Here is a 54,318-nt window from a genome sequence, read left to right as displayed (position 1 = left end):
AGTCCTGGGGCGAGGCCTGCCTGGAGGCGTTCGAGCCCGCCACCCGGCGCCTCGCGCTGACCGGTACGCCCTTCCGGTCGGACACGAACCCGATCCCCTTCGTCACGTACGAGGAGGGGAACGACGGCATCCGGCGGTCCTCCGCCGACTACACCTACGGCTACGGCAACGCCCTCGGCGACGGCGTCGTCCGGCCGGTCATCTTCCTCTCCTACAGCGGCAACATGCGCTGGCGCACCAAGGCGGGCGACGAGATCGCCGCCCGCCTCGGCGAGCCGATGACCAAGGACGCCGTCTCGCAGGCCTGGCGCACCGCGCTCGACGCCAAGGGCGACTGGATGCCCAACGTCCTGCGCGCCGCCGACCAGCGCCTGACCGAGGTCCGGAAGTCGATTCCCGACGCCGGCGGCCTCGTCATCGCCTCCGACCAGGACTCGGCCCGCTCGTACGCCAAGCTGATCCGCGAGATCACCGGCACCCGGCCCACCGTCGTCCTCTCGGACGACACCGGCGCCTCGAACCGCATCGACGAGTTCAGCGAGAGCACCGACCGCTGGATGGTCGCCGTCCGCATGGTGTCGGAGGGCGTCGACGTCCCGCGCCTCTCCGTCGGCGTGTACGCGACGACGATCTCGACCCCGCTGTTCTTCGCGCAGGCCGTCGGCCGTTTCGTGCGTTCCCGCAGGCGCGGCGAGACGGCCTCCGTGTTCCTTCCCACCATCCCCAGCCTCCTCGGCTTCGCCAGCGAGATGGAGGTCGAGCGCGACCACGTCCTCGACAAGCCCAAGAAGCAGGGCGAGGAGGACCCCTACGCCGAATCCGAGAAGGAGATGGCGGAGGCGGAGAAGCAGCAGGACGAGGACACCGGCGAGCAGGACATGCTGCCGTTCGAGGCCCTGGAGTCCGACGCCGTCTTCGACCGGGTGCTGTACAACAGCGCCGAGTTCGGCATGCAGGCCCACCCCGGCAGCGCAGAGGAGCAGGACTACCTCGGCATCCCCGGTCTCCTCGAACCCGACCAGGTCCAGCTCCTGCTGCAGAAGCGCCAGGCCCGGCAGATCGCGCACAGCCGCAAGAAGCCGGACGACGAGGCGGACCTGCTCGAACTCCCCGCCGAGCGGCGCCCCGTCGTTTCCCACAAGGAGCTGCTCGAACTGCGCAAGCAGCTCAACACCATGGTCGGCGCGTACGTCCACCAGACCGGCAAGCCCCACGGCGTGATCCACACGGAGCTGCGCCGGGTGTGCGGCGGCCCGCCGAGCGCGGAGGCCACCGCCGGCCAGATCCGGGAACGGATCAAGAAGGTGCAGGAGTGGGCCACCCGGATGCGATGACGCCGTCCCGGTGAGCCGCCGAGGCCCGTACGACCACGGTCGTACGGGCCTCGGCTGTCCCGCCGCGGCCGGGCCGGCGGCGGGACCGCGCCGGAGACCGGCCCCCACGGTCGGACTCCGGGCGGCTTCCACGCTACGGGCACGACAAAGCCGATCTTGTCCGCCAAAGTCCCGTGTCCGACCGACGAAGGTCCCGAACCGTCTCCTTCCGGTCGCCGACGCCCGGATTCTGGACGAGGTCTTCCGCTGAGCGGAGCGGGTCGCTACTGTCCCGGCTCAAAAGCATTCGCCCCGTGGCAGCGCCGCCGCGGAGCGCAGCCGGTGTACCCCTTCCTGCCGGCGGCCTCTGACGTGCGTCGCCGACGGGACCGGCGACGCAGACCCCGTGAGAGTCCCGCCCACCACTCACTCCGAAGGAGAGGGCGTCGTGACCGCGGAGACCTCCCAGACGCTCGACCGGGGACTCAGAGTCCTCAAACTGCTCGCCGACACCGACCACGGCCTGACCGTCACCGAGTTGTCCAACAAACTCGGCGTCAACCGGACCGTGGTCTACCGACTGCTCGCCACCCTGGAACAGCACGCGCTCGTCCGCCGCGACCTCGGCGGCCGCGCCCGCGTCGGTCTCGGCGTGCTGCGGCTCGGCCGCCAGGTCCACCCCCTGGTGCGCGAGGCCGCGCTGCCCGCGCTGCGGTCGCTCGCCGAGGACATAGGGGCGACGGCCCATCTCACGCTGGTCGACGGGGCGGAGGCGCTCGCGGTCGCGGTCGTGGAACCGACCTGGACCGACTACCACGTCGCCTACCGGGCCGGCTTCCGGCACCCGCTGGACCGGGGCGCGGCCGGCCGCGCCATCCTCTCCGCCCGCCAGGGCGGTCTGACCGAACCGGGCTACACCCTCACCCACGGCGAACTGGAGGCCGGCGCGAGCGGCGCCGCCGCCCCGCTCGTCGGCGTGACCGGTGTCGAAGGCAGCGTCGGCGTCGTGATGCTCGCCGACGCGGTGCCGGAACGGGTGGGACCGCGAGTGGTCGACGCGGCCCGTGAGGTCGCCGACGCGCTGCGCTAGAGCACGCCGCCGGTTCGGAGGGTGAGGCCCCCGCCTCTAGGCGGGGGCGTCGCTGCCCCCGGGCAGGGTCGCCCCCAGGAGCAGCGAGGCCAGGGGCGTGCGGGTGTGCTGGACCGAACGGCCCGTGCGTTCCGTCGTGATCAGGCCCGCCGCCCGGAGGGCCGACGCGTGGGCCGAGGCCGTGGCGTTGCCGACGTTCGTGCGCCGGGCCAGCTCCGTGGTCGTACGCGGCTCCGCCAGGGCCTGCAGCAGCGCCGTTCTGGTGCGTCCCAGTACCCCCGCGAGGGCGTCCTCCGGTGCGTCGGCGCCGTCCGCGGCGAGCGGCAGGCCCCGGCCCGCCGGGTAGGCGAGGACCACCGGCCGCTCCGGCATGTCCTGGACGAGGGGCCCGCCACGCCAGTGGAACGTCGGCAGGAGGACGAGGCCCCTTCCGCCGAGCCGGATCTCCCGCCCGCGCGGGCCCCTCGCCGGCCACTCCCACACGCCGTCCCGCAGCCCCGAGCCCGGCACCAGAGCGGTCAGGGCCGCGTCCAGGCCGTGCTCGGCGACGGCGAGCGCGTACCGCGCGAACTCCGCCCTGTGCAGGTCCTGGACCAGCGGCCACACCGGCGCGAGGACCGTCTCGTACGCCGCCCGCTGCGCCCGCTCAAGGGCCCGCCAGGCCCCGCCGTCCCCGTTGTGCAGGGCCCGCATCCGGGCCGGAACCCGCCGCCGTCCCGCGTACACCCGCCCGAGCTCGGACCGTACGAGAGCCGGCCCGGCCGACCGGATCAGCGCGAAGCCCTCCTCCCGCGTCTCGCCGAGCACGTCCAGGAAGGCCGGGGCCTCGCCGCCCGGCGCGAGCTCCGCGAGCGGCTCCGTCGCGGCCGGCAGGGCCCGCAGGAGTCTGCCCCGCCAGCGTCCGAAGAGCAGTTCCTCGTGCGGGGCGCCCAACATCAGCAGCGCCGCGTGGAGTTCGGGCACCGGCGACGGCCGGGCCGAGAACCGCACCCGCGGATAGTCGTCCGCGGTGAAGTGGACCCTCGTCATCGGCCGATTCCCTCCCCTTATCCCTCCCCGACGCCAGCCTTTCGGCTGGAGCCGCAAGCTTCGCCCGCGCCCCCCGCCCGCCTCCAGGATGCCGTGCATGACATCCCGTACACCCGGCCGCCGAGCCGTCACCAGGGGCGCCCTCGCGGGCGCCGCCGCCCTGTTCCTCGGCACCGCCGCCGGCACCCCGGCCACCGCCCGCCCCGGAGGGCCGGTCCTCCGGCTGCCCGCGCCCACCGGCCCGTACCCGGTCGGTGCCACCGTCCGTCACCTCGTCGACCACACCCGCAACGACCCCTGGCTGCCCGGGATCGGCGTACGCGAGCTGATGGTCACCGTCCTCACGCCCACCGTCCCCGGGGGCGGCCGGGGCTTCCCCCGGATGCCGCAGCTCGCCCCGGGGGCCGCCGCGCTGTTCGCGCAGCTCGGTCCGCTGATCCGCCCGCACCTGCCGCGCGCGGGGGTCGACTGGGCGGCGACCCTCACGCACGCCCGCGTCGGCGCTCCGCCCCTGCCCCTGGCCGGCCGCCGTCCCGTGCTGCTGTACAGCCCCGGCGGCGGCGACTCCCGCGCCATGGGCAGCTCACTGGCGATCGACCTCGCCTCGTACGGCTGGACCGTCGTCACCGTCGACCACCCCGGCGACGCGAGCGAGGTCGAGTTCCCCACCGCCCGGCCCGGCCGCGACCGGGTGCGGGAGACCGCGCTGCGCCCCGACCTCGACGCGACGGCGTTCCGCACCATGGTCGACACCCGGGTCGCCGACCTCCGCTTCCTCCTCGACGCCCTCGGCCTCCACCGGGTCGGCCTGTACGGGCACTCCGCCGGCGGCACCGCCGTCGCCCAGGCCCTCCACGAGGACCGGCGGATCGCCGCGGCGGCCGTCCTGGAGGGGTACCTGGACGGCATGGACGGCACCCTCCTGCCCGTGGCCCGCGACGGCGTGGACCGGCCCGTGCTGCTCGCCGGCACCGACGGCTTCCGCGACGACCGCCTCGACCGGTCCTGGTCGGCGCTGCTCGCGCACGGCGGCCCCGTCGTGCGGCGGCAGCTCGACGACGGCGGCCACTGGGTGTTCACGGACTACGCGGCGCTGGTCCCGCAGCTGCAGGAGGCCGGTCTGATGACCGCCGAAGGCCGCGCCGACATGGTCGGTACGGCCGGTCCCCGGGTGTCCGTTCCGGCCGTACGCAGGCTCCTGCGGTCCTTCTTCGCCCGCCACCTGCCCGTACCGGCGGCCGTGCCCCCCGCCCGGTGGCGGGCGGCGTCCCAGTAGATTGGGGGCGTGCTCTCCAGTCTCTCCCGCCCCCGCGCCCTCGCTGTCTGCGCCCTGCCCGTCGCCGCGCTCTTCGCCGTCGTCGGCCTCGCGCCGCTGCCGTACGCGATCGCCCAGCCCGGCTCCACCGCCGACGTGCTCGGCGAGAACAAGGGGCGGGAGGTCATCACGATCGCCGGCGCGCCCGTCCGCGACACCGAGGGCCAGCTGCGGATGACGACGATCGTCGCGACCGGGCCGTCCACGGACGTGGACCTCGGGGACGTGACGGACGCCTGGTTCCGTACCGACCGGGCCGTCCTGCCGCACGACTCCGTCTACCCGTCGGGGAAGTCGGACGCCGAGATCGAGAAGCACAACCTCGGCCAGATGAAGGAGTCGCAGGACACGGCCACCCTCGCGGCCCTCGGCTACCTGAAGATGGACCCCGAGAAGGTGAAGGTGACCCTGCACCTCGCCGACGTCGGCGGGCCCAGCGCCGGGCTGCTCTTCTCCCTCGGCATCGTCGACAAGCTGAACGGCGACGGCGACGGCGGTGAACTCACCGGCGGCAGGATCGTCGCCGGTACGGGCACGATCGAGGCGGACGGCGAGGTCGGCGCCGTCGGCGGGGTCTCCCTCAAGACCCAGGCCGCCGCCCGCGACGGGGCCACCGTCTTCCTCGTACCGAAGGACGAGTGCTCGGACGCCGAGGCCGAGCTGCCGAAGGGCCTGCGTCTCGTCCCCGTCACCGCGCTCAGCGACGCCGTCTCGTCCCTGCGGGCCCTCGCCCAGGGCCAGGACGCCAAGGTTCCGACCTGCTGACCTTCGGACCGTGCGCGGGGGCGGCCGATGGGGTGGCCCCCGGGGTGGCCTGCGGGGCGGCCTGCGGGGTGTCCATCCCCCGCCAGGCGGGGAACACCAGCGGTGAGGCGCTGGCCAGGAAGTAGACCCCGCCGATCGTGAGGAGCGCCGCGGTGAGCCCCGTGCGTTCCACCAGGAATCCGGCGGCGAGCCCGCCGAGCGGGGCGGTGAGCAGCACGGAGGCCGTGCTGGCGCCGCCGACGCGACTGCGGAGTTCCTCCGGGACGGTCTCGTAGAAGACCGTGGTGAGGATCGGGTTGAGCACCCCCGCCCCGAGCCCGCCGAGAGCCATCGCCACGAGCAGCGGTGCGGTGGTGTCGGTGACGGCCGCGGTCAGAAACACGGGGGCTCCTGTGAACAGGAATCCGGTCGCGAAGACCGGACGGCGCGGGAAGCGGTGGCCGACTGCCCCGTAGACCAGCGCCCCGACGAGGGCGCAGCCGCCGAAGACGGCGATGAGCAGCCCGAGCGAGGCCGAGCCGCCCAGCTCCTCCCGGGCATGGAGCGGCAGGAGGACCGAGCTCCAGCTCAGCGCCAGGCCATTGGTCATCATCACGGCGAAGTTGATGCCGAGGAGCAGTCTGGTGCGCAGTAGGAACGCGTAGCCCTCACGGAGATCGGCCCGGTAGGCGGCGGCGGAGAGCGGCGGGGCTCCGCGCAGGGGTTCGGCGGAGGGTATGCCGCGCAGGCCGGCGATCACGAGCAGTGCGGAGACGGCGAACGTGGCGGCGTCGACGTACAGGACGGTGTCGGCGCCGATGAGCGCCACGAGAAGGCCCGCGAGGGCGGCACCGGTCATCCGGGCGCCGCGCGAGACGGCGTCGTAGAGACTGGCGGCGCGGGAGAGCGGGGTGTCGGCGCGCCGCGCCAGGTCGGGGATGAGGACGCTGCGGGCGGTCTCGCCGGGTGCGTGGAAGAGGCCGGTGACGGCCATCAAGGCGCACAGCATCCAGAACTGCAGGAGGCCGGCCCGGTTGAGCAGCGGGATCGCGGCGAGGGCGACGGCGCAGACGAGGTCCGAAGCGACGGAGACCCGCCGCCGCCCGAGCCGGTCGATGACCGGGCCGCCGGCGATGGCCGAGACGAGGACGGGCAGGGCCGCGCAGAAGGCGACGATCCCCGCCTTGCCGGGGCTTCCCGTGGTGTCCAGCGCGAACCACGGGACGCCGATGAGGGTGAGCGAATTTCCGGTGATCGATACGGCGTTGGCGGCCAGGACGGTCGCGAGCGGGACGCGGTCCCGCCTCGCTGCATCCCCCTTCGCCGTATCCCCCTTCGCCGTGTCCGCGTGGTGTCCCCCCGGTGCGGTCATGCCGCCAGGGTGACCGGGCGGTGCGCGGGCGTGGCCATGCGCAGGCCCAACTCGACGAGTCGCCAGCCGAGCTGGACCCGGAGGGTGGAGCCGGAGGGGTGAGGGACGGTGGCGGCGGCCTCGCGGTGGAGTTCGGCGGCGTGCAGCTGGTGGAGCTGGAGGTGGATGTCGGCGTTCATGACTGCGTGGTTCCTTCCGTCAGTTCTCGTGCTGCGGAAACGCGTGCAGATGGATCCGTACGCGCTCGGCGTCCGGCGCGTCGGCCTCCTCGATGTCCCGGTACGACTCGATGAGGGTGTGCATCTTCTCGTCGAGCTCGCGGAGCTTCTCGGGGGGCAGCCGCAGGGTGAAGTCGCTCATGTCGGAGGCGCTGAGCCAGGTCTGGTTCCAGTCGTGCATGGTGCCGAGGTAGGTGCTCAGCTCCTGCGTGTGGATGGTCGCGATCTCGTGGACGTAGATGTCGAGGGCGCCGCGGACCTCCGGGTCCGGGTTCTCGTAGAGCGAGGCGTCGACCCTCGTGCCCTGCTGGCCTGCCTTCCACCACCGCTCGCGTCCCTTGCCCCGTGTCGGGTCGTCCTCGACGAAGCCGTGGGCCGCGAGCTGGCGCAGGTGGTAGCTGGTCGCACCGCTGGACTCGCCCAGCTGTTCGGCCAGTTGGGAGGCGGTGGCCGGGCCGTTCCGGCGGAGGGCGCGCAGCAGCCGGATGCGGAGCGGGTGGGCGAGCCCGCGCAGGGAGCGCGGGTCCAGCTGGCGGCTCAGGTGTTCCTCGGGCTCGGACATGTTCAAAGCGTAGAGTTGCAAAGGATTGGTTGCAAGGGTTTTTTGCAACCAATCCTTTGCAACCTCTTCTTTGCGTCCGGTCGGCAGGTCTACAGCGACTCCCCGCTCGCCGCCTGTTCCACCAGCGGGATGATCCGCAGCGGCACCGGGTTCTCCATCACGATCGCCGTCGACGCCCGCACGATCCCCTCGAAGGCCACCACCTTGTCGATCACCCGCTGGAGGTCCGCGTTCGAGCGGGCCACGAGCCGGCACAGCATGTCGCCGTGACCCGTCGTCGTGTGCAGCTCCAGCACCTCGGGGACCGTCGCCAGGTGCTCCCGCACGTCCGCGCCCTGCCCCTGCTTGATCTCCAGCGTCGCGAACGCCGTCACCGGATAGCCCAGCGCCGCCGGATCCACCTGCGGACCGAAGCCCCGGATCACCCCGCTCGCCTGCAGCCGGTCCAGCCGTGCCTGCACCGTCCCGCGCGCCACCCCGAGCCGGCGCGAGGCCTCAAGCACCCCGATGCGCGGCTCCCGTGCAAGCAGCACGATCAGCCGGCCGTCCAAATGATCGATCGCCACGAGGGCCTCCCGGTGGTCACCATGTACAAGTCGCCCGCCGATGCTGCCGGATTGCTGTACACATTGACCAGCCGCTCAGCAAACTATTGCGCACCTTGCCGGACGGCGCGACGCTGCTCCCATGACTGAGACCATCGATCACACCCCTTCCACCGCGCGTAAGGCCGATCCCTTCCCGGTCAAGGGAATGGACGCGGTCGTCTTCGCCGTCGGCAACGCCAAGCAGGCCGCGCACTACTACTCCACGGCCTTCGGCATGAAGCTCGTCGCCTACTCCGGACCGGAGAACGGCAGCCGCGAGACCGCCAGCTACGTCCTGACGAACGGCGCCGCCCGCTTCGTGTTCACCTCCGTCATCAAGGTCGCCACCGACCACGGCCGCTTCCTCGCCGACCACGTCGCCGAGCACGGCGACGGCGTCGTCGACCTCGCGATCGAGGTGCCGGACGCGCGCGCCGCGTACGCGTACGCCGTCGAGCACGGCGCCACGGGTCTCACCGAGCCGTACGAGGTCAAGGACGACCACGGGGTTGTCGTCCTTGCCGCCATCGCGACGTACGGCAAGACCCGCCACACCCTCGTCGAGCGCTCCGGCTACGACGGCCCGTACCTCCCGGGCTTCGTCGCCGCGAACCCGATCGTCGAGCCGCCGGCCAAGCGCACCTTCCAGGCCATCGACCACTGCGTCGGCAACGTCGAGCTCGGCAAGATGAACGACTGGGTCGGCTTCTACAACAACGTCATGGGCTTCACGAACATGAAGGAGTTCGTGGGCGACGACATCGCGACCGAGTACTCCGCCCTGATGTCGAAGGTCGTCGCGGACGGCACCCTCAAGGTGAAGTTCCCGATCAACGAGCCGGCGATCGCGAAGAAGAAGTCGCAGATCGACGAGTACCTGGAGTTCTACGGCGGCGCCGGCGTCCAGCACATCGCCCTTGCCACCAACGACATCGTCGCCACCGTGCGCGCGATGCGGGCCGCGGGCGTCGCGTTCCTCGACACCCCCGACTCGTACTACGACACCCTCGGCGAGTGGGCCGGCGAGACCCGGGTGCCCGTCGAGACCCTGCGCGAGCTGAAGATCCTCGTCGACCGCGACGAGGACGGCTACCTGCTGCAGATCTTCACCAAGCCGGTCCAGGACCGCCCGACCGTCTTCTTCGAGATGATCGAGCGCCACGGCTCGATGGGCTTCGGCAAGGGCAACTTCAAGGCCCTGTTCGAGGCGATCGAGCGCGAGCAGGAGAAGCGCGGCAACCTGTAGCCGACTGCGGGCGGCCCACCAGCCGGTACCGCCCGCAGCCGATGGTCCCCCGTTGTGGGCAGTCGTCCCGCTGGGCGGGACGGGTGGGCACAACGGGACGGCGCCCCCTGCCGGGCCCAGGCTTCCGAGCCTGGACCCGGACCACATGTGCGGCGCCGCACCTCAGGGCTGTCGCGTCGCCTTCGGCGGGTCGGTCGGGGTCTCCGGGGTCTTCGGGGGCTCCGGCTTCTCCGTAGGCGACGGCTTCGCCTCGGCCTCCGGGGGCCGCCGTAGTTCCTTCGGCAGTTCCTCCGGCGGTTCGCCCACCGCCGTCAACGACTCCGTCGCCTTCGCGGCGAGCAGCGGCGAGAAGTGCGGGTTGATCCGCAGCGCCTCCGCCAGGTGACGCCGGGCCGGCCCCGTCTGTTCCAGGGCGCGTTCGATCTCGCCCAGGTGGTACGTGAACAGCGCGCTCCGCACCCCCTCGTCCGTGGCCCGCTTCGCGTACTCCAGCGCCTCCTTCGGCTGCCCCGCCCGGTACAGCGCCCAGCCCAGCGCGTCCGCGACCCCCACCGACCGGTGCCCCCGCGCCCACTCCGCCCGCATCCGGGCCACCGCCGCCGCCGGATCGCCGTGGTCCGCGTCGAGGAGGGCCAGGGGCACCTGCCCGCGCGCCCACGTCCCCGTCCGCAGCCGTTCGTACAGGGCCCGCGCGTCGCCGTCCAGGCCCAGCGACTCGGACAGCTCGCCGGCCTCCAGGACGTACTCCGGCAGCGGCAGCCTGGCGAGCGCCGCCCGCCAGTCGCGCAGCGCCTCCCCGGTCCGGCCGAGCGCCGCGAGCGCCCGCGCCCGGCCGGCGAGGGAGGGGCCGTGGTCCCGTACGAGCCGCAGCGCCGACCCGTACCGCGCGAGCGCCTCCTCCGGTTCGCCCCGCTCCCACGCCAGGTCCCCGAGCCGCGCGAGCGACGCCGCCTTCTCCGCGTCCGTCTCGGCGAGCGCCGCCGCGTCGAGGGCCGCCGCGTCGGCGTCCTCGCGCCAGCCCCGGTCGCGGTAGGTCTGCGCCGCCCGGGTACGCACCACCGCGCCCGTGTGGAGCTTCTCCAGGGTCTCCATGGCCTTCTGGGCCGCCCCGTACTCCCCGAGGCCGTTGTACGCGTCCATCAGGACCGGGTACGCGAGCCAGCGGCGCGGGTCCGCCTTCCGTACCCGCTCGCCCCACTCCTTCGCCGTCTTCCAGTCGCCGCGCGCCCCGGCGAGCGCCCCGAGCCCCAGTTGCGCCGTCACATTGCCGCGGTCGGCGGGCCGTTCGGCCAGGGAGCGGCGCAGGGCCCGCTCGGCCCGCGGATAGTCCCGTACGTCTCCGAGCCGGGTGCCCCGCTCCGTGTACGCCGCCCCGAGGTCCGCCCAGGACGCGTCGTCGTCCGGGTGGGCGCGCAGCCACTTCTCCCGGTCGGTGATCAGCGCGGCCAGGTCGGGCAGCGCCGCCTGCGCGCCCGCGTGGGCCGCGGTCGTCGCCCGCTCCGCCGGGCTCGGCGGGGGCGGCGGCTCCTGGCCGACGAACTCGGGGACGTACAGCAGGGCCGTCGCCGCGAGCACCGCGCCCACTCCGGCCGCCAGGACCGTCCTCGACACGTTCTGCGTCTTCATGGCGCTCACTGTGCGCCCGCCCGCACCTGTACGAAGAGCACACGAAGCACCCGCTCCGGCGGGTTCACACCGATGGCCCCGGGTGCCACGCTGGACGCATGGACGATCTTCTGACGCGGCTGCGCGCCGGGCTCCCCGCCGAGGCGCTGCTCACCGACCCGGACGTGACCGCCTCCTACGCCAACGACATGGCGAGCTTCTGCGCGGCCGGCACCCCCGCGGTCGTCGTGCTGCCGCGCACCGTCGAGCAGGTCCAGCACGTCATGCGCACGGCGACGGAACTCCGCGTGCCCGTCGTCCCCCAGGGGGCCCGTACCGGCCTGTCCGGCGGCGCCAACGCCTCCGAGGGCTGCATCGTGCTCTCGCTGGTCAAGATGGACCGCATCCTGGAGATCGACCCGGTCGACCGGATCGCCGTCGTCGAGCCGGGTGTCGTCAACGCGGTGCTCTCACGGGCCGTCGCCGATCAGGGTCTGTACTACCCGCCGGATCCCTCCAGCTGGGAGACGTGCACCATCGGCGGGAACATCGGCACTGCCTCCGGCGGCCTGTGCTGTGTGAAGTACGGGGTGACCGCCGAGTACGTCCTCGGTCTGGACGTCGTCCTCGCCGACGGCCGGCTCCTGACCACCGGCCGCCGCACCGCCAAGGGCGTCGCCGGCTATGACCTGACCAGGCTCTTCGTCGGCTCCGAGGGCAGTCTCGGCATCGTCGTCAAGGCCGTGCTCTCCCTCCGGCCGCAGCCTCCGGCGCAGCTCGCGCTCGCCGCCGAGTTCCCCTCCGCCGCGGCGGCCTGCGCGGCCGTCTGCGCGATCATGGAGGCCGGGCACACCCCGTCGCTGCTCGAACTCATGGACCGCACCACCGTCCGGGCGGTCAACAAGCTGGCGCGCATGGGTCTGCCCGACACCACCGAGGCGCTGCTCCTGTGCGCGTTCGACACCCCGGACCCGGCCGCCGATCTGGCCGCTGTCGGGGAGCTGTGCGCGGCGGCGGGCGCGACCGAGGTCGTGCCGGCCGCGGACGCCGCCGAGTCCGAACTCCTCCTCCAGGCGCGCCGGCTCTCCCTCACCGCCCTGGAGACGATCAAGTCCGCGACGATGATCGACGACGTGTGCGTGCCGCGGACCCGGCTCGCCGAGATGCTCGACGGCACGGCCGCCGTCGCGGAGAAGTACGGGCTCACGATCGGCGTCTGCGCGCACGCGGGTGACGGCAACACCCATCCCGTCGTCTGCTTCGACCACACCGACGACGACGAGTCGCGGCGGGCGCGGGAGTCCTTCGACGAGATCATGGCGCTCGGGCTCGCGCTCGGCGGCACGATCACCGGCGAGCACGGTGTGGGCGTCCTCAAGAAGGAGTGGCTGGCACGGGAGCTGGGTCCGGTGGGCCTCGAACTCCAGCGGGGGATCAAGGCGACCTTCGACCCGCTGGGGCTGCTCAACCCCGGAAAGCTGTTCTGAATCCAGGTCCACGCGCGCGTACGGGAATCACAGCTCGCCGTCCTGCGACTCGTCCGACGGCCACGGGTCGCGCAGCCACAGTTCGTCGGCGATCACGGTGGTCGCCAGGAGTTCGGCGAGGCCGTCGTCGATGCCGAGCCGCTCGGACTCGGTGCCCGGCGGCACCACCCGCAGGGTGCGCTCGAGCCAGGCGGACACCTGCGCTGACGGGGCTTCGAGCAGCGCGTCGCCGTCGGGGGAGGAGAGCGCCATCAGGATGACGCTGCGGCCGTCGACCTTGGTGGGCCAGATGCGCACGTCGCCGTGGCCGCAGGCCCGGAACACGCCCTCGACGAGGAGTTCACGCGCGAACGTCCAGTTGACGGGGTGATCCGTGCCGATGTGGAAGGTGATGTGGACGGCGTACGGGTCGTCGGTGCGGTAGGCGAGCCGGGCGGGGACGGGGACGGCGCGCTCGGGCGAGAGCACCAGGTTCAGCTCCAGCTCGCGCTCGACCGTGGTGTTGTCGGTGTTCTGCATGGTCGTACTCCCTCTCGCGGTGGGGCCCCGGACGGGCCTTCACCTGGAGAGAGCGGGGTGGACGCAGCTCATTACGCGACTTCGGGAGATTTTTTCCGGGAAGTTTTTCCGGCGGCCTTCCGGGCAGGATCCATCGGCCCGAACATCACCATGAGTGATCGATTCCGGTACGTGTCGCCCGAAGGCGGGGCTTTCTCGCGGGCTCCTTGTTCCCCCGGGGACGTTCTTCGTTACTGTCCTCCTTGGGCGCGGCACGCCCGGCACGCGGGCCGCGCGGATCAAAGGCGTTGTGACTGAACGGAGTCGGGGCAGTGGCTACTCCTCCTGGAGGCGGCGGAGAGGTACCGCAGGCGGGGTACTACCCGGACCCGTCCATTCCCGGGTACATCCGGTTCTGGAACGGGGGCGCCTGGGTTCCCGGTACGAGCCGGCCCGCGCCCAAGGAGGGCGAGGTTCCGCCCGGCCCCCCGGTTTCGGCGATCCCGGCGGGCCCCATCCTGGCCTCGGGCCCGGCACCCGTGCCGGTTCCGGTACGGCAGGCCGAGCGTGAGCCGGAGCGCGAACCCGAACCCGAGCCCGAGCCCGAGCGCGAGCCGGTGCAGGTCCAGGCGCCCGTGCACGTACCGGCCCAGGCGTCCGCCCCCGCCCCCGTACCCGCGGTGGAGGAGACCGGACCCGTCTTCTTCGACGAGGAGCCTGCCCCCCAGGAACCCGCGTCCGCGTGGCAGGCGGACACCTCCCGCCAGACCGGCTTCGGCGGCGACCGCGACCAGAAGGTCTCCTGGGGCGCACCCCGGACCGCCGACCCGCGCACCCCCGCCGACTGGCCGGTCGCCGGTGCGAGCGAGCCCGCCGAGGCGCGGGCGCACGCCGCCCCGCAGACGGTCGAGCCCCGGACGGCCGACCCGCGGAACGCCGACCCCCGGAACGCCGATCCCCGGACGGCCGGGGGAGCCGCGCGACTCGGCGGGATGCCGGTCATGCCGATCCCGACGCCCACGCCGGCTCCGGCTCCCGCGCCGACCCCCGTACAGCAGGCGCCCGCTCCCGCGCCCGTACAGCGGACCCCGGCTCCGGCGCCCGTGCCGCAGGCTCAGGCCCCGGCTCCCGCGCCCACCCCCGTACAGCAACCGCCCGCCACCCCCTCCTGGGCCCAGCAGCCGCAGCAGTCGCAACAGCCCCAGCCGCAGCAGGCTCAGCCCCAGGCGTCGGAGCAGCAGCAGCCCGTCGTCCCCTGGAAGCCGCCCGTCGACGACCTGTTCGTCCAGGCGGCCCGCGAGCAGGCCTCCGCCCGCCCCGCCGGGCACGGCAGGCGGCTGCTCGCCCGGCTGATCGACACCGTGGTCCTGGGCGCCCTGGTCGGCGGCGCCTCCTTCCCCTTCGTGACCACGGCCCTCGACCACATCGACGGCAAGATCGAGGCGGCCAGGCAGTCCGGCGTCACCGTCCAGGTCTGGCTGCTCGACGGGACGACCTCCGTCCAGTTCGGCATCGCGCTGGCCGCGCTGTTCGTCATCGGCATCCTGTACGAGGTGGTGCCGACCTCCCGGTGGGGCCGCACCCTGGGCAAGAAGCTGTGCGGGATCGAGGTGCGGGACATCGAGGCGCACCAGCCGCCGAGGTTCGGGGCGTCGCTGCGCCGCTGGATCGTCTACAGCGTCCTGGGGCTCCTGGCCATCGGCGTGTTCAACGTCCTGTGGTGTCTGTTCGACCGCCCCTGGCGCCAGTGCTGGCACGACAAGGCCGCGCGCACCTTCGTGGCGCGCTGAGCCGGCCGGGGGGCCGGGTCCCCCGAACGGGCGGTGATGGAGTGCGGGGGCGCCGGGGCCGCGATGCACTGCCCCCATGAGCACCGATCAGCCGCCGCCCGGCCAGCCGCCCGAGGAGGACCCGTTCCTCAAGAGGCCGCAGGAGCCCCCGCCGCCCTCCGCCGGCCAGCCGCCCCCGCCCCCGGGCGGTGGCCAGCCGCCCCCCGGAGGACCCCCGCCGGGAAGTCCGTACGGTCCCTCCGGCGGGGATCCGTACGGCTCCTCTGGCGGCTCCCCGTACGACGGCGGCATGCCGCCCCCGCCTCCGTACGGCGGTTACGGCGGGGGGTACGGCGGGACGGATCCGCTCTCCGGGATGCCGCCGCTCGCCGAGTCGGGCCGGCGCATCCTCGCGCGGCTCATCGACTGGTTGATCATCGCGATCCCGCTGGCGGTCATCGGCATCCCGTTCGACATCTACGCCCGGGCGACCGACAACGACAGCGACTTCGGTGACACCGTCAACAGCCTGAACGGCGGGAGCCAGCTGGTCTTCCAGCTCATCACGATCGTCGCGTACGTCGCGTACGACACGGTGATGACCGCCAGGAACGGCCAGACCATCGGCAAGAAGCTGATGAAGCTGCGGGTCGCGATGCTCAACGACGGCGCCACGCCCCCGATGAGCCAGTCGCTGCTGCGCGCGGTCGTCCTGTGGCTGCCGGCGCTGATCTGCTGCGCCTGCCTGTGGCCGCTGTTGATCCTGATCCTGATCCTGGTCGACAAGCCGTACAAGCAGGGTCTGCACGACAAGGCGGCGAAGACGGTGGTGGTCTCCGTCCCGCAGTAGGCCGTCAGGCTCGAAGGATCACGAACCGGTCCGGGTATCGGCCCCCGCGCCCACAGGCGCGGTCGGTACCCGGACCTCGTCGTTCCCGCGGGGTTCCGGAACCGCGTCCAGGATCTTGACGGACGCCGGACGCACCGGCATCGTCACCGCCACGAGCACTCCGAGCAGCAGTCCGGCGAGGCTGATCACCGTGATGCCGAGGGTGGTCGTCGTACGGGAGAGCAGCAGGAGGGCGACGGTCGCGAGGACGACGGTGGCCGAACCGTAGGCGAGCTGCGCGGCGTTCGGTCGCTGCATGACGGATACCGTCCCTCCGGGCATGGGGTCGACTCTACGACGCTCGATGCCCGAGAAGGGCGGGGGGTAAGCGTGACCTTACCCACGGTGCCGTTGCACGGGGGGCGCGCGGGGGCACGAAAGTCCCAACTGTCCCTGAGTGTGCGCCGCCCATCTGTCCGATAATCGGAACACGCCTCCCGCATAGTGCAGTTGGTCGGTGCAAGTCAAGATCTGTCTTTTCTTGTCTCTCTCCGGTCGAATGTCGTCACTTGTGACGCGCGACCCCGCCGGACGGACACCCCACCATCTGGTCCGAGGGCGGCGGGCGCCGGGGAGGACAACTTCAAGTGACCAACAGACGACGGGCGATCAGAGCGTCCGCAGTCGTCGTGGCGCTCGCGGCTACCGCCGCCACCGCCTCGACCTTCACCACCGCATGGGCCGACAACCACGGCAGCGCGCCGTCGGCGGCCGACGTCCGCCACGACCCGGCGCCCGGCGCCGGCGACGGGCACGGCCACGGCGTCGACAAGACGGCCGTCGACCACGACCTCGAAGGCCCCTTCAGCGAGCAGCAGGCGCAGCAGCGCAAGGCCGCCCTGGAGCAGGTGCTGAACGGCGATGCCAAGGTCGAGCGCCGCGGTGGCTCGCAGGTCGTCAAGCTCGACGACAAGAAGTACGTCGAGCTCGGCCGCGAGAAGACCGACAAGATCTTCACGATCCTGGTCGAGTTCGGCGACAAGGTGGACAACACCACCCTGGTCAACCGGGCCGACGACGACACGGACGAGCTGAAGCCGAAGTTCGGCGGCACGCCCGGCCCGCTGCACAACCAGATAGCCCAGCCGGACCGTGCGAAGGACAACTCCACGGCCTGGCAGGCGGACTACAACCAGAAGCACTTCCAGGACCTGTACTTCGGCACCGGCAAGGACGCCAAGGGACAGCCCAAGCAGTCGCTGAAGACCTACTACGAGAAGACCTCGTCCGGCCGGTACTCGGTCGACGGCGGCGTCTCCGACTGGGTCAAGGTCGAGTACAACGAGGCCCGTTACGGCTCGAACTACTGCGGCAACAGCAACTGCGCCAACGTCTGGGACGCGGTCCGCGACGGCGTCACCGCCTTCGTCGCCGACCAGAAGGCCAAGGGCCGCACCGACGCCCAGATCAAGGCCGACATGGCCCAGTACGACCTCTGGGACCGGTACGACTTCGACGCCGACGGCAACTTCAACGAGCCCGACGGCTACATCGACCACTTCCAGATCGTCCACGCGGGCGAGGACGAGTCGGCGGGCGGCGGCGCCCAGGGCGGCGACGCCCTGTGGGCCCACCGCTGGTACGCGTACGGCACCAACGCCGGCAAGACCGGCCCGGCCAACAACAAGGCCGGCGGCACGCAGATCGGCGACTCCGGCATCTGGGTCGGCGACTACACGATGCAGCCCGAGAACGGCGGCCTCGGCGTCTTCGCGCACGAGTACGGCCACGACCTCGGCCTCCCTGACCTGTACGACACCTCGGGCCTCAAGGGCGCCGAGAACTCGACCGGCTTCTGGTCGCTCATGTCGTCCGGCTCCTGGCTCGGCCGCGGCAAGGACGCCATCGGCGACCTGCCCGGCGACATGAACGCCTGGGACAAGCTGCAGCTCGGCTGGCTCAACTACACCAAGGTCGCCGACGAGGCGCGCGCGTGGAAGTCCACGCACAAGCTGGGTGTCGCGGCGTACAACACCGAGAACCCGCAGGCGCTCCTCGTCGAGCTGCCGAAGAAGGCCGTCACCACCGACGTCGTGGCCCCCGCCGAGGGTGCCACCCAGTGGTGGAGCAACATGGGTGACGACCTCAAGAACACCCTGACCCGCTCCGTCGACCTGACGGGCAAGACGTCCGCCTCCCTGGAGCTCCAGGGCTGGTACGACATCGAGCTCGACTACGACTACCTCTACACCGAGGTGTCGACCGACGGCGGCGCCAACTGGACGGCTCTCGACGGCACCGCCGACGGCAAGGCGCTCCCGCGCGACGCCAGCGGCGCCCCGGCGCTGACCGACGTCTCCGGCACCCACAAGAAGCTCGTCTACGGCCTCGACGCCTACGCGGGCAAGAAGTTCGACCTCCGCTTCCGCTACCAGACGGACGGCGGCGCGGGCGGCAAGGGCTTCACCGCCGACGCCATCACGCTGACCGCCGACGGTGCCGCCCTCTTCTCGGACAACGCCGAGAACGGTGACAACGGCTGGGTCGCGAAGGGCTTCTCGCGGGTCGGCAAGGGCTTCACCAAGGAGTACGAGCAGTACTACATCGCGGAGAACCGCCAGTACGTCTCGTACGACGCCACCCTCAAGGTCGGCCCGTACAACTTCGGTTTCACGGGTGAGAAGTCCAGCTGGGTCGAGCACTACCCGTACCAGAACGGTCTGCTCATCTGGAAGTGGGACCTCTCCCAGAAGGACAACAACACCGCCGTCCACCCGGGCCAGGGCCTGATCCTGCCGGTCGACGCGCACGCCACCCCGCTGAAGTTCACGGACGGCACCCTGATGCGCAACCGCGTCCAGGCGTACGACTCCACCTTCGGCACCTACCGGACCGACGGCCTCCTGCTCCACAAGGCCGACGTCCCGGCGTGGGTGAACTCGCAGCCGGGCAACCCGGTCTTCGACGACCGCAAGGGCACCTACTGGTACCCGGAGACCCAGCGCGCCGGTGTCCAGGTAACTGACACCAACACCAAGATCGAGGTCGTCAAGGAGCCGCTGAACGGCCAGACGATCACGGTCCGCGTGGGTCCCTCCACTAAGTAATCGGTAAAACCGCAGGTCAAAGCGTGATCGGCCGTCGCCCTCTAGCGGGCGGCGGCCGATCGTGTTTAGGTGCGTCTGACGCTTTTCTTATTGACATTCGATCCACGGGGGAGTGGTTCCGCATGCCCAACGGAGGGTTCTGCAAGTTGCCCGGAGGTAGCGTGGTCGTCGCCATAGGGCTGCCCAGCCCGGCCCGCGACGGCGCCACGGTCCGCTTCCTGGTCCACGCCGCGAACCGTGCCCGCGCCCTGACCAGGCTGCGGAACCTCGGACTGCGGGCCGTCTACCTCCGCGGCAACAGCGAGCCGCCCACCCCGGACGAGATCACGGCCGTCCTGCACCACCCGGACGGCCTGCTGTGGAGATCCACCCCGGGCGCCGCCCAGGAGCTCTGGCACCCCGTACGGTCCCTCCCCAGGGAACCGGCCGCGTAAGACCCGGGCCCGTCCCTACGGGACCGCAGGCCGGCCCGTCAGCTCCACGCCCGCCGCCCGCAGCTCCTCCAGGGCCCGGTCCGTCGTCTCCTTCGCGACGCCCGCCGTCAGGTCGAGCAGGACATGGGTGCGGAAGCCCTCACGGGCCGCGTCCAGGGCCGTCGCCCGGACGCAGTGGTCCGTGGCGATGCCCACCACGTCGACCTCGGTGACGTCCCGCGCCCGCAGCCACTCCACGAGCGTCCGCCCGTTCTCGTCGCGCCCCTCGAAGCCGCTGTACGCCGCTTCGTAGGCGCCCTTGTCGAAGACGGCGTCGATCGCCCCGCTGGCGACGGCGGGGGCGAAGTTCGGGTGGAAGCCCACCCCCTCCGTACCGGCCACGCAGTGCACCGGCCAGGAGGTGACGTAGTCCGGCGCCTCGCCGGCCGGGGCGAAGTGCGCGCCCGGGTCGACGTGGTGGTCGCGGGTGGCGACCACGTGCCGGTAGGACGTGCCCGCCGTCTGGCCGACCAGGTCGGTGATGGCGGCGGCGACGTCCGCGCCGCCGGTCACCGCGAGGCTGCCGCCCTCGCAGAAGTCGTTCTGAACGTCCACAACGATCAATGCGCGGTGCATGGCGGGTGTCCTTAGCGGGTCGGGGAGGGGTGGGTTCGAGCCTAAAGACTTCCCCCTGCCTCCGGGAGGGGGCGTCGGCAGGAGCCTTGGGGCCTGTCGTCCGGGTTCAGGCCCTACATGTACTCCGTAGGCAGCACCGGCTCGCCCCGCGAGAGCTGGATGGCCGACATCGGCAGCCCGCCACGGGCCGCGATGTGCCGGGCCCTGGCGGCTTCGAGCGGCTCCCTGGCGACCACGTCGCCGCCCTTGACCAGCTCCACCAGGAGCTGGTGGTCGGCCAGCTCCGGCGGCACCGGCCCGGTCCCCACGACCTCCGCCTCCGCGATCCCGTGCGCGTCGGGCCGGCGCGCCGCCCACTTGCGCCCGCCGACCGAGGCCTTGCCGCCCAGGGACTTCTTGGCCACCGGCACGAGGGGCGCCTTGAGGTCGGCGGAGGCCGCCCGCGCCACCAGCTTGTAGACCATGGAACAGGTCGGGTGGCCGCTGCCGGTGACCAGCTGCGTGCCGACCCCGTACGCGTCGACCGGGGCCGCCGCGAGCGAGGCGATGGCGTACTCGTCGAGGTCCGAGGTGACCACGATCCTGGTGTCCCGCGCGCCCAGCTCGTCGAGCTGCGCCCGCACCCGGTGGGCGACGAGCAGCAGGTCGCCGGAGTCGATGCGGACGGCGCCGAGCTCGGGCCCCGCCACCTCCACGGCGGTACGGACGGCCTCGGTCACGTCGTACGTGTCGACGAGCAGGGTCGTACCGCGGCCGAGGGTCTCGACCTGTGCGCGGAAGGCGTCCCGCTCGCTGTCGTGGAGGAGGGTGAAGGCGTGGGCGGAGGTGCCGACGGTCGGGATGCCGTAGCGGAAGCCGGCCGCGAGGTCCGACGTGGCCTCGAAGCCGCCGACGTACGCGGCGCGGGAGGCGGCGACCGCCGCCAGCTCGTGGGTGCGCCGGGCGCCCATCTCGATCAGCCGGCGCCCGCCGGCCGCGGCCGACATGCGGGAGGCGGCGGCGGCGATGGCCGAGTCGTGGTTGAGGATCGAGAGGATCACGGTCTCCAGGAGCACGCACTCGGCGAAGGAGCCCTCGACGCGCAGCACGGGGGAGCCGGGGAAGTACACCTCGCCCTCGGGGTACCCCCAGATGTCGCCGGAGAAGCGGTAGCGCGCCAGCCATTCGAGGGTCGGCTCGTCGACGATGCCGCGCTCGCGCAGGAAGCCCAGGACGGCGGGGTCGAAGCGGAAGTTCTCGACGGCGTCGAGGACCCGGCCGACGCCCGCGAGGACGCCGTAGCGCCGCCCCTCGGGCAGTCTCCGGGTGAAGACCTCGAAGACGGAGCGCCGGTCGGCGGTGCCGGCCCGCAGGGCCGCCTGGAGCATGGTCAGCTCGTACTGATCGGTGAAGAGCGCGGTCGACGGCACGTCCACCGGCAGCCCAAGGTCCGCAGCGTTCATGTCAGCGATGCTAGCGCAGAAATCGTCACTCTGACGATTTCTAGGCCGTACGCGCCGGGAAGGCCCGACCCGTTTGTGCGACGGGCACCCCGGGGTGGCAGCATGGGGTGAGTGAGCGTCGCGCCTATTGAGATCGAACGTACCGAGTCGGCCGAGGAGGTCTCCGCGGTCGTCGAACCGGACGTGCCCTGGGTGACCCTCGTGCACAACGATCCGGTCAACCTGATGAGCTACGTGACCTACGTCTTCCAGGCGTACTTCGGATACTCCAAGGACAAGGCGCACAAACTGATGCTCGACGTGCACCACAAGGGCCGCGCGGTGGTCTCCAGCGGCACCCGCGAGGAGATGGAGCGGGACGTGCAGGCGATGCACGGCTACGGACTCTGGGCGACCCTCACCCAGGACCGCGGCTGATGGCCGGGCATTTCGAGGTCCTGCCCGGCGGTGGCGCCGCCGTCGCCCTCGACGACGTCGAGATCTCCATCCTCCGCTCCCTCGCCGTCCAGCTCATGGAGCTGATCGGACCGGGCGACGAGCCCGCGAAGGACGCCGACCCGCTGGCCGCGCTCTTCGCCGAGGGCCCGAGCAAGCCGCCGTCCGACCCCGCGCTCAAGCGCCTCTTCCCCGACGCGTACGGGGACGACAGCGAGGAGCTGCGGGCGGCCGCCTCCGACTTCCGCCGCTACACCGAGAACGACCTGCGGGCCCGCAAGCGCGAGGACGCCCTCCTGGTGGTGCGAGCCCTGGACGGGCTCTCCGCGGACGCGGCGAGCGAGGGCGGCGCCGTCCTGAAGCTGACCCCGGACGAGTCCCGGGCCTGGCTCGGCGCGCTCAACGACCTCCGGCTGACCATCGGGACCCGGCTCGAGGTCACCGACGACGACGAGAGCGAGCAGCTGTACCGGCTGCCGGACTCCGACCCCCGCAAGCCGATGGTGATGGCGTACCTCTGGCTGGGCGCGCTCCAGGAGTCCCTCGTCGAGACCCTGATGTCTTAAGGACACCGGGCGATCCCTCGATGCCGTAGCGACATCGGATCACCCCCTCCTGTTCGCTCAGCGGACGCTCAAATCCGGATAACGAATGCGTTATCAGAGCGTCCGCTTTGCCGTGTTGAATCCCTTTCGGGCGCCGTTTTCTGTGGTCCGCGCCACATCCAAGTCCCTCGATCGTGTACCGCATCGTGATAAATCTTCACGACCGCTCGGGGACGCCACCCCTGTCCCCGAGGGCGCTTGGACCGGCTGACCGCCGGTGGCACTCCATCCACATCCGGGGGGATCAGGATCTGATCCGCGGCCGACGCACTCGCAGTCGCGCGGATCAGCATGGAGAAAGGCGCACCACCATGACCTCTGTGCAGGTCGACAAGCAGCACGACGGCACCGACGGGGCCGTGGAGGGCGGCGAGGGCTACCAGCGTGGCCTCGGCGCCCGGCAGATCCAGATGATCGCGATCGGCGGCGCCATCGGCACCGGCCTCTTCCTCGGCGCGGGCAAGGCCATCGCCAAGGCCGGCCCCAGCCTGATCCTCGCCTACGCCATCGCGGGCCTGGTCATCTTCTTCATCATGCGGGCCCTGGGCGAACTGCTCATGTATCGCCCCGTGTCCGGCTCCTTCGCCGAGTACGCGCGCGAATTCGTGGGCCCCTTCTGGGGCTTCGTGACCGGCTGGACGTACTGGCTCTTCTGGGTCGTCACCGGCATCACCGAAGTCACCGCCGCCGCCACCTATATGACGTACTGGTGGGACATCCCGCAGTGGATCTCGGCGCTGGTCTTCACGGTCATCCTCTACGGCGCCAACCTGATCTCCGTGAAGCTCTTCGGTGAGCTGGAGTTCTGGTTCTCCATGGTCAAGGTCACCGCCATCATCGGCATGATCCTGATCTGCGCCGGCATCCTCACCATCGGCTTCTCCGACGCCGGCGACACCGCCACCGTCGCGCACCTGTGGAACCAGGGCGGCTTCTTCCCGAACGGCATCGGCAGCACGCTGATGACCCTGCAGATCGTCATGTTCGCCTTCCTCGCCGTCGAGCTCGTCGGCGTCACCGCAGGCGAGTCCAAGGACCCGAAGACGGTCCTGCCCAAGGCCATCAACACCGTGCCGTGGCGCATCGCCGTCTTCTACGTCGGCGCGCTGATCATGATCCTGTCGGTCGTCCCGTGGACCGAGTTCCAGCCGGGCGTCTCCCCGTTCGTCGCCGCCTTCCAGAAGATGGGCCTCGGCGTCGGCGCCGCCATCGTCAACTTCGTGGTGCTCACCGCCGCCCTCTCCTCCTGCAACTCGGGCATGTACTCCACCGGCCGCATGCTGCGCGACCTCGCGCTCAACGGCCAGGGCCCGAAGATCTTCACCAGGCTGACCAAGAGCGGCACCCCGCTCCTCGGCCTGACCTTCTCGGCCTCCCTGATGCTCGTCGGCGTCTGGATCAACTACGTCGCCCCCGGCAAGGCCTTCGAGTACGTCGTCTCCTTCGCCACCATCTCCGGCATGTGGGCCTGGATCATGATCCTGGTCTGCCAGATCCGCTACCGCGCCAAGGCGAACCGCGGCGAACTCCCCGAGTCGACCTTCAAGGCCCCGGGAGCCCCGTACACCAGCTGGTTCGCGCTCCTCTTCATCGGCATGGTCATCGTCATGATGGGCATCGACGAGGGAGCCCGTACCGCCCTCTACGCGGCGCCGGTCTGGGGCCTCATCCTGGGCGTCTCCTACCTGGTCCTGAAGGCCCGCAACCCCGAGGGCGCGGCCTTCGCCAAGCGCTCGTAACCACGCTCGCAACCACGCTCGCAAACACCGCCGCAAGGCACAGCTGTCCAGCATCCGGGCCGTCCCGTACCACTCCTCGGTACGGGGTGGCCCGTCTGCTTATCCTGTCGGCATGCTGACCATCACCCAGGCCCTGTACGACCAGATCGTGGAACACTCCCGCGCGGACCACCCGGACGAGGCCTGCGGCGTGGTCGCGGGCCCCGTGGGCACCGGACGCCCGGAGCGGTTCATCCCGATGCTGAACGCCGCCCGCTCGCCCACGTTCTACGAGTTCGACTCCGCGGATCTGCTCAAGCTCTACCGCGAGATGGACGACCGGGACGAGGAGCCCGTGATCGTCTACCACTCGCACACCGCGACCGAGGCCTACCCCTCCCGCACCGACATCTCGTACGCGAACGAGCCCCAGGCCCACTACGTCCTGGTCTCCACCGCCGACAGCGACGGCGCCGGCCCCTTCCAGTTCCGCTCCTACACCATCGTCGAGGGCGTCGTGACGGAGGAGGAAGTGAAGGTCGTGGAGGCCTACGAGACCGAAGCGGTCTGAGAACTCCCGAGGTCATCCGTGGTCCAGCCCGACAGGCGTCCGGCAGGCGGGCAGGAACCGTTCACCATGTGAGATCACATTCCGAAACCCGGACCGGGAATCGATACGATGAGCCCATGGTTTCCCACGACGTGAGCGAAGAGACGCCGAGCAGCATGCTGCTCGTGGCACGCCTGCACGTCGATCTGTGCCGCCTCGCCAGCGCGATCTGTACCTGACCCGCGCGATCCGTACGTGACCTGTACACCCCGCGCCGCGCTCTGAGCGAGACCGGCCCGAGCGCACCTCCGAGCACGACCCCCCTCCCGCGGGGGCCAGCCACGCGCCCACCGCGTCACCCGTGCACCACGCCACCCGCGCCACCACGCCACTTCCGACAGGAGCCCACGTCCATGGCCATCGAGGTCCGCATCCCGACCATCCTCCGCACCTACACCGACGGCGAGAAGGCCGTCCAGGGCAGCGGCGAGACCATCGCCCACCTCCTCGCCGACCTGGAGTCCCGCCACACCGGCATCGAGGCCCGCATCGTCGACGGCGACAAGCTCCGCCGCTTCGTCAACGTCTACCTGAACGACGAGGACGTCCGCTTCCTCGACGGCATCGACACCAAGCTCACCGACGGCGACAACGTCACGATCCTGCCGGCCGTCGCCGGCGGCATGGTCTGATCCACATGCGCTACGACTCCTCGCTGGCGGCGGTCGGCAACACGCCGCTGGTCCGCCTCCCCCGGCTCTCGCCCTCGGACGACGTCCGCATCTGGGCGAAGCTGGAGGACCGCAACCCGACCGGCTCGGTCAAGGACCGCCCCGCGCTCCACATGATCGAGCAGGCCGAGAAGGACGGCCGGCTCACCCCCGGCTGCACCATCCTGGAGCCGACCAGCGGCAACACCGGCATCTCGCTCGCCATGGCCGCCAAGCTCAAGGGCTACCGCATCGTCTGCGTCATGCCCGAGAACACCAGCGAGGAGCGGCGCCAGCTGCTCGCCATGTGGGGCGCCGAGATCATTTCGTCCCCCGCGGCCGGCGGCTCGAACACGGCGGTGCGCGTCGCCAAGGAGCTCGCGGCAGAGAACCCGACCTGGGTGATGCTCTACCAGTACGGCAACCCGCACAACGCGGGCGCCCACTACGCCACCACCGGCCCCGAGATCCTCGCCGACCTGCCCTCGATCACCCACTTCGTGGCCGGCCTCGGCACGACGGGCACCCTCATGGGCGTCGGCCGCTACCTGCGCGAGCACAAGCCCGACGTCAAGATCGTCGCCGCCGAACCGCGCTACGACGACCTCGTCTACGGCCTCCGGAACCTCGACGAGGGCTTCGTACCGGAGCTGTACGACGCCTCCGTCCTCACCACCCGCTTCTCCGTCGGCTCCGCCGACGCGGTCACCCGCACCCGCGACCTCCTCCAGCAGGAGGGCATCTTCGCGGGCGTCTCCACCGGCGCGGCCCTGCACGCGGCCATCGGCGTCGGCAACAAGGCGGTCAAGGCCGGCGAGAGCGCGGACATCGCGTTCGTCGTCGCCGACGGCGGCTGGAAGTACCTGTCGACGGGCCTCTACACGGCCAAGACGACAGAGGAAGCGATCGAAGCGGTCCAGGGCCAACTCTGGGCGTAGCCGTCGTGGGAGTTGTGGGCATTCGTTCCGCTGGGGCGGAACGGGTGGGCACAACGGAACGGCGCGCTCAGCCGCGCCCAGGCTTCCGCGCCCGGACCCTCACCAGCAGGCCCCGCACCCCGAAGGCCCGCAAGAGCGCTACCGCGCCAGATGGCGGACCTGGTCCCACACGACCGGGTCCGCCGTCCCCGCCCTCCGCCGGAAGCCCGAAACCGGCACCTCCCGCAGCTCGTCCGTCTCCAGGAAGCTCGGCCGCCCCTGCGCGTCGCCCACCGCCCCCGGCGGCAGCGCGATGACCCCCGGCCGCTCGTCGTGGTACTTGCTGGTGATCTTGGCGACCAGCGCCATGTCCCCCCGTACCGCGAGCACCAGGCACGGCCTGTCCTTCGACCCCGGCCCGTCCTCGAACGGCACGTCCGCCCACCAGATCTCGGCCTCCTTCGGCCCCCGCCCCGGACGCGGCGGAGCCTTCCGCGGCGGCCGGCCGGGAGGCCGCGTCCGCCCCGGGGGCCGACGCGCCGACGGGGGCGCGGGCCGCCGCTTCGAACGCTTCCATCCGTCGGCGAGCGCCACGACCAGCGCGATCACCACGACCGCGACCAGCGCGGGCCACCACGACGTGTCCATACCTCAAGACGGTACCGGCGCGCGCCTCGCTCCGCCGCAACGGCCCGCCATCCATCCGAACCGGTGACAGAGCCCGTGAGTTCGCCCACAACGGGCCACCACGAAGGAGCGACAGGCCCGGGTGCGCCTTACGCTCGACAGACCGCTCAGCCTCCCCCCTTCCACAGCGCGCTTTCCGTATCCGTCAACGGATCCGTCCACGGAGGTTCACGCTCCATGAAGCTCACCGTCGTCGGCTGCTCCGGGTCGTTCCCATCTGCGGACTCGGCCTGTTCGAGCTACCTCGTCGAGGCCGACGGCTTCCGGCTGCTCCTCGACATGGGCAACGGCGCCCTGGGAGAGCTGCAGCGACACATCGGTCTGTACGACCTCGACGCGATCTTCCTCAGCCATCTGCACGCGGACCACTGCATCGACATGTGCGGATACTTCGTCGCCCGCTACTACCGGCACGAGGGCGGACGCTGCGACGCGATCCCCGTCTACGCCCCGGAGGGCGCCGAACAGCGGCTGACCACGGCGTACGCGGACACCCCTTCGCCCAGTTCGATGAGCGAGGTCTTCGACTTCCACACCCTGAAGCCGGGCGCCTTCGAGATCGGCCCGTTCTCCGTCCGTACGGAGAAGGTGTCCCACCCGGTGGAGGCGTACGCCATCCGGATCGAGCACGGCGGCCGGTCGCTCACGTACTCCGGGGACACCGGGGTCTGCGAGGCGCTGCACACGCTCGCCGAGGGCACCGACCTCTTCCTCTGCGAGGCCTCCTTCACCCACGGCAAGGAGGACGTCCCGGAGCTCCACCTCAACGGCCGGGAGGCGGGGGCGGAGGCCGCCCGTTCGTCGGTGGGCCGGCTGGTCCTCACCCACATCCCGCCGTGGACCGACGGCGAACGGAACCTGGCGGACGCGCGCGAGGTGTACGCGGGACCCGCGGAGCTGGCGAGACCGGGCGCGGTCTACGAGATCTGAGCACGGGAAGGGCCCCGGAACCTTCGGTTCCGGGGCCCTTCCTCTTGCTGCGGGGCGAGGCTCACGCCTTGGTGAGGTCCTCGAGCTCCTCGTCGGACTCGCGGCCCGGCGTCGGGAGGTTGAACTTGGTGATCGCGAAGCGGAAGACCACGTAGTAGATCGCCGCGAAGACGAGACCGATCGGGATGATCAGCCACGGCTTGGTCGCGAGGTTCCAGTTCAGCAGGTAGTCGATGCCGCCCGCGGAGAAGGTGAAGCCCGCGTGGACACCGAACGCCCAGGTGACGGCCATGGACACGGCGGTCAGGACCGCGTGGATGGCGTACAGGACCGGCGCGATGAACATGAAGGTGAACTCGATCGGCTCCGTGATGCCGGTGACGAAGGAGGTCAGCGCGAGGGAGACCATCATGCCCATCACGGCCTTGCGGCGCTCGGGGCGAGCGGCGTGGGCGATGGCGATGGCGGCGGCCGGCAGGCCGAACATCATGATCGGGAAGAAGCCCGACATGAAGATTCCGGCGCTCGGGTCACCGGCGAAGAAGCGGTTGAGGTCACCGTGGACGACCTCGCCGGCGGCGTTGGTGAAGTCACCGATCTGGAACCAGGAGACGGTGTTCACGAACTGGTGCATGCCGACCGGGATCAGCGCGCGGTTGATGAGACCGAAGAGGCCGGCGCCACCGGCACCGAGGCCGGTCATCCACTCGCCGAAGTTGGAGATGCCCTCACCGATGGGCTCCCACACCAGGCCGAAGACGACACCGACGAGGGTGCCGACGAAGGCCATGATGATCGGGACGAGACGGCGGCCGTTGAAGAAGCCGAGCCAGTCGACGAGCTTGGTCCGGTGGAACTTCTGCCACAGGACGGCCGCGATGAGACCCATCAGGATGCCGCCGAGGACACCGGGGTTGTTGTACTTCGCGGCGACGTCGACGCCCTTGTTGGCCGTCGTGTTGATGACGGCGTCGGCGACGGGGAAGGCCTTCAGCACGTTGCTGTAGACCAGGAAGCCGACGAGCGCGGCCAGGGCGGTGGAGCCGTCCGCCTTCTTGGCGAAGCCGATGGCGACGCCGATGCAGAAGAGCAGGGGCAGGTTGTCGAAGACCGCGCCGCCTGCGGTGGCGAAGACGGAGGCGACCTTGTCCCAGCCGAGGCCTTCGGCACCGAACACGTCGGGCTGGCCGAGACGGAGCAAGATACCCGCGGCCGGCAGCACGGCGATCGGCAGCTGCAGGCTGCGACCGACCTTCTGCAGGCCCTGGAACAGGCCGGATCCGCGCTTCTTCGCGGGAGCGGCGGCCTGGGCGGTGGCCGTACTCATCAACTTCCTCCAGTAAGGCAAGGCGCCGCCAGAGGACAGTGAAAAGGGGGGACGGCGACGTCTCGTGGAACGCGGTGGTCTGGACCGCGTGGTCTACACCAATGAGTGGTGTAGACCAGTTGTAGCACGTGAGACTTAGATAAGGAACCTGCGAATTCTGTGTGCTCAGCCATAGCTGGAAATGAACGACATAAGGCCCCCGGACCGTCAGGTCCAGGGGCCTTCCAGGGGGCTTACGCAGGGTCTTATGCGGGACGCAGGGTCTTACGCGGAGTCTTGCCCAGGCGCCTCAGGCAGGGGCCGGAGGCCCCGAAACGGTCAGGCGACGAAGGGAGCGCGCGGGGTCACTTGACGTTGTCCCGCTCCATCTCCTCCTCGACCTCCTCCGGCTCACGGCCGGGCGTCGGGAGGTTGAACTTCGTGATCGCGAACCGGAAGATCGCGTAGTACACGACCGCGAAGCCGAGACCGATGGGAATGATCAGCCACGGTTTCGTCGCCAGGTTCCAGTTGATCACGTAGTCGATCAGACCCGCCGAGAAGCTGAAGCCGTCCTTCACGCCGAGCGCCCACGTCACGGCCATCGACACACCCGTGAGCACGGCGTGGATCGCGTAGAGCAGCGGGGCGATGAAGAGGAACGAGTACTCGATCGGCTCGGTGATGCCGGTGACGAACGAGGTCAGCGCGACCGACAGCATCATGCCGCCGACCGCCTTGCGCCGGTGCGGCTTCGCGCAGTGGGTGATCGCCAGCGCGGCCGCCGGAAGCGCGAACATCATGATCGGGAAGAAGCCCGTCAGGAACTGGCCGGCGTTCGGGTCGCCCGCGAGGAACATGGGGATGTCGCCATGGACCGTCGTACCGTCCGGCTTCTCGTACGTGCCGAACTGGAACCAGATGGGCACGTTCAGGAACTGGTGCAGGCCGATGACGAGCAGCGCCCGGTTCGCCAGGCCGAAGATGCCCGAACCCCACGCGCCGAGTCCGACCAGCCAGTCGCTGAAGTTCTCCAGACCCTCACCGATCGGCGGCCAGACCCACAGGCAGATCGAGGCGAAGGCGATCGCCACGAACGTCATGATGATCGGGACCAGACGGCGGCCGTTGAAGAAGCCCAGCCAGTCGACCAGCTTCGTCCTGTGGTACCGCTGCCACAGGTACGCGGTGAACAGACCCATGACGATGCCGCCGAAGACACCGGGATTCTGGTACGTGTAACCGGCGAAGGAGTCGTCGACGGCGAGGCAGCCGCCGCTGATGTCCTTCGTCCCCGCCGGGCAGTCCTTCGGGAACTGACGCAGGACCGTGTAGTAGACGAGGAAGCCGACGACGGCCGCCAGCGCCGTCGAACCGTCCGACTTCTTCGCCATGCCGATGGCGACACCGACGCAGAACAGCAGGGGCAGGCCGAGGTTGCCGTCGAGCAGCGCGCCGCCCGCGCCCGCCATCACCGCGGCGACGTTGTCCCAGCCGAGACCCTCCGCGCCGAAGACGTCCGGCTGCCCGAGCCGGTTGATGATGCCCGCGGCCGGCAGCACGGCGATGGGCAGCTGAAGACTCCGGCCCATCTTCTGGAGACCCTGGAAGAGCCCGGCCCCCCAGGACTTCTTCCCCGGCGCGGCCGCGGCGCTGTCCGTACTCATCGGCGTCCTCCCTGCCCGGAACAACCCGGGGTCCGCGTCGTGTTGCACACTGGTGTAGACCAGTTGCGATAGGCTCCCGGGAGCCCGCTGAGGACAGGCCGCCGGTGATCGTCATCATTCGACAGAACGGCGGCACTCGCTCGCGAAGTTGGGCCAACCGTGGGTTACCGTGACAAAGCGGACCACAGGTGCGCCGAGATTCGCGTCAGCGCGAACGGACGCGAACGGAACGGACAGGGAGACACACATGGCCACCAAGGCTGAGAAGATCGTCGCCGGGCTCGGCGGCATCGACAACATCGAAGAGGTCGAGGGCTGCATCACCCGCCTGCGCACCGAGGTCGTGGACGCCGGCCTCGTCGACGAAGCCGCGCTCAAGGCCGCCGGCGCCCACGGCGTCGTGAAGATGGGCACCGCGATCCAGGTCGTCATCGGCACCGACGCCGACCCCATCGCCGCCGACATCGAAGACATGATGTGAGCAGCTGACCCCGCAGGCAGCCACACCGGCGCAGGGCCCGTTCCGACAGGGGAACGGGCCCTTCCCCATGTCCCGCTAGGCTCGCCCCATGTCTCGAATCGACGGCCGTACCCCCGAACAGCTCCGCCCCGTCACCATCGACCGAGGATGGAGCAAGCACGCCGAGGGCTCCGTCCTCATCTCCTTCGGCGACACCAAGGTCTTCTGCACCGCCTCCGTCACCGAAGGCGTCCCGCGCTGGCGCAAGGGCACCGGCGAAGGCTGGGTCACCGGCGAGTACTCCATGCTGCCCCGCGCCACCAACACCCGCGGCGACCGCGAATCCGTCCGCGGCAAGATCGGCGGCCGCACCCACGAGATCTCCCGCCTCATCGGCCGCTCGCTGCGCGCCGTCATCGACTACAAGGCCCTCGGCGAGAACACCATCGTCCTCGACTGCGACGTCCTCCAGGCCGACGGCGGCACCCGCACCGCCGCCATCACCGGCGCCTACGTGGCCCTCGCCGACGCCGTCGCCTGGGCCCAGGGCAAGAAGCTGGTCAAGGCCGGCCGCAAGCCCCTCACCGGCACCGTCGCCGCCGTCTCCGTCGGCATCGTCGACGGCGTCCCCCTCCTCGACCTCTGCTACGAGGAGGACGTCCGCGCCGACACCGACATGAACGTCGTCTGCACCGGCGACGGCCGATTCGTCGAGGTCCAGGGCACCGCCGAGGCCGAGCCCTTCGACCGCAAGGAGCTCAACGCCCTCCTCGACCTCGCGTCCGGCGGCTGCGCCGACCTCGCCGAGATCCAGCGCAAGGCGCTCGAAGGAACGCTGTAGTCGCAACCCGCTTCCTGCCCACGGCGTCCTGACGGGCGGGAGTACGGATAGGCTCCGTGCGCCCGTCCGTCGTTCGTCCGTACGTATCTGGGGGAGGACCCGCCTTGAAGCGCCGTCTCGCACTCGCCATGGCCACGGCCGCCGCACTCACCACCGTCCTGAGCGGCTGCGCGGCCCTCGACACCGCAATGGACTGCGTCAAGACCGCCGACGCGATAGCCACGTCGGTCGACAAGCTCCAGCAGGCCGTCTCCAACGCCTCCAACGACGTGACGCAGATCGAGGAGTCCCTGAACTCGATCTCCACGGAACTCGGCAACCTCAAGAACACGACGGACAACGCGGACCTCGCGAAGGCGGTGGACGACCTCACGAAGGGCGTCGAGTCCGTCCGTACGGCCGTGAAGAACGGCGACACGACGCCCGACATCCAGCCGATCACGGACGCGGCGGGCGAGGTGGCGAAGGTCTGCACGCCGGGCTGAGCCCCGCCCCGGAACGATCGTCCGGCCGACCCCGGATAATCGATGCCATGACCCGTCTGATCCTCGCCACCCGCAACGCGGGCAAGATCACCGAACTCCGCGCGATCCTCGCCGACGCAGGTCTCGACCTGGAACTCGTCGGCGCGGACGCGTTCCCGGAGATCCCCGACGTCAAGGAGACCGGCGTCACCTTCGCCGAGAACGCCCTCCTCAAGGCCCACGCCCTGGCCCAGGCGACCGGCCTGTCGGCCGTGGCCGACGACTCGGGCCTCTGCGTGGACGTCCTCAACGGCGCCCCCGGCATCTTCTCGGCCCGCTGGTCAGGCGCGCACGGCGACGACCGCGCGAACCTGAACCTCCTGCTCGCCCAGCTCTCGGACATCGCGGACGAACACCGAGCCGCCCACTTCGCGTGCGCGGCGGCCCTGGCCCTCCCGGACGGCACGGAACGAGTGGTAGAGGGCCGCCTGGAAGGCACCCTCCGCCACACCCCGACGGGCACGAACGGCTTCGGCTACGACCCGATCCTCCAGCCGAAGGGCTACGAACTCACCTGCGCGGAACTGACCCCCCAGGAAAAGAACGCGATCAGCCACCGAGGCAAGGCCTTCAGGGCGCTGGTCCCGGTGGTGAAGGAACTGCTGGGCTGAGAGTTACGGCGAAGGCCTCACCCAGAGAAAATTGGATGAGGCCTTCGATTTAACGGTTTGTGCGGCCTGAGGGATTCGAACCCTCACGGGATTTCTCCCATCGCGCCCTAAACGCGAGGCGTCTGCCGTTCCGCCAAGGCCGCCAGCCGCCTGCCATGGTAGCGGGCAGGCGGCTGGCGTGGGTACGGCTGTTGTTACGTCGATCGGCGACGCCCGCCGCCGCGGCACCAAGTTGCCGTCTTCGAGTGACAGTTGGGGCACAGGTAGCGGAGGTTCTCCCGGCGGTTGTCGAGCCAGTCTCCGTTGATGTGGTCGATCTGCAGGGTGATGGATCCGCCCCTCCACGTACCTTCGTTACCGCACTCGACGCAGCGATACGGGACACCTACCTCTCTGAGGGCACGGTGGAGTCGGTCGCGGTTCTCGCGCGACGATCCTTCGGGGCGTACCCGAAAGACCGTATCCGCGATGGCTTTCGGGGCCACGACGCGGACCGTGCCCCAGGTGCGTCGCTTGAAGTGCGACGTGTCGAGGCCCAGCTCGGCTACTCGTCGCCGTACCCGGCGGTGGTTCTGGTCGCTCACCGGGAGACCCAGGGCGCGCATCACATCGGCGAAACTGGCGGCAGCCGTCACTACCGCTCGTAAACGGTCCTCCGGCACTTCGACGCGCCTGTGGGTGAAGTGGGTGATGTCGATTCCGCGCTCGTGCAGCATGTGCCTGAGCGCGGCGCGGGATCTGCCGTCATCGCCTACACCCAGCAGGCGTGCCATCGCCCTGACGCTCTGCGTGGCCGCTGCGGCTGTCGTGAGCTCCTCCGTGGTGAACGGCAGGTCCGTGGTCGAACGGTTCAGCCCGGGGAACTGGCTGACGTCGATCCCGGCCGCCGCGATCCGTCGGCTGATGTGCGAGAGCGTTCCCGTGGCCGGAGGGATGCCGAGCTTCTGCGCGACCTCGCGGAGCGTCGTGGAGGCGGCGACCGCCTCGGCGATGGCGCTGTCCGTGTACTTGCGCCAGGGGCTTCGATGCTTGAAATGGCTGGTGTCGATGCCGTACTCGGCAACCTTCGACTGCAGTGTGCGGCGTTGCCCCCCGCTCGCGTTGACGCCGAGACGGCGCATGAGATCCACCCACCCCCTCGACTCCACCACAACGGCGATGAGCCGTTCCCTCGTGTACGCGCTCGTCCCCATCGGACCCCCTCCGCTCCGGCCGCCCGTTCGCAGCCCGTACGGACCAAAGAGCCGAATATCGGACGGTTACGCCATGTCGCGTACTGTCGCGTCCGAAAGAACGGAACGGGCCGCATCGCCTCGAAAGGCGGTGCGGCCCGTTCGGGTGCCGGAACCGGAAGGCTCAGACGCCCAGGTCCCTGATGATCTTGGCTACGTGGCCGGTGGCCTTCACGTTGTAGAAGGCGTGTTCCACCTTGCCGTCCTCGTCGACGACGACCGTCGAGCGGATCACGCCGGTCACCGTCTTGCCGTACAGCTTCTTCTCGCCGAAGGCCCCGTACGCCTCCAGGGTCTCCTTCGACGGGTCGCCGACCAGCGTGACCTTCAGGTTCTCCTTCTCGCGGAACTTCGCCAGCTTCTCCGGCTTGTCCGGCGAGACGCCGATGACGTCGTAGCCCGCGGCGGCCAGCACGTCCAGGTTGTCCGTGAAGTCGCACGCCTGCTTCGTGCAGCCGGGGGTGAGCGCGGCCGGGTAGAAGTAGACGATGACCTTGCGGCCCTTGTGGTCCGCGAGGGAGACCTCTTTGCCGTCCGCGTCGGGCAGGGTGAAGGCGGGGGCGGTGTCGCCGGGCTGCAGTCGCTCGCTCATGGCTCTCCTCGGGAAAGTGCGCTTACGCCTTCAGAGCCTAATGGGGGTCGGGGGCGGCCCAACCGCGTCAGAGCTGACAGACTGTCCGTCAACGACCGGAATACGACTACGGAGGCAGCGCGGTGTCGGAGTCCAGGACCCCTGCTCAGATCGAGGCGGACATCGTCCGCCGGCGCGAGCAGCTCGCCGTTACGCTCGACGAGATCGGCATTCGGATGCATCCGAAGACGATCATCGGGGACGCGAAGGCCAAGGTCGCCTCGACGGTCGACCAGACCGCGGGACGCGCCTTCGTCGCCGTCAACCGGGTCGTGTCGGACGTGAAGGCACGTTTCACCCATGCGGACGGCGCCCCGCGCCTGGAGCGCGTCGTCCCGGCGGCGCTCGTGGTCGTGGCGGTCGTCGGGCTGCTCGCCCGGTCCTCCCGCAAGGGCAGGCGCTGACCCGCACTCCTCGGCAGGTAGGTTCACCCCGTGAGCGAGAACACGCACGACAAGCTGCCCATCCGGATGCTTCACGACCGGGTCCTGGTCCGCACCGACTCCCCGGAGGGGGAGCGGCGCTCCGGCGGCGGCATCCTGATTCCGGCGACCGCCGCGGTCGGCCGTCGCCTGGCCTGGGCCGAGGTGGTCGCGGTCGGTCAGAACGTCCGTACCGTCGAGATCGGTGACCGGGTGCTGTACGACCCCGAGGACCGTGCCGAGGTCGAGGTGCGGGGCGTCGCGTACGTACTGATGCGGGAGCGCGATCTGCACGCGGTGGCGGCGGACCGGTTCCAGGGCACGTCGGACTCGACCGGCCTGTACCTGTAGCGAAGCTTGCAGAGGCCCTGGTGACGACCGTCACCGGGGCCTTCGCTCGTTTGTTGCTAGCCTGGAGGGACCCCGACGAGACGCGCCGTACCGGGATTCCGACAAGACGACGCACTCCTGTTGTTCCGTCTCGCGGAGGTGTCGTCGTCATGGCCTGGGTTCTTCTCGTCGTCGCGGGTCTGCTCGAAGTCGGCTGGTCGATCGGTATGAAGTACACCGACGGTTTCACCCGGCTCTGGCCGAGCGTGTTCACGGGCGCCGGGATCGTCGCCTCCATGCTGTTGCTGTCGCATGCGGCGAAGACGCTGCCGATCGGTACGGCGTACGGCGTGTGGGTGGGGATCGGCGCGGCCGGTGCGGCGGTGCTCGGCATGGTGGTGCTCGGTGAGCCGGCGACCGCCGCCCGGATCTTCTTCGTCTGTCTGCTGCTCGTCGCCGTGGTGGGGCTGAAGGCGACGTCGGGTCACTGACGCCGTACGGGTGTACGAGGGGGAAGGGGGCTGCGGGACACCACGGCCCCCGGGCCCGCCTCGCCCGTCTCGTACCAGTCGTCCTGCGAGCCCTCCGGTGTCGGCGGTACCTCCGGCATCTCCTCCGCCCCCGGCATGAGCCGCAGCTCGAAGTCCCGTGGTGCTTTTCCGGCGAGGGCCTGCCGGGTGAAGTCCGCCCAGATCTCGGCGGGCGGGCCGCCTCCGTTGATGCGGGGCAGTCCCAGGGCTCCGTACAGCGGTTCCTGGCGCCCGGACTCGGGGTCCTGGCCCATGAGGGCGACGACCGTCGCCAGTTCCGGGGTGTAGCCGGCGAACCAGGCGGCCTTGTCGTCCTCGGCGGTGCCGGTCTTGCCGGCGGCGGGGCGTCCGGCGGCCTGCGCCGCCGTTCCCGTGCCGGCCTCGACGACGCTGCGGAGGATCGACGTGGTCGTGTCGGCGGCCTCGCGGCTCACCGCCTGGCGGGTGACGGGTGCCGGCGGCGCCAGTTCACGGCCGTCCTTGCTGACGCGGGCGACCAGGGTGTACGTGCCGTGCCGGCCGTGCGCGGCGAGGGTCGCGTACGCCGTCGCCATGTCGAGGACGCTGGCGGTGGCCGGGCCGAGCGCGATGGAGGGGGAGGCGGTGAGGTCGGGGGTGGTGCCGGGCAGGCCGAGGGCGACGGCGGTGCGGCGTACGTGTCCGGGGCCGACGTCGACGGCCATCTGGGCGTAGACGGCGTTCACGGAGAGGTCGGTGGCGGTGCCGACGGCGATCTCGCCGTAGCTCTCGTCGTCCTCGTTGGCGGGGTCGTAGGGGGCGCCGTTCCAGCCTTCCACCGGGCGCCGGTTGGTGCCGTCGTAGACGGTGTACGGGGTGATCGGTTCGCCGTACTGGGTCTGTGCGCCGCTCTGTACGGCGGCGGTGAAGACGAAGGGCTTGAAGGTCGAGCCGACCTGGTAGTCGCGGCGGGTGGCGTTGTTGACGTACTGCTGGGTGTAGTCGACGCCGCCGTACATGGCGAGGACCTTCCCGGTCGCCGGGTCGATGGCGGCGGCCCCGACGCGGACGTACCGGTCGGCGGGGGAGCGGGCGGGGTCGAGCCGGGAGGTGACGCGTTCTTCGACGGCCTGGACGAGGGCTTCCTGGGTGGCGGGTTCGATGGTGGTGGTGATGCGGAAGCCGCCGCCCGCGAGGGTCTTCTCGTCGACGATGCCGTGGCTGGTCAGGTACTGCTCGACGGCCTGGACGAGGTAGCCGCGCTGGCCGGAGAGGCCGGTGGCGGAGCGGGCGGTCTGCGGGGCGGGGAAGCGGGCGGCGGCGCGGTCGGCGGGGGTCAGCCAGCCTTCGGTGACCATGCCGTCGAGTACGTAGTTCCAGCGGGCGACGGCCTTGGCGCGGTTCTCCGGGTGGGTGGTGACGTCGTAGGCGTTGGGGGCCTTGAGGAGGGAGGCGAGGTAGGCGCCTTCGGCGGTGTCGAGGCCGTCGACGTCCTTGCCGTAGTAGGCGCGGGCGGCGGCCTGGAGGCCGTAGGCGTTGCGTCCGAAGTAGCTGGTGTTCAGGTAGCCCTGGAGGATCTCCTCCTTGCTCTTCTCGCGGCCGAGCCTGATCGCGATGAAGAACTCCTTGGCCTTGCGGGTGAGGGTCTGTTCCTGGCCGAGGTAGTAGTTCTTGACGTACTGCTGGGTGATGGTGGAGCCGGACTGGCGGCCCTTGCCGGTGACGGTGTTCCAGGCGGCGCGGAGCATGGCCTTGGGGTCGACGGCGCGTGAGGTGTGGAAGTCGCGGTCCTCGGCGGCGAGGACGGCCTGCCGGACGGTGAGCGGGACGCGGTCGAGGGGGACGTTCTCGCGGTTGACCTCGCCGTCGCGGGCGAGGGGGCTGCCGTCCCGGTAGAGGTAGACGTTGGACTGGGCGACGGCGGCGGCGTTGGCGGGCGGGATCTCCACCAGGAGGTAGCCGGCGACGAGGGCGCCGGCGAGCAGCAGGGTGCCGAGGAGGAGGAGCCCGAGGAGGGTGCGCAGGACGCGTCGGGGGCGGCGGCGCTTCGGCGCGGCGGGTGCGGGGGGTGTCTTCGGGTTCCCGCCGGGGAGGGTGGGGTCCCTCGGTTCCCAGCCCGTGCGGGTTGGCCGGGGGGCGTCGGAGTCGCTCGTGCCGGAGGAAGGGGACATGGCATCACATACTGCACGGAAGGTGCGGAAACTCCTGAAAGCGACCCGAGTGTGGCGCGAAATCCGGTCGCGGTGGCGTGACGCGGGCCACTAGGGTCGTGCGCTTCGCTGTCATTCGGGCAGGAAGCGGTTCTTGTGCGGGAAAGGGAGCTTCATGCTGCGGCTGTACGCGACGGTGGCCGCGGGCGGCTTCCGGCGCCATGCCACCTATCGGGTGGCGACGGCGGCGGGCGTCTTCACCAACACCGTCTTCGGCTTCGTCCTGTCGTACACCTACATCGCCCTCTGGGACGAACGTCCCCAGCTGGGCGGCTACTCCATCGACGACGCCCTCGCCTACGTGTGGATCGGGCAGGCGCTGATCACCGTCTGCGGGATGATGGGCGGCGGCTTCGAGGACGAGCTGATCGAGCGGATCAGGACCGGCGACATCGCGGTGGACCTCTACCGTCCCGCCGACCTCCAGGCCTGGTGGTTCTCGGCCAATGCGGGCCGCTCGGCGTATCAGTTGCTCGGCCGCGGGGTCGTCCCGATGGCCGTCGGCGCGCTCGCCTTCCACTTCACGCTGCCGTCGGGGCCGGGCGGCTGGCTCGCCTTCCTGGTGGCGGTGGTCCTCGGCTCGACGGTCGGTTTCTCGATCTGGTACCTGGTGGCGATGAGCGCGTTCTGGCTGCTCGACGGCCAGGGAGTGGTGCAGGTCGCCTGGCTGGGCGGCCTGTTCTTCTCGGGGATGCTCCTCCCGCTGAACGTCTTCCCCGGCGCCCTCGGCGAGGTCGCGCGGATGCTGCCGTGGGCGTCGCTGCTCCAGGTGCCGGCGGATGTGTACCTGGGGAAGTACGTGGGCTGGGAGCTGGCGGGGGCGTACGCCTTCCAGGGGGGCTGGGCCCTGGTGCTGTTCGGCGCGGGGCGGGCGGCGCAGGCGGCGGCGACGCGGAAGGTGGTGGTGCAGGGTGGCTGAGACGACTCGGGTCGGCGCGGATTCCGGCAGTGTCCGTGAAGTGGGTCCCGACGCTGTCCATGAAGTGGATTCCGGCGGTATCCATGGCGAGGAAAGTCGCCCGTACGGACCGCTGGCCGACTCCTGGCGTACGTACCGGCTGGTCGCCGGCATGTGGATCCGGTCCACCATGACGTACCGCGCGTCCTTCGCGCTCACGCTCGTCACGAGCTTCTGCGTCACCTTCTTCGACTTCGTCGTCATCCTGCTGATGTTCGGTCAGGTGGAGGGCCTCGGCGGCTTCGGTTTCGCGGAGGTGGCCCTGCTGTACGGGACAGCGGGCACGTCGTTCGGGATCGCGGACCTGACGATGGGTTCGCTGCAGCGGATGGGGAAGCGGGTCAGGGACGGCTCGCTCGACACCTTCCTGATGCGCCCGGCGCCGCTGCTCGCCCAGGTCGCGGCGGACAAGTTCGCGCTGCGGCGGTTCGGCAGGGTCGCGCAGGGGCTGCTCGTCCTGGTCTGGGCCCTGGTCCTCCTGGACGTGGAGTGGACGCCGCTGAAGGCGCTGCTGCTGCCGGTGACGGTGGTCAGCGGGACGGTGATCTTCGCGTCGGTGATGGTGCTCGGCGCGTCGACGCTGTTCTGGATGCAGGACGCGGCGGAGGTCACGAACTCGTTCACGTACGGCGGGAACACCCTCCTCCAGTACCCGCCGACGATCTTCGCGCAGGAGCTGGTGCGGGGCGTGGTGTACGTCGTGCCGCTGGCGTTCGTGAGCTGGCTGCCCGCGCTGTACGTGCTCGGCCGGCCGGCCCCGGCGGGGGTGCCGGAGTGGGCGGCGTTCGTGTCGCCGCTGGTGGCGGCGGTCTGCTGCGGGGTGGCGGGCCTCGCGTGGCGGGCCGGGATCCGTTCGTACCGATCGACAGGAAGCTGAGGGTTGAGGGTCGTGCCGTTCATCGAACTGGAGTCACTGGAGAAGGTCTTCACGGTCCGCGTCCGCGGCGGTGCGGGCCTGTTCCGCCGGGAGAAGAGAGAGGTCAGGGCGGTCGACGGCATCAGCTTCGCCGTCGAGCGCGGGGAGATGGTCGGCTACATCGGCCCGAACGGCGCCGGGAAGTCGACCACGATCAAGATGCTGACCGGGATCCTCACGCCGAGCGGCGGCCGGCTGCGGGTCGCGGGCATCGACCCGGCGCGCGAGCGGACCCGGCTGGCCCAGCGCATAGGGGTGGTGTTCGGGCAGCGGACGACGCTCTGGTGGGACCTGCCGCTGAAGGACTCGTACCGGCTGATGCACCGGATGTACCGGATCCCGGACGGCCGCTTCCGGGAGAACCTGGACCGCTGCGTGGAGCTCCTGGAACTCGGCGAGCTCCTCGACGTACCGGTACGGCAGCTCTCCCTCGGGCAGCGGATGCGCGGCGACATCGCGGCGGCCCTCCTCCACGACCCTGAGGTGCTGTACCTGGACGAGCCGACGATCGGCCTGGACGTGGTGTCGAAGGCGCGGGTGCGCGAGTTCCTCCGGGACCTGAACACCTCCCAGGGCACCACGGTCCTCCTGACCACCCACGACCTCACGGACATCGAGCAGCTCTGCTCGCGGGTGATGGTGATCGACCACGGACGCCTGATGTACGACGGGGAGCTGAGCGGTCTGCACGCGGTGGGGGAGAGCGAACGGCTCCTGATGGTGGACCTGGAACGCGAGCTTCCGCCGATCACGGACGTGCCGGGGGCCCGTTTCGTACGGTCCGAGGGTCCCCGCCAGTGGCTGGCCTTCCCGGCGACGACCTCGGCGGCCCCGCTGGTGGCGGCGGTGGCCGCGAAGTACCCCCTTCTCGACCTCTCGGTGCGGGAGCCGGACATCGAGGCGGTGATCGCGAAGATGTACGGGGGAACTCGGGAGGAGCGCCGGGAGTCCCTGAGGTAGGAGGTCGACTGATGGTGAGTTTCTCGTACACGGCTGCGGACGAGGAGAAGAGCAGAGGCGTCCGGCGCATGAAGACGCTGGCGACGTCGCTGCTCGCTGCGGTGGCCGTGGTCTACGCCCTGGCCACGTGGGCGGAGAACGCGGGATGGGGGGCCTGGGCGGGCTATGTCGCCGCGGCGGCCGAGGCGGGGATGGTCGGCGCGCTCGCGGACTGGTTCGCCGTCACGGCCCTCTTCCGGCACCCGATGGGCCTGCCGATCCCGCACACGGCGATCATTCCGAAGAAGAAGGACCAGCTGGGCGCCTCACTGGGCACGTTCGTAGGCGAGAACTTCTTGTCGGCCGATGTCGTACGGGGCAGACTGCACGCCTTCGGCATCGGTGGCCGCCTGGGCGCGTGGCTGGCGGACCCGGCGCACGCGGACCGCGTCACGGCGGAGGCGTCGACGGCGCTGCGGGGAGCGCTGACGGTCCTGCGGGACTCGGACGTCCAGGCGGTGGTGGGGGAGGCGATCACCCGGAGGGCGGAAGCGGTGGAGATCGCCCCGGGCATCGGCAAGACGCTGGAGAAGATCGTCTCGGACGGGGCCCACCACCGGGCAGTGGACCTGGTCTGCACGCGGGCGCACGACTGGCTGGTCACGCACGGCGACTCGGTGATGGACGCGGTGCAGGGCGGGGCGCCCGGCTGGACCCCGCGCTTCGTCGACAGGCGCATCGGCGAACGCGTCTACAAGGAGCTCCTCCGCTTCGTGACGGAGATGCGGGACATGCCGGCCCACCCGGCGCGCGGCGCGATCGACCGCTTCCTGACGGACTTCGCGGCCGACCTCCAGGCGGACACGGACACCCGGGCCCGCGTGGAGCGACTCAAGTCGGACCTCCTGGCCCGACCGGAGATCCAGGACATCATCGCCTCGGCCTGGTCGTCGATCCGCTCGCTGATCATCGCGGCGGCCGAGGACGACCGCAGCCAGCTCCGCCTCCGCGCCCGCGCCTCCCTGATCTCCCTGGGCGTCCGCCTGTCGACGGACGCGCGCCTCCAGGAGAAGGTCGAGGGCTGGGCGGAGGACGCGGCGGCGTACGTGGTGACGACGTACCGGCACGAGATCACGTCCTTGATCACGGACACGGTGGCAGGCTGGGACGCCACGCAGACCTCGAAGAAGATCGAGGCGAACATCGGCCGCGACCTCCAGTTCATCCGCATCAACGGCACGGTGGTCGGAGCCCTGGCGGGCCTGCTGATCTACACGGTGAGCCACGGGGTGGGTGGCTGAGGGAGGCTACTTCCCCCGGGTGACGGCCCAGGAGACGGCGGCGACGCCCCCGGCGACGGAGAAGACGGCGGGCCAGGCGCCGATCTTCTTGGCGAGCGGATGAGACCCGGCGAACGCGGCGACGTAGGCGGCCCCGAGCCCGGCGGCCACCTTCGCCCCACCGACCTGCTGCCACTCCCGCCCGGCGACGACCCCGGCGCCGGCGAGCACGACGCCACCGAGCGGCCGCTGCTTGGTCCACCGGGCAACGGCATACCCACCGACGAGCCCGGCGGCGGCGATGGCGGGGGAGGGGATACGGGGCATGGTGAGGGGCCCTTCCTAGGCGGGGTGCTTTCTTCGAGCCTACGAGGGCGCGTGAACGGCTTCCCTGCCGGGAGTCACGCAGGCGGGGCACAGGGTCTCGTCGGCGAGCGGCCGGAAGAGCATGGGCTGGGTGTGGTGGCCGGTGCACTCGCGGGCGCCTTCGAGCCGGGCGGAGAGCTGGGGCGCGGGGCGGGGTGGCAGGGCGAGGGGCGGTACGTCGCGCAGGAGGTACCGGACGAGGCCGCCGGGCCGGTGGACGGGCGTCCCGGTGCCGGGAAGGCCGCGCAGGATGTGCTCGTGGACGTCGGTGGAGGTGTGTCCGGCGTCGAGCCATCGGGCGGCGAGGCGGGCGAGTTCCTCACGCATGCCGGGCGGGATGTGCCGCAGGGCGGGGGAGAGGAGATGCAGGACGCCGATGAGGGCGCGGGCGTCTTCGGTGGACGAAGGCTCGTCAACGGCGTCGGCCGTCTCGTCCGGAAGGTTGGAGGTCTCTTCCCGAGGGTCTTTATCTGGATGACGGTCGGTGGGCGGGGTGGTTGGCTGACCGACGGCCGGTGCGGGGGCACTCGGCGCGACCTGCGGGGTTACGGGTTCGGGCGTCCGGCAGAGCAGCTTGACGGCCTGATCGGCGGTCAGCGGGGTATTGGACACGAGCTGTTGGGTGACCCAGCGCCCACCGGCGACCTGGACGCGCCGCTCGTGCACGAACCCCTCTTCCTTGAGCTGCCGCTTGGCGCGGGTGAAGGCGTGTCCCCCGATCCGGGCACGTTGGGCGGAGACGGAGAGGGACTCGCGGGCACTCTGGGGAAGGGAGAGCTGCCAGGTGAGGAGCCGGACGGCGTCGGAACTGAGCCGAGGATGCCGGATGAGCTCGTGCGAGAACTGGGTGAAGGCGCGGGAGGGCGCGTTAAAGTGCCGGTAGATCACGGTGGACGCCTATTCCACTAGTGGTTCAGGCCCTCGCCGACGGCTGCAACCGTCGACGGGGGCTGTTTTGCGCGAACGTACCGCACTGATCGCATCGAGGCGGCCACGTTAAGTGAAGAAAGCCCGTGTGGGTGACGGGCAGGCCCAGCAGGCCGAGCACAGCCAACCTCGCCCTCTCTAAAGGCGGGTTACTCAGGACTGAGCTGCGGTTCTGCCTCGGGTGCGGCCGCCCTCTTTCCGAGTGTGGCGGCCTCCACCGCCGCGTCAAGGGCGCCTCCGGCGTCGCTACGCGATGGGCTGCGCCCACCCTTGACCCGGCGGCGGAGGCCGCCTTTTCACACTCGGAGGGCGGCCGGGGGGCGTGGCCACGCGGGGCTCCGGGCAAGGGCGGGGGCTGGCGTGCGCCTGCGGGTTGGTGGGTGGGGGCTTGGCTCGTAGCGGGGCTGGACGGGGCGCTCTCCCTCGGTTCGGGGTGCGCGGAAGTTGAATGGGGCGGCCCGGCAGGGCTTAGCGACCCAGGCTGTGAAGTGGCCGGGCTTCAGGCCCCGCTGGTCATTGTTGGTGGGTGGTTGGGGTGTGGGTCGGTAGATAACTCTCCTCTCGGCAGTCGGTTATGGATGACTCATCCCTTTTGGCCTTATTCTCTGGGCCTGTTACCGCTGGTAGGGCGGAGTTATTTACCTCTCCAGCCCGCCAAGAGTCACCAGCGGGGCCTGAAGCCCCGCCACTCCATCTCCCCAAGCCGCTAAGCCCTGCCCGACCGCCCCATTCCACTTCCGCGCACCCCGAACCGGCCGTTACAGACGCACCCGTCCGTCACCGCTAACCAAGCCCCCACCCACCGGCCTGACAGACGCACGCCAACCCCGATCACTGCCCGGGGCTTCGCGTGACCCCGGCCCCCGGACCGCCCTCCGAGAGGTCTTTCGCTCCTGGAGGTGGTGGGTCAAGGGTGGCCGCAGGCCATCGGCGAAGCCGACTTGCCCTTGACGCGCCGCCGGAAGGAGCGACTCTCGGAAAGAGGGCGGTCCCACCCGAGGCCCACCAGACACGACCACCCCAAGGACCTCACACCAGAAGCCAGATGAAGTGCTGGACGCTGCTGCTACCGGTCCTCAGCTGGTCATGCAGGCGTCAAGGTAGTCCTGCACCGGAGCGAACAGCCCGCACGGCACGTACTCCAGTCTGTGCCTTCAGTTTGGAAAGCTCACCGTCGATAGCCAGGGCGACTTGTGGCCAAGGCAGATTCAACGGGCTGAAGAGATCCCAGAAGGGAAACGCGAAACGCGTTAGGGCGCTCACGCCCAGGCGCGCCGCCTGGGTATCGATCGTTCCGATGACCTTTCGGGTTGCCCGTCCAGCTCCGCGTGAGGCCGGGAGAATTCCGTGCCCGACGAGAAGGGTGGCCGTGCGGACCGCATCCAATGTTCTAGCAGGCACTCCTTCACTGAAGGGGCCGTAGATGAGCGTGCTCCAGTCGGTGCGTGTGAGAGCCCACGCAAGGCGCTCCAATCCGGTGCCGAGGTCGACGGCGAGACGGTGAGGGTGGGCGGTGTTCCACAGCAGGACTATGTCGCCAAGCGTGAGGTCGAGGTGCCGGAATCGCAGTGTGATGCCTTCGACCTGCCGTCGGCGCCATGGGGTGAGCGTGCCGTAGATGCTCAGGTGACGGGCGTGGAAGCCAAGCTGGGAGAGGACGGTGAGCCAGCCGTCGAGGATGGCGCCGTACTCGTCCATGCTCTGTATGGGCTGGACCCGGGAGATGTTGACGAAGGACGTGAGAAAGCCGTCCTTCAACTCACCTGCGGCGTCCCGGTGGCCCGTGAAGCGGACGACCGGCTGAGGGATGAATCCGCTCCGGTAAGTTCCGAGTTGGCCGTCTTTGAGGAGCGGGTCGAGCGCCTGGACGGCGGAGATGGTCAGCTCGGTCTCGCGCCCCCAACGCAGAGGGAGGCAGACGTCGCGAGGGGCGCCGTCCAGCGCGAAGCCGAGCTCCAGGGAGTCGAGCAGCTCCCGCCACGTGGGCGGCCTGCGGGGCGGTCGGTAGGGAGTTCCGCGATGTGGGTGAGCGATCTCGATGTGAGGGCCGTCGACGGTGAACTCCCAGTGAGGGCTTAACGCGGCGCGCAGTACGTCAGGTATCCGCTGGGCCAGGTCGTCTCCGACGGAGCCGGTCGCGCGGGTCAGCACGACCGGGACGCCATCGCCAGGAAGTGCCGGGCGGGGTCGAAACGCTGCTGGCCGATCTCCTGAACCTGCCGGTGGTCGAGGGTCTCCGCTTGCTCGATGGCGAGCGCGAGTCGCTGGGCCGCGGTCTCGTCGTCCTCGTCCGGGTCGACGACGGTGATGGCGCCCGTCTGGTCGCAGAGGGCCGCCTCGGCGCAGGTGCCCGTGCGCCAGGTAAGCGCGGCCATGGGGGTACCGGCCCGGAGGGATTCGCCGAAGACGGCGGCGCCGGCTTCCACGTACGTGCGGGCGTAGGTGTAGACGAATACGGAGGCGTCGCGGACGGCGGCCGTCTTGGCCGGCCCTCCGAGTTCACCGACCCGCTCGACGTGGTCCGCGGTGAAGAGGCGGGCTTGGCTCTGGACGTAGTCGTGGTCGAAGACCGGGCCGACGACGCGGATACGGCGGCCGAGGATCTGGGCGGCGCGGACAGCCAGGTGAGGGGCCTTCTCGGCGTCGACGCGGCCGAGCCAGACGAGGTCGCGTCCGGCGGTCGCCGGCGGTTCCTCCTCGTTAAGCCCGAGGTGCACGGCCAGCTCGGGGATCGGCCGGTGGTCCGCGTACCGCTCGATCATCTCGGGCGAGTAGCAGTACAGCCGGGAGCGCCGGCCGTCGAAGGCGGTGGCGCTGTGCTGGAAGACCGGCGAGTGCTGGAACGTGGCGACGTCGCAGTCCAGCGCGTCCCAGGTGCGGGTCCAGGCGGGCAGCGAGGGGTACTCGTGCCCGACGACCAGGAGGTCGTACTTGGTGTCGCGGACGGCGCGCTCGGCGAGCGATCCGGGGGTGATGTCCTCCAGGCGGAGCGGCTTGCGGACCCAGTCGTTCTCCAGGTCCGCGAGCCAGCCCGGCCCGAGGAGGTGTACGTCGGCGCCTGCGGCCCGGGCGCCTACGGCGACCGCCCACAGCCATCGTTCGATCCCGCCGTAGCCGGCGGGCGGAAAGGCATAGCTACCAGGGAAATCGCAGACGCCGACGAGCACGTTATGCCTCCGGTGTTCCGTCCGCCTTGATCCGGCGGAAGCCGAGGTACGGGAAGAGGGATTCGGGAAGGACGAGCGAGCCGTCCTCCTGCTGGCACTGTTCGAGGAGCGCGGCCAGCGTGCGGCCGACGGGCAGACCGGAGCCGTTGAGGGTGGCGACGAGCTTGGGCTTGCCGTCCTCGCCTCGGGTCCGGATGTTCGCCCGGCGGGCCTGGAAGGTGCCGAAGTTGGAGACCGAGGAGATCTCCCGGTACGTGTTCTGGCTCGGGATCCAGACCTCGATGTCGTACGTGAGCTGGGCGGAGAAGCCCGTGTCGCCGGCGGGCAGCTTGATGACCCGGTAAGCGAGGCCGAGCTCCTTCAGGCACGCCTCGGCGTGGCCGACCATCGTCTCCAGCTCGGCGTCCGCCGTCTCCGGGTCGACGATCTTGACCATCTCGACCTTGGCGAACTGGTGCTGGCGGATCAGACCGCGGGTGTCCCGGCCGTACGAGCCGGCCTCCGAGCGGAAGCACGGGGTGTGGGCGGTCATGGCCAGCGGCAGCTCGGCCGGCGGGATGATCTCGTCGGCGTAGAGGTTGGTCAGCGGGACCTCGGCCGTCGGGATGAGGAAGAGCTCGCGGTCGGCGACGCCGGTCTTGAACAGATCCTCCTCGAACTTCGGCAGCTGGCCGGTACCGGTCATGGTCTTACGGGTGACCAGGTAGGGAACCGCGTACTCGGTGTACCCGTGGCGACGGGTGTGGATGTCGAGGAAGAGCGTGGCCAGCGCCCGCTCGAGGGCGGCGCCGGCGCCGCGCGAGACCGCGAAGCGCGGCCCGGACAGCTTGGTCGCCCTGCCGAAGTCGAGGAGGCCGGTGGCCTCGCCGAGGTCGACGTGGTCCTTCGGCTCGAACGCGAAGGCGGGAGGGGTGCCGACGCGCCGGATCTCGACAGCGAACTCCTCGGAGTCGCCGTCGGGGGCCGAGTCGTCCGGCAGGTTCGGGATGCTCAGGAGCAGGTCGCGCAGCTGGCTCTCGATCCCTTCCTGGCCGTCCTCGATCTCGCGGATCTGGTCCTTCAGTTCGCGGGCGCGCTCCTTGAGCTTGCTGATGTCGCCCCCCTGCTTGGCCGTCTGCTGGACCTCGCTCGCCACTCGCTTCGACTCTGCCCGCAGCTCGTCGGCCGAGCGGATGTTCTGGTTCCGGCGAGACTGGAGGGACTCCAGCTCGGACAGGTCCAGGGAGTAACCGCGACGAGCGAGCCGACGAACCGCGTCGGCACCCATGTCGATCAAGGCGCGGGCATCATGCATGAGGAAGATCCTTCTGATCCTGCGAGTGGGATGGGGATACGGAATCGACGGTAGCAACCGCCGAGCCGTCCCCGTTCCGGAATATCCCCCAGTCACCGATGCCGCCGGTGCGGTCCTGAACGCCAGTTTCAAGATCGTTCATCAGCGTTGCGATGAATTCCGGCAGTTCCATGTCCGGGATCGTGAAGGGCTCGACGTACGGCGCCTCCGGAAAGAACAGGGGCATGGCCTCGCCGGGAGCCCGGTCTCGGTGCCACAGGAGCACCGAGACCAGCAGGCCGTGGGCCACCAGGACGCGGGGGCCGGGGCGCTCCAGGGCCGCGAGCACCCCGGTGAGCATCCTGCGGATGCCCTCGCGCTGCGACTCGCTCCCGCCCGGCGGGCGCTCGTGGGCGCCATGGCCGTCGAGCCAGACGGCGTACTCCAGGAACGGGCTTCCCTCGAATTCCCCGTAGTCGAGTTCGTTCAGCCGCGGATCGGTGATCAGTTCCGGTCCGGGAACTCCCATCAGCAGGTTGGCGGTCTGCTGGGCGCGGGGGAATTCGCTGGCCAGCCACGTTTTCACGCTGTGGAGGGGGACGCTGCTCCATCCCTTGTTCAGCGACCGACGGCCGTCCTCGCTCAGGCGGATGGGCTTCGTCGGGTCGCCATTGACCAGGTAGCGCCGGCTGTAGTTCGTCTGTCCGTGGCGGAGGACGTAGGTCGTCATGATCGGTTCCTTGGGGTTGGCGCCGACAGCCATGCGAGGACGTCGGCCATCCTCGGCGCGCGCGGATCACCGGTGGCGAGGTAGAAGAGCAGGCCGTCCAGAGCCAGGGCCCTGCACCATGGCGCGAGGACGGGCACGGGGATGCGGGAGATACGGGCGGCTGCGGCCAAGCGAGCGTCCGTGCCGTGTCCGAGGTCGTAGTACACGGTCCAGAAGGCCCAGTCGAAGGCCGCGTCGCCGACCATCGGGAGGGGATCGATCAGGCGGGGGTGGCCCAGCCAGTCAAAGAGGACGTTCTCTCGGTAGAGATCCGCGTGCAGGACGGTGGATCGAGCGGAGTCCTCCTCCAGGGCCACGAGGGTCGGGAGGGCCGCGTCGACGTGCTCCTGCCACGGGCCGACGTCGACCGATTCCAGTCGGCGCCGCACCCGGGGGCGTACCTCCTGGTGCAGGTACGTGGTCAGGAGCGGAAGGTCACGCGGCTGGCGCCGACGGCGGCCGAAGGTGTGGAGGCTCTGGAGGGCGGCGGCCACGGTCGGAAGCTCGCGAGGCGGTCGCTCACCGCCACCGGGGCTCTCTCCGATCATCTCCAGGGCCGCCACGGCCAGGTCGTCCGCCGCCTCGACGACGCCCGTCGTTGGCCCGCCCGCCCACAGGCGTAGGGCATTGACCTCGTTGCGGAACCGGGCGGGATCGGCCCACGCCTTGAGAAGCAGCGGACGCCCGTCGAAGGTTCCGGCCGTGACGACCACCGAGGCGTGTCCGGCGTCGTGGTAAGTCCCTAGCGTGAGCTTCCAGCGCTCCGCCGCGCGCTCCATCAAGGTGGGCACGGCGTCGAGCCAGCCGGAGACTCCAGGACCGTAGTGCGTGACCAGCCGCCGTCGGCATTCCTCGGAGACCTCGCCGAGCGTCCGCTTCTCCATCAGCTCAGCACGATCCCGTCGGAGACCAGCTCGTCCGTGAGGGCGGGGAAGCCCTCCAAGGATTCGGCGACGAGGGCCTGGACCTTGTCGGTCTCGACCTCCGGGGAGGACAGCCGGACCAGGATCCGCCACGGCTGGTCGAGGCGCTGGCCGGTGGTGCTGACGAGGTGCACCTCCGCGTGCCCGTCGGTGGCCTCGTACAGCCGCTGGGCCAGGCGCTGGGCGGCGATGTTGTAGAGCTTGCCGACGTGGTAGACGGGGTTCTTGCCGTTGGCACCCTCCAAGTTCATCGGCCGCAGTGGCGTGATCAGTCCGTTGACCCGGTTGCCGCGGCCGACGACGCCCTCGTCGCCGGACTCGATCGAGCTGCCGGTGTAGGTGAGGTACAGCTCGTCCTTCTCCGGCACGTCGCGCGCGTTGAGCCGGAAGCGCGTCTCGGCTCCGGGCAGACGGAGGCCGGCCAGCCGGTGGCACTCGGCGAGGACGCTCTCGGTGTTCCGCACGTACTCGGCGCGGCTGGCGACCAGCCGCGACTTCTGCGGGACGCAGAGGACGACGTCCGCCTGCTCGCCGTCCCAGTAGCCCATGAGCTTCACGTCCGAGCCGCACCAGGCATGGGAGAGGGTGAAGTCGCTCTCCCCGGAGAAGTGGTCCACCAGCTCGCGGACGAACGACTCGAAGGGGTTCTCCGGCGCCCAGCCGGTTCCGAGGGAGGTGTCGTTCGACAGCCGGACCCGGCGCTCACGCAGGTCGTCGATGGAACGGGGGTTGAACCAGCGGGTGCGGTCCGGCACCGCGTCACCGGTGAGGACCGCTCCGGGGCTGGAGTTGCTGGTGATGTTGAAGGTGATGTTGAGGTGCTCCGACACCTCCGGGAGCCGCTCGGCGAAGAATGCCCTGACCTCGGCCTCGACGATCTCCTCGACGGGGATCTTCTCGCCCCCGCACATGGGCGCGGCCCGCCCGTTGACCAGGACGCGCACAGGGGCTGTCATGTGGCCGGCGCCGTAGCGGACCTCGCTGGCACCGCCGAGGAGGGCGAGCTTGTCGAAGTTGTGGTGCAGCACCGCGCCGAAGCGCTCGACGGTGTAGCGGCTGTACGCACGGGACAGCCGCTCGGCGAGGTGGTCGGCCAGGGTGTCCGGGTGACCGAGCCCCTTCCGCTCGACGATCGTGGTCGCACCGGGCTTGGCGGCGCCCGTCTCAATGGACAGGTAGCCACCCTGGGTCGTGATGGTTTCGCGCATGACAAACTCCGATCTCTCGGCCTGAGGAAGACGGGTGGGACGGATGAACGTCCTTGGTCAAAGCCGTTTGCCACGGGCTGAGTTGCTCGCATCGCCCTGCGGCGTTCTCGGTCTGCTGCGACAGTAGCCAGGGCACCCCAAGGCACCCCGGAAAATCCTTCCGGGGCCCACTTCGGCCACGAGGTGATGATCAGGACATGCGCGGGATGACACAGAACCTGACCATCGGGGAGCGCGTCGCCTGGTACCGGCGTCGGCGCGGTCTCTCCCAAGAGGTCCTGGCCGGCCTTGTCGGCCGGACGACGGACTGGCTGAGCAAGGCGGAGAACAACAGGATCGAGCTTGATCGCCTTTCGGTGATCACCTCACTCGCCGACGCGCTCGACATCTCCCTCGGAGACCTGCTGGCCGAGCCGACCCTCATGGAGTGGTCGGCCGACAGCGGGCGTCGGACCGTCCCTGCGCTGCGCGAAACACTCATGGACTACAAGCAGCTCACCCCTTTACTGAGCCTCGCAGCCGAGGATGAGCCACCTGCCCTGCAGGACCTTCGAGGCAACGTGCGCGATGTGCTCGATGCCTACCAGGCATCCCGGTACGGCTTTGCCACCCGACGTCTCCCCCTTGTCCTGGCCGATGCCCTCGCCGCGTCCCGCGCCTACTCGGGGCACGAGGCGGAGGAAGCCCACGCGCTGCTCGCTCTCGCCTACCACGGGGCGGCCATGGTGCTGGGCAAGCTGGGAGAGCCCGAGCTGGCATGGATCGCCGCGGACCGGGGCCTGGCAGCAGCGCAGTCCAGCGGCCGCAGCGAGGTTACGGGTTCGCTCTTCCGAGCAGTCACGCACTGCCTCCTGGCCACCGGCCGCTTCACAGCCGCGGTCCAGCTGGTGAACGACGCGGCATCCGTCATGCAGCCGGAGTTGGGCGACGCCAATAACGAGTACCTCTCGGTGTACGGCACGCTGTTCCTCGCCGGCGCGATGGCTGCCGCGCGGGCAGATGACCGGGCGACCACGCAGACCTTCCTCCGCGAGGCTGACGAGGCCGCGCAACGACTCGGCGTCGATGCCAATCACATGTGGACGGCCTTCGGCCCGACCAACGTGGCTATCCACTGCGTGGCCACCGCAGGCGAACTCGGCGACATCCAGATCGCCGCAGACCTGGGCTCACGAATCGACACGACCGCCCTGCCGGTGGAGCGGCGCGTACGACACAGCCTCGAAGTCGCCAGGGCGCTGAGCTCCTGGAACCGCACCGACGAAGCCCTGGCCGTCTTGCTGGATGCCGAACAGGCAGCGCCCGAGCAGGTGCGCCACCACTACCTGAGCCGGGAACTGGTCATCGGCTGGATACGTGGCACCAGAGGCCGGCCTGCCCATCCCGTGGCAGACCTGGCCCGCAGACTGGGCGTCGTTGCCGGCAGCTAGAGTCCGAACCGTGAGCGAGAACGAGCACGAAGCGAAGATGGCCCGCCCCCGCATGGCTGCCGGCGCTCTCTTCTTCGACGAATCCGATCGAGTCCTCCTCGTCGAGCCGTCCTACAAGGACTACCGCGACATCCCCGGGGGCTACGTCGAGAAGGGCGAGTCACCCCTGCAAGCCTGCATACGCGAGGTTCACGAGGAACTCGGCATCATGCCGACCATCGGGCGCTTGCTGGTCGTGGACTGGGCACCGAATCTAGGAGAGGGGGACAAAGTCCTATACCTCTTCGATGGAGGCCGGCTCAGTCCGGATGAGTGTCGACGCATCGAGCTCCAGGCCGACGAGCTTTGCGCCTATGCCTTCCACGACGCTGAAGAGCTGCCGGGGCTCACCATCCCCCGTCTGGTACGCCGGATCACCGCTGGCATCGAGGCCCGAGCCCACGCTGCGACTGCCTATCTCGAGCACGGAGAGGCACCGCAAGCGGCTTCGTAGCGCCCGACTTTCATGTCGAGGAGCACCGGTTTTCAGGGGCCGACCGGGTGCGCAGATTCGTCCTGATGACGAGCTCGTCGGTGTCCGAGAGCAGTCGTAGGCCGTCAACGTGCCTGACAGCCTTCAGCAGAGTTTTGTCCAGCATCTCAGGGCGCTGGGGGAAGAGGCGTGAGTCGGCTGATGGAGACGCTCTCGACAAAGTCTCGCCAGGCGCTGACTCGCAAGGTGAGCACGGGACCCTCCGGATGCTTTGAGTCCCGTACCGCTACGCTCGCGCCAGTGTTGGCGCACTCCAGGCACTCGGTCGTATTGCCGCCGCTGTAAGACGACTTGAACCAGACCCAGGACGATTCTGAAGGCTGTGGAGAGGACACCTAGAGCTCCTTGCGGATGCGATGGATCAGAGACGACGAAGCTTCCATGTCCAACGCTTGTGCCCGCAGGTACTCGAACGCAAGTCTGTATCGATCCAGTTCATCGGCTGTCTCCATGAAGAGCGAGCCGGTGTGCAGGTCCACGTAGACGACGTCGAGGGAGGGTTCGGCAGCTCCGAGGATGACGAAGCTCCCCAGCGCCGCAGCGTGTGCACCCTTGGAGAAGGGCAGCACTTGCAGTGTGATCTGGGTGGATTCGTTCGCTTCGAGCAAGCGATCGAGCTGCGTCCGCATCACTTCTGGGGAGCCGACGACCCGGCGCAGGACGGACTCGTCAAGGATGGCCCAGAGGTGGGGTGGCTTGGGGCGGCTCAGGATCTCCTGTCGCTTCATGCGGATGTCGACCAGCCGGTCGATTTCCCTTTGACTCAGGCGTAGTTCGTTCGCCTGCTGCAAGGCGGCGCTGTAGTCCCGCGTCTGGAGCAGACCAGGGATGTAGACGCAGCAGAAGTGATCCTCGCGTGCGGCCTCGTCTTCCAGAGTGAGCAGCAAGTTCATGCTCTCTGGGATGGAGTCGGCGAAGGGGCTCCACCAGCCTTGTTGCTTGGCGTCCTTGGCCAAGGCAACTACCGCTGCCCGCTCGGCGTCACTCACGCCGTACTCGCGGCACAGGGCGTCCACGATGGGCCACTTCACGGGGCCGGACTGGGTTTCGTACCGGCTCACCGTCGCCTTGGATACGCCGACACGGCCGCCGGT

The 54,318-nt window shown here is 70.2% G+C and carries 57 protein-coding genes, 1 tRNA gene and 1 riboswitch (1 of these 59 only partly in view); of the genes, 31 read left to right on the top strand and 27 right to left on the bottom strand.

Annotated features, from left to right (window positions below):
• Positions 1–1,334, top strand: partial view of a DEAD/DEAH box helicase gene (locus ACIA8N_RS05430; protein ID WP_365778168.1) — the 3' portion only. 460 nt of this gene lie to the left of the window's left edge; the window shows 1,334 of its 1,794 coding nt (coding positions 461–1,794); the start codon falls outside the window, past its left edge; the stop codon is at positions 1,332–1,334.
• Positions 1,335–1,761: 427 nt separating this feature from the next.
• Complete coding sequence (locus ACIA8N_RS05425; RefSeq protein ID WP_030221755.1) at positions 1,762–2,403, top strand: IclR family transcriptional regulator; 642 nt, start codon at positions 1,762–1,764, stop codon at positions 2,401–2,403.
• Between the two features lie 36 nt (positions 2,404–2,439).
• Here the strand turns inward: ACIA8N_RS05425 and ACIA8N_RS05420 are convergent, their stop codons facing one another.
• Positions 2,440–3,432 (bottom strand): winged helix-turn-helix domain-containing protein, encoded by a 993-nt coding sequence (locus ACIA8N_RS05420; protein ID WP_365777778.1) that lies wholly within the window; start codon positions 3,430–3,432, stop codon positions 2,440–2,442.
• 97 nt (positions 3,433–3,529) lie between these two features.
• Between ACIA8N_RS05420 and ACIA8N_RS05415 the strand changes: the two genes are divergently transcribed.
• Positions 3,530–4,708 carry an alpha/beta fold hydrolase gene (locus tag ACIA8N_RS05415; RefSeq protein ID WP_365777780.1) on the top strand — a complete coding sequence of 393 codons (1,179 nt, stop codon included), beginning with the start codon at positions 3,530–3,532 and terminating at the stop codon, positions 4,706–4,708.
• A gap of 9 nt (positions 4,709–4,717) precedes the next feature.
• Positions 4,718–5,512, top strand: a complete 795-nt coding sequence (locus ACIA8N_RS05410) for a S16 family serine protease (protein ID WP_365777782.1) — start codon at positions 4,718–4,720, stop codon at positions 5,510–5,512.
• On the opposite strand, the gene ACIA8N_RS05405 is transcribed toward ACIA8N_RS05410, so the two are convergent.
• The 4 genes from ACIA8N_RS05405 to ACIA8N_RS05390 all read right to left on the bottom strand — a co-directional run bounded on the left by ACIA8N_RS05405 (position 5,445) and on the right by ACIA8N_RS05390 (position 8,209).
• Complete coding sequence (locus tag ACIA8N_RS05405) at positions 5,445–6,863, bottom strand: MFS transporter (protein WP_365777784.1); 1,419 nt, start codon at positions 6,861–6,863, stop codon at positions 5,445–5,447. The genes ACIA8N_RS05410 and ACIA8N_RS05405 overlap by 68 nt on opposite strands.
• The gene (locus ACIA8N_RS05400; RefSeq protein ID WP_365777786.1) at positions 6,860–7,042 is read right to left on the bottom strand and encodes a hypothetical protein; all 183 of its coding nucleotides are present in this window, start codon (positions 7,040–7,042) and stop codon (positions 6,860–6,862) included. Before ACIA8N_RS05400 ends, ACIA8N_RS05405 begins: the two co-directional genes overlap by 4 nt.
• 19 nt (positions 7,043–7,061) lie before the next feature.
• Entirely contained in the window at positions 7,062–7,643 is a 582-nt protein-coding gene (locus ACIA8N_RS05395; RefSeq protein WP_365777788.1) for a winged helix-turn-helix domain-containing protein, read from the bottom strand.
• 89 nt (positions 7,644–7,732) lie between these two features.
• Positions 7,733–8,209: an Lrp/AsnC family transcriptional regulator gene (locus ACIA8N_RS05390; RefSeq protein ID WP_359207018.1), complete on the bottom strand. Its 477-nt coding sequence runs from the start codon at positions 8,207–8,209 to the stop codon at positions 7,733–7,735.
• 121 nt (positions 8,210–8,330) lie between these two features.
• Here ACIA8N_RS05390 and hppD point away from each other — a divergent pair, with 121 nt between their 5' ends.
• Positions 8,331–9,476, top strand: coding sequence for a 4-hydroxyphenylpyruvate dioxygenase (gene hppD, locus ACIA8N_RS05385; RefSeq protein WP_365777790.1), 1,146 nt, complete (start codon positions 8,331–8,333; stop codon positions 9,474–9,476).
• 162 nt (positions 9,477–9,638) lie between these two features.
• On the opposite strand, the gene ACIA8N_RS05380 is transcribed toward hppD, so the two are convergent.
• A complete protein-coding gene (locus tag ACIA8N_RS05380; RefSeq protein ID WP_365777792.1) occupies positions 9,639–11,102 on the bottom strand; it encodes a tetratricopeptide repeat protein in 1,464 nt (487 codons plus the stop codon).
• Positions 11,103–11,200: 98 nt separating this feature from the next.
• On the opposite strand from ACIA8N_RS05380, the gene ACIA8N_RS05375 reads away from it, so the two are divergent.
• On the top strand, positions 11,201–12,568 hold the full coding sequence (locus ACIA8N_RS05375; protein ID WP_365777794.1) for an FAD-linked oxidase C-terminal domain-containing protein: 1,368 nt from the start codon (positions 11,201–11,203) through the stop codon (positions 12,566–12,568).
• A gap of 27 nt (positions 12,569–12,595) precedes the next feature.
• Here the strand turns inward: ACIA8N_RS05375 and ACIA8N_RS05370 are convergent, their stop codons facing one another.
• Positions 12,596–13,087 carry an SsgA family sporulation/cell division regulator gene (locus tag ACIA8N_RS05370; protein ID WP_365777796.1) on the bottom strand — a complete coding sequence of 164 codons (492 nt, stop codon included), beginning with the start codon at positions 13,085–13,087 and terminating at the stop codon, positions 12,596–12,598.
• A 311-nt stretch (positions 13,088–13,398) separates the two neighbouring features.
• Between ACIA8N_RS05370 and ACIA8N_RS05365 the strand changes: the two genes are divergently transcribed.
• Both ACIA8N_RS05365 and ACIA8N_RS05360 read left to right on the top strand, forming a co-directional pair.
• On the top strand, positions 13,399–14,856 hold the full coding sequence (locus ACIA8N_RS05365) for an RDD family protein (protein ID WP_365777798.1): 1,458 nt from the start codon (positions 13,399–13,401) through the stop codon (positions 14,854–14,856).
• A gap of 76 nt (positions 14,857–14,932) precedes the next feature.
• On the top strand, positions 14,933–15,685 hold the full coding sequence (locus ACIA8N_RS05360) for an RDD family protein (RefSeq protein ID WP_365777800.1): 753 nt from the start codon (positions 14,933–14,935) through the stop codon (positions 15,683–15,685).
• 18 nt (positions 15,686–15,703) lie between these two features.
• On the opposite strand, the gene ACIA8N_RS05355 is transcribed toward ACIA8N_RS05360, so the two are convergent.
• Positions 15,704–15,982, bottom strand: coding sequence for a hypothetical protein (locus tag ACIA8N_RS05355; protein WP_365777802.1), 279 nt, complete (start codon positions 15,980–15,982; stop codon positions 15,704–15,706).
• A 329-nt stretch (positions 15,983–16,311) separates the two neighbouring features.
• Here ACIA8N_RS05355 and ACIA8N_RS05350 point away from each other — a divergent pair, with 329 nt between their 5' ends.
• Together ACIA8N_RS05350 and ACIA8N_RS05345 are read left to right on the top strand one after the other, a co-directional pair.
• The gene (locus ACIA8N_RS05350) at positions 16,312–18,771 is read left to right on the top strand and encodes an immune inhibitor A domain-containing protein (protein ID WP_365777804.1); all 2,460 of its coding nucleotides are present in this window, start codon (positions 16,312–16,314) and stop codon (positions 18,769–18,771) included.
• A gap of 122 nt (positions 18,772–18,893) precedes the next feature.
• Entirely contained in the window at positions 18,894–19,205 is a 312-nt protein-coding gene (locus tag ACIA8N_RS05345; protein WP_015033879.1) for a hypothetical protein, read from the top strand.
• 15 nt (positions 19,206–19,220) lie between these two features.
• Here ACIA8N_RS05345 and ACIA8N_RS05340 read toward each other — a convergent pair whose 3' ends face one another.
• Complete coding sequence (locus tag ACIA8N_RS05340; protein WP_365777806.1) at positions 19,221–19,820, bottom strand: isochorismatase family protein; 600 nt, start codon at positions 19,818–19,820, stop codon at positions 19,221–19,223.
• A gap of 113 nt (positions 19,821–19,933) precedes the next feature.
• A complete protein-coding gene (locus ACIA8N_RS05335; protein ID WP_365777808.1) occupies positions 19,934–21,262 on the bottom strand; it encodes a nicotinate phosphoribosyltransferase in 1,329 nt (442 codons plus the stop codon).
• A 111-nt stretch (positions 21,263–21,373) separates the two neighbouring features.
• Between ACIA8N_RS05335 and clpS the strand changes: the two genes are divergently transcribed.
• From clpS to ACIA8N_RS05300, 7 genes are all read left to right on the top strand, one after another.
• Entirely contained in the window at positions 21,374–21,679 is a 306-nt protein-coding gene (gene clpS / locus ACIA8N_RS05330; RefSeq protein ID WP_030222252.1) for an ATP-dependent Clp protease adapter ClpS, read from the top strand.
• Positions 21,679–22,263: a DUF2017 domain-containing protein gene (locus tag ACIA8N_RS05325; protein ID WP_365777811.1), complete on the top strand. Its 585-nt coding sequence runs from the start codon at positions 21,679–21,681 to the stop codon at positions 22,261–22,263. The genes clpS and ACIA8N_RS05325 overlap by 1 nt, the downstream gene beginning before the upstream one ends.
• Positions 22,264–22,613: 350 nt before the next feature.
• Complete coding sequence (locus ACIA8N_RS05320; protein WP_365777813.1) at positions 22,614–24,041, top strand: amino acid permease; 1,428 nt, start codon at positions 22,614–22,616, stop codon at positions 24,039–24,041.
• 112 nt (positions 24,042–24,153) lie between these two features.
• Positions 24,154–24,591 carry a M67 family metallopeptidase gene (locus tag ACIA8N_RS05315; RefSeq protein WP_030222246.1) on the top strand — a complete coding sequence of 146 codons (438 nt, stop codon included), beginning with the start codon at positions 24,154–24,156 and terminating at the stop codon, positions 24,589–24,591.
• A gap of 116 nt (positions 24,592–24,707) precedes the next feature.
• Complete coding sequence (locus ACIA8N_RS05310) at positions 24,708–24,809, top strand: putative leader peptide (RefSeq protein WP_321184766.1); 102 nt, start codon at positions 24,708–24,710, stop codon at positions 24,807–24,809.
• A 174-nt stretch (positions 24,810–24,983) separates the two neighbouring features.
• Complete coding sequence (locus ACIA8N_RS05305) at positions 24,984–25,262, top strand: MoaD/ThiS family protein (RefSeq protein ID WP_030222244.1); 279 nt, start codon at positions 24,984–24,986, stop codon at positions 25,260–25,262.
• Between the two features lie 5 nt (positions 25,263–25,267).
• Entirely contained in the window at positions 25,268–26,218 is a 951-nt protein-coding gene (locus tag ACIA8N_RS05300) for a PLP-dependent cysteine synthase family protein (protein ID WP_030222242.1), read from the top strand.
• Positions 26,219–26,356: 138 nt separating this feature from the next.
• Here the strand turns inward: ACIA8N_RS05300 and ACIA8N_RS05295 are convergent, their stop codons facing one another.
• The gene (locus tag ACIA8N_RS05295) at positions 26,357–26,845 is read right to left on the bottom strand and encodes a type II toxin-antitoxin system PemK/MazF family toxin (protein ID WP_365777816.1); all 489 of its coding nucleotides are present in this window, start codon (positions 26,843–26,845) and stop codon (positions 26,357–26,359) included.
• 216 nt (positions 26,846–27,061) lie between these two features.
• Here ACIA8N_RS05295 and ACIA8N_RS05290 point away from each other — a divergent pair, with 216 nt between their 5' ends.
• Positions 27,062–27,814, top strand: a complete 753-nt coding sequence (locus ACIA8N_RS05290; protein ID WP_365777818.1) for an MBL fold metallo-hydrolase — start codon at positions 27,062–27,064, stop codon at positions 27,812–27,814.
• Positions 27,815–27,875: 61 nt separating this feature from the next.
• Here the strand turns inward: ACIA8N_RS05290 and ACIA8N_RS05285 are convergent, their stop codons facing one another.
• Both ACIA8N_RS05285 and ACIA8N_RS05280 read right to left on the bottom strand, forming a co-directional pair.
• Positions 27,876–29,141, bottom strand: a complete 1,266-nt coding sequence (locus ACIA8N_RS05285; protein ID WP_030554706.1) for a PTS transporter subunit EIIC — start codon at positions 29,139–29,141, stop codon at positions 27,876–27,878.
• A gap of 344 nt (positions 29,142–29,485) precedes the next feature.
• Complete coding sequence (locus tag ACIA8N_RS05280; RefSeq protein ID WP_365777820.1) at positions 29,486–30,787, bottom strand: PTS transporter subunit EIIC; 1,302 nt, start codon at positions 30,785–30,787, stop codon at positions 29,486–29,488.
• A 169-nt stretch (positions 30,788–30,956) separates the two neighbouring features.
• Here ACIA8N_RS05280 and ACIA8N_RS05275 point away from each other — a divergent pair, with 169 nt between their 5' ends.
• The 4 genes from ACIA8N_RS05275 (at position 30,957) to rdgB (ending at position 33,223) form a co-directional block, all read left to right on the top strand.
• On the top strand, positions 30,957–31,268 hold the full coding sequence (locus ACIA8N_RS05275; protein ID WP_365777822.1) for a PTS glucose/sucrose transporter subunit IIB: 312 nt from the start codon (positions 30,957–30,959) through the stop codon (positions 31,266–31,268).
• A gap of 88 nt (positions 31,269–31,356) precedes the next feature.
• Entirely contained in the window at positions 31,357–32,088 is a 732-nt protein-coding gene (gene rph / locus ACIA8N_RS05270; RefSeq protein ID WP_030554710.1) for a ribonuclease PH, read from the top strand.
• 128 nt (positions 32,089–32,216) lie between these two features.
• Positions 32,217–32,573 carry a hypothetical protein gene (locus tag ACIA8N_RS05265; RefSeq protein WP_030222217.1) on the top strand — a complete coding sequence of 119 codons (357 nt, stop codon included), beginning with the start codon at positions 32,217–32,219 and terminating at the stop codon, positions 32,571–32,573.
• A 47-nt stretch (positions 32,574–32,620) separates the two neighbouring features.
• A complete protein-coding gene (rdgB, locus tag ACIA8N_RS05260; protein WP_365777824.1) occupies positions 32,621–33,223 on the top strand; it encodes an RdgB/HAM1 family non-canonical purine NTP pyrophosphatase in 603 nt (200 codons plus the stop codon).
• A gap of 60 nt (positions 33,224–33,283) precedes the next feature.
• Here rdgB and ACIA8N_RS05255 read toward each other — a convergent pair.
• The 3 genes from ACIA8N_RS05255 to bcp form a co-directional block, all read right to left on the bottom strand.
• A tRNA-Leu gene (locus ACIA8N_RS05255) sits at positions 33,284–33,366 on the bottom strand.
• 51 nt (positions 33,367–33,417) lie between these two features.
• Positions 33,418–34,344, bottom strand: a complete 927-nt coding sequence (locus ACIA8N_RS05250; RefSeq protein WP_365778170.1) for an HNH endonuclease signature motif containing protein — start codon at positions 34,342–34,344, stop codon at positions 33,418–33,420.
• 235 nt (positions 34,345–34,579) lie between these two features.
• Positions 34,580–35,047 (bottom strand): thioredoxin-dependent thiol peroxidase, encoded by a 468-nt coding sequence (gene bcp, locus ACIA8N_RS05245; protein WP_030554716.1) that lies wholly within the window; start codon positions 35,045–35,047, stop codon positions 34,580–34,582.
• Positions 35,048–35,169: 122 nt separating this feature from the next.
• Between bcp and ACIA8N_RS05240 the strand changes: the two genes are divergently transcribed.
• The 3 genes from ACIA8N_RS05240 (at position 35,170) to ACIA8N_RS05230 (ending at position 36,329) form a co-directional block, all read left to right on the top strand.
• Positions 35,170–35,490, top strand: a complete 321-nt coding sequence (locus ACIA8N_RS05240) for a DUF3618 domain-containing protein (protein WP_365777826.1) — start codon at positions 35,170–35,172, stop codon at positions 35,488–35,490.
• 30 nt (positions 35,491–35,520) lie between these two features.
• Positions 35,521–35,859 carry a co-chaperone GroES gene (locus ACIA8N_RS05235; protein ID WP_030554720.1) on the top strand — a complete coding sequence of 113 codons (339 nt, stop codon included), beginning with the start codon at positions 35,521–35,523 and terminating at the stop codon, positions 35,857–35,859.
• A 55-nt stretch (positions 35,860–35,914) separates the two neighbouring features.
• A riboswitch (guanidine-III (ykkC-III) riboswitch) is annotated at positions 35,915–35,975 on the top strand.
• A gap of 33 nt (positions 35,976–36,008) precedes the next feature.
• Entirely contained in the window at positions 36,009–36,329 is a 321-nt protein-coding gene (locus tag ACIA8N_RS05230) for a multidrug efflux SMR transporter (protein WP_028811654.1), read from the top strand.
• Here the strand turns inward: ACIA8N_RS05230 and ACIA8N_RS05225 are convergent.
• On the bottom strand, positions 36,323–38,497 hold the full coding sequence (locus tag ACIA8N_RS05225; protein ID WP_365777829.1) for a transglycosylase domain-containing protein: 2,175 nt from the start codon (positions 38,495–38,497) through the stop codon (positions 36,323–36,325). The two genes, ACIA8N_RS05230 and ACIA8N_RS05225, sit on opposite strands and share 7 nt — an antisense overlap.
• 157 nt (positions 38,498–38,654) lie before the next feature.
• Between ACIA8N_RS05225 and ACIA8N_RS05220 the strand changes: the two genes are divergently transcribed.
• The 4 genes from ACIA8N_RS05220 to ACIA8N_RS05205 are packed head-to-tail and all read left to right on the top strand — an operon-like array spanning position 38,655 to position 42,650.
• Positions 38,655–39,455, top strand: coding sequence for an ABC-2 family transporter protein (locus ACIA8N_RS05220; protein ID WP_365778172.1), 801 nt, complete (start codon positions 38,655–38,657; stop codon positions 39,453–39,455).
• Positions 39,448–40,371 carry an ABC transporter permease gene (locus ACIA8N_RS05215; protein WP_399415698.1) on the top strand — a complete coding sequence of 308 codons (924 nt, stop codon included), beginning with the start codon at positions 39,448–39,450 and terminating at the stop codon, positions 40,369–40,371. The genes ACIA8N_RS05220 and ACIA8N_RS05215 overlap by 8 nt, the downstream gene beginning before the upstream one ends.
• 12 nt (positions 40,372–40,383) lie before the next feature.
• Positions 40,384–41,370: an ATP-binding cassette domain-containing protein gene (locus ACIA8N_RS05210; RefSeq protein WP_365777831.1), complete on the top strand. Its 987-nt coding sequence runs from the start codon at positions 40,384–40,386 to the stop codon at positions 41,368–41,370.
• An 11-nt stretch (positions 41,371–41,381) separates the two neighbouring features.
• A complete protein-coding gene (locus ACIA8N_RS05205; RefSeq protein WP_365777833.1) occupies positions 41,382–42,650 on the top strand; it encodes a DUF445 domain-containing protein in 1,269 nt (422 codons plus the stop codon).
• A 6-nt stretch (positions 42,651–42,656) separates the two neighbouring features.
• Here the strand turns inward: ACIA8N_RS05205 and ACIA8N_RS05200 are convergent, their stop codons facing one another.
• The 8 genes from ACIA8N_RS05200 to ACIA8N_RS05165 form a co-directional block, all read right to left on the bottom strand.
• The gene (locus ACIA8N_RS05200; protein ID WP_365777835.1) at positions 42,657–42,956 is read right to left on the bottom strand and encodes a hypothetical protein; all 300 of its coding nucleotides are present in this window, start codon (positions 42,954–42,956) and stop codon (positions 42,657–42,659) included.
• A gap of 39 nt (positions 42,957–42,995) precedes the next feature.
• Positions 42,996–43,883 carry a hypothetical protein gene (locus ACIA8N_RS05195; RefSeq protein ID WP_365777837.1) on the bottom strand — a complete coding sequence of 296 codons (888 nt, stop codon included), beginning with the start codon at positions 43,881–43,883 and terminating at the stop codon, positions 42,996–42,998.
• Between the two features lie 1,134 nt (positions 43,884–45,017).
• On the bottom strand, positions 45,018–46,073 hold the full coding sequence (locus tag ACIA8N_RS05190; protein WP_365777839.1) for a hypothetical protein: 1,056 nt from the start codon (positions 46,071–46,073) through the stop codon (positions 45,018–45,020).
• Entirely contained in the window at positions 46,067–47,089 is a 1,023-nt protein-coding gene (locus ACIA8N_RS05185; RefSeq protein ID WP_365777841.1) for a glycosyltransferase, read from the bottom strand. Before ACIA8N_RS05185 ends, ACIA8N_RS05190 begins: the two co-directional genes overlap by 7 nt.
• Before the next feature lies 1 nt (position 47,090).
• Positions 47,091–48,383, bottom strand: coding sequence for a serine--tRNA ligase (serS, locus tag ACIA8N_RS05180; RefSeq protein ID WP_365777843.1), 1,293 nt, complete (start codon positions 48,381–48,383; stop codon positions 47,091–47,093).
• Complete coding sequence (locus tag ACIA8N_RS05175) at positions 48,376–49,092, bottom strand: histidine phosphatase family protein (protein WP_365777845.1); 717 nt, start codon at positions 49,090–49,092, stop codon at positions 48,376–48,378. Before ACIA8N_RS05175 ends, serS begins: the two co-directional genes overlap by 8 nt.
• Positions 49,089–50,015 carry an aminoglycoside phosphotransferase family protein gene (locus ACIA8N_RS05170; protein ID WP_365777847.1) on the bottom strand — a complete coding sequence of 309 codons (927 nt, stop codon included), beginning with the start codon at positions 50,013–50,015 and terminating at the stop codon, positions 49,089–49,091. Before ACIA8N_RS05170 ends, ACIA8N_RS05175 begins: the two co-directional genes overlap by 4 nt.
• Positions 50,015–51,262: a methionine adenosyltransferase gene (locus ACIA8N_RS05165; protein WP_365777849.1), complete on the bottom strand. Its 1,248-nt coding sequence runs from the start codon at positions 51,260–51,262 to the stop codon at positions 50,015–50,017. The genes ACIA8N_RS05170 and ACIA8N_RS05165 overlap by 1 nt, the downstream gene beginning before the upstream one ends.
• Before the next feature lie 206 nt (positions 51,263–51,468).
• Between ACIA8N_RS05165 and ACIA8N_RS05160 the strand changes: the two genes are divergently transcribed.
• Both ACIA8N_RS05160 and ACIA8N_RS05155 read left to right on the top strand, forming a co-directional pair.
• Entirely contained in the window at positions 51,469–52,692 is a 1,224-nt protein-coding gene (locus ACIA8N_RS05160; protein WP_365777851.1) for a helix-turn-helix transcriptional regulator, read from the top strand.
• A 10-nt stretch (positions 52,693–52,702) separates the two neighbouring features.
• The gene (locus ACIA8N_RS05155) at positions 52,703–53,185 is read left to right on the top strand and encodes an NUDIX hydrolase (protein ID WP_365777853.1); all 483 of its coding nucleotides are present in this window, start codon (positions 52,703–52,705) and stop codon (positions 53,183–53,185) included.
• Between the two features lie 146 nt (positions 53,186–53,331).
• On the opposite strand, the gene ACIA8N_RS05150 is transcribed toward ACIA8N_RS05155, so the two are convergent.
• Both ACIA8N_RS05150 and ACIA8N_RS05145 read right to left on the bottom strand, forming a co-directional pair.
• On the bottom strand, positions 53,332–53,559 hold the full coding sequence (locus tag ACIA8N_RS05150; RefSeq protein WP_365777855.1) for a DUF397 domain-containing protein: 228 nt from the start codon (positions 53,557–53,559) through the stop codon (positions 53,332–53,334).
• Positions 53,560–54,318 (bottom strand): helix-turn-helix domain-containing protein (locus tag ACIA8N_RS05145; RefSeq protein ID WP_399415693.1); only part of this gene is annotated, 759 nt, incomplete at its 5' end.

Origin of the sequence: Streptomyces sp. NPDC051822, from assembly GCF_044452745.1 — a bacterium.
Lineage (GTDB): Bacteria > Actinomycetota > Actinomycetes > Streptomycetales > Streptomycetaceae > Streptomyces.
This window is presented reverse-complemented; position numbering and strand designations above follow the sequence as displayed.

What these genes read in the sequence shown, in the direction of transcription:
- ACIA8N_RS05160 (WP_365777851.1), top strand. Translation starts at nt 51,469, where the DNA reads ATGACACAGAACCTGACCATCGGGGAGCGCGTCGCCTGGTACCGGCGT.
- ACIA8N_RS05165 (WP_365777849.1), bottom strand. Translation starts at nt 51,262, where the DNA reads ATGCGCGAAACCATCACGACCCAGGGTGGCTACCTGTCCATTGAGACG.
- ACIA8N_RS05380 (WP_365777792.1), bottom strand. Translation starts at nt 11,102, where the DNA reads ATGAAGACGCAGAACGTGTCGAGGACGGTCCTGGCGGCCGGAGTGGGC.
- ACIA8N_RS05285 (WP_030554706.1), bottom strand. Translation starts at nt 29,141, where the DNA reads ATGAGTACGGCCACCGCCCAGGCCGCCGCTCCCGCGAAGAAGCGCGGA.
- ACIA8N_RS05310 (WP_321184766.1), top strand. Translation starts at nt 24,708, where the DNA reads ATGGTTTCCCACGACGTGAGCGAAGAGACGCCGAGCAGCATGCTGCTC.
- ACIA8N_RS05300 (WP_030222242.1), top strand. Translation starts at nt 25,268, where the DNA reads ATGCGCTACGACTCCTCGCTGGCGGCGGTCGGCAACACGCCGCTGGTC.
- ACIA8N_RS05420 (WP_365777778.1), bottom strand. Translation starts at nt 3,432, where the DNA reads ATGACGAGGGTCCACTTCACCGCGGACGACTATCCGCGGGTGCGGTTC.
- ACIA8N_RS05295 (WP_365777816.1), bottom strand. Translation starts at nt 26,845, where the DNA reads ATGGACACGTCGTGGTGGCCCGCGCTGGTCGCGGTCGTGGTGATCGCG.
- ACIA8N_RS05305 (WP_030222244.1), top strand. Translation starts at nt 24,984, where the DNA reads ATGGCCATCGAGGTCCGCATCCCGACCATCCTCCGCACCTACACCGAC.
- rph (WP_030554710.1), top strand. Translation starts at nt 31,357, where the DNA reads ATGTCTCGAATCGACGGCCGTACCCCCGAACAGCTCCGCCCCGTCACC.
- ACIA8N_RS05400 (WP_365777786.1), bottom strand. Translation starts at nt 7,042, where the DNA reads ATGAACGCCGACATCCACCTCCAGCTCCACCAGCTGCACGCCGCCGAA.
- ACIA8N_RS05340 (WP_365777806.1), bottom strand. Translation starts at nt 19,820, where the DNA reads ATGCACCGCGCATTGATCGTTGTGGACGTTCAGAACGACTTCTGCGAG.
- ACIA8N_RS05230 (WP_028811654.1), top strand. Translation starts at nt 36,009, where the DNA reads ATGGCCTGGGTTCTTCTCGTCGTCGCGGGTCTGCTCGAAGTCGGCTGG.
- ACIA8N_RS05170 (WP_365777847.1), bottom strand. Translation starts at nt 50,015, where the DNA reads ATGGAGAAGCGGACGCTCGGCGAGGTCTCCGAGGAATGCCGACGGCGG.
- ACIA8N_RS05370 (WP_365777796.1), bottom strand. Translation starts at nt 13,087, where the DNA reads ATGCAGAACACCGACAACACCACGGTCGAGCGCGAGCTGGAGCTGAAC.
- ACIA8N_RS05205 (WP_365777833.1), top strand. Translation starts at nt 41,382, where the DNA reads ATGGTGAGTTTCTCGTACACGGCTGCGGACGAGGAGAAGAGCAGAGGC.
- ACIA8N_RS05175 (WP_365777845.1), bottom strand. Translation starts at nt 49,092, where the DNA reads ATGACGACCTACGTCCTCCGCCACGGACAGACGAACTACAGCCGGCGC.
- ACIA8N_RS05250 (WP_365778170.1), bottom strand. Translation starts at nt 34,344, where the DNA reads ATGCGCCGTCTCGGCGTCAACGCGAGCGGGGGGCAACGCCGCACACTG.
- ACIA8N_RS05290 (WP_365777818.1), top strand. Translation starts at nt 27,062, where the DNA reads ATGAAGCTCACCGTCGTCGGCTGCTCCGGGTCGTTCCCATCTGCGGAC.
- ACIA8N_RS05360 (WP_365777800.1), top strand. Translation starts at nt 14,933, where the DNA reads ATGAGCACCGATCAGCCGCCGCCCGGCCAGCCGCCCGAGGAGGACCCG.
- bcp (WP_030554716.1), bottom strand. Translation starts at nt 35,047, where the DNA reads ATGAGCGAGCGACTGCAGCCCGGCGACACCGCCCCCGCCTTCACCCTG.
- ACIA8N_RS05265 (WP_030222217.1), top strand. Translation starts at nt 32,217, where the DNA reads ATGGCCACGGCCGCCGCACTCACCACCGTCCTGAGCGGCTGCGCGGCC.
- ACIA8N_RS05200 (WP_365777835.1), bottom strand. Translation starts at nt 42,956, where the DNA reads ATGCCCCGTATCCCCTCCCCCGCCATCGCCGCCGCCGGGCTCGTCGGT.
- ACIA8N_RS05355 (WP_365777802.1), bottom strand. Translation starts at nt 15,982, where the DNA reads ATGCAGCGACCGAACGCCGCGCAGCTCGCCTACGGTTCGGCCACCGTC.
- ACIA8N_RS05315 (WP_030222246.1), top strand. Translation starts at nt 24,154, where the DNA reads ATGCTGACCATCACCCAGGCCCTGTACGACCAGATCGTGGAACACTCC.
- ACIA8N_RS05225 (WP_365777829.1), bottom strand. Translation starts at nt 38,497, where the DNA reads ATGTCCCCTTCCTCCGGCACGAGCGACTCCGACGCCCCCCGGCCAACC.
- hppD (WP_365777790.1), top strand. Translation starts at nt 8,331, where the DNA reads ATGACTGAGACCATCGATCACACCCCTTCCACCGCGCGTAAGGCCGAT.
- ACIA8N_RS05395 (WP_365777788.1), bottom strand. Translation starts at nt 7,643, where the DNA reads ATGTCCGAGCCCGAGGAACACCTGAGCCGCCAGCTGGACCCGCGCTCC.
- ACIA8N_RS05280 (WP_365777820.1), bottom strand. Translation starts at nt 30,787, where the DNA reads ATGAGTACGGACAGCGCCGCGGCCGCGCCGGGGAAGAAGTCCTGGGGG.
- ACIA8N_RS05415 (WP_365777780.1), top strand. Translation starts at nt 3,530, where the DNA reads ATGACATCCCGTACACCCGGCCGCCGAGCCGTCACCAGGGGCGCCCTC.
- rdgB (WP_365777824.1), top strand. Translation starts at nt 32,621, where the DNA reads ATGACCCGTCTGATCCTCGCCACCCGCAACGCGGGCAAGATCACCGAA.
- ACIA8N_RS05345 (WP_015033879.1), top strand. Translation starts at nt 18,894, where the DNA reads ATGCCCAACGGAGGGTTCTGCAAGTTGCCCGGAGGTAGCGTGGTCGTC.
- serS (WP_365777843.1), bottom strand. Translation starts at nt 48,383, where the DNA reads ATGCATGATGCCCGCGCCTTGATCGACATGGGTGCCGACGCGGTTCGT.
- ACIA8N_RS05325 (WP_365777811.1), top strand. Translation starts at nt 21,679, where the DNA reads ATGGCCGGGCATTTCGAGGTCCTGCCCGGCGGTGGCGCCGCCGTCGCC.
- ACIA8N_RS05335 (WP_365777808.1), bottom strand. Translation starts at nt 21,262, where the DNA reads ATGAACGCTGCGGACCTTGGGCTGCCGGTGGACGTGCCGTCGACCGCG.
- ACIA8N_RS05405 (WP_365777784.1), bottom strand. Translation starts at nt 6,863, where the DNA reads ATGACCGCACCGGGGGGACACCACGCGGACACGGCGAAGGGGGATACG.
- ACIA8N_RS05320 (WP_365777813.1), top strand. Translation starts at nt 22,614, where the DNA reads ATGACCTCTGTGCAGGTCGACAAGCAGCACGACGGCACCGACGGGGCC.
- ACIA8N_RS05375 (WP_365777794.1), top strand. Translation starts at nt 11,201, where the DNA reads ATGGACGATCTTCTGACGCGGCTGCGCGCCGGGCTCCCCGCCGAGGCG.